The sequence below is a fragment of the Chengkuizengella sp. SCS-71B genome, assembly GCF_040100845.1.
GTDB lineage: Bacteria > Bacillota > Bacilli > Paenibacillales > KCTC-33759 > Chengkuizengella.
Map to the genome: position 1 here is coordinate 980416 of NZ_JAZHSH010000001.1, position 57671 is coordinate 1038086.

Annotated in this window: 65 protein-coding genes and 2 pseudogenes (2 of these 67 only partly in view); 50 read left to right on the top strand and 17 right to left on the bottom strand. The window is 34.5% G+C overall.

Features of this window, described 5'->3' with window-relative positions; genetic code table 11:
- From VQL36_RS04770 to VQL36_RS04885, 24 genes are all read left to right on the top strand, one after another.
- On the top strand, window positions 1–100 hold the 3' end of the coding sequence (locus VQL36_RS04770; protein ID WP_349248217.1) for an HNH endonuclease signature motif containing protein. The gene continues 215 nt to the left of window position 1, outside the view; only the last 100 of its 315 coding nucleotides appear in the window; its start codon lies beyond the left edge, outside the window; it ends in the stop codon at window positions 98–100.
- A gap of 145 nt (window positions 101–245) precedes the next feature.
- Complete coding sequence (locus VQL36_RS04775; protein ID WP_349248218.1) at window positions 246–560, top strand: P27 family phage terminase small subunit; 315 nt, start codon at window positions 246–248, stop codon at window positions 558–560.
- The gene (locus VQL36_RS04780) at window positions 538–2268 is read left to right on the top strand and encodes a terminase large subunit (protein ID WP_349248219.1); all 1731 of its coding nucleotides are present in this window, start codon (window positions 538–540) and stop codon (window positions 2266–2268) included. Before VQL36_RS04775 ends, VQL36_RS04780 begins: the two co-directional genes overlap by 23 nt.
- 16 nt (window positions 2269–2284) lie before the next feature.
- On the top strand, window positions 2285–3508 hold the full coding sequence (locus VQL36_RS04785) for a phage portal protein (RefSeq protein ID WP_349248220.1): 1224 nt from the start codon (window positions 2285–2287) through the stop codon (window positions 3506–3508).
- Window positions 3477–4217, top strand: coding sequence for a head maturation protease, ClpP-related (locus tag VQL36_RS04790; protein ID WP_349248221.1), 741 nt, complete (start codon window positions 3477–3479; stop codon window positions 4215–4217). The genes VQL36_RS04785 and VQL36_RS04790 overlap by 32 nt, the downstream gene beginning before the upstream one ends.
- 2 nt (window positions 4218–4219) lie before the next feature.
- Window positions 4220–5371, top strand: coding sequence for a phage major capsid protein (locus VQL36_RS04795; protein ID WP_349248222.1), 1152 nt, complete (start codon window positions 4220–4222; stop codon window positions 5369–5371).
- A 14-nt stretch (window positions 5372–5385) separates the two neighbouring features.
- Window positions 5386–5646, top strand: coding sequence for a head-tail connector protein (locus tag VQL36_RS04800; protein ID WP_349248223.1), 261 nt, complete (start codon window positions 5386–5388; stop codon window positions 5644–5646).
- Complete coding sequence (locus tag VQL36_RS04805; protein WP_349248224.1) at window positions 5643–5951, top strand: hypothetical protein; 309 nt, start codon at window positions 5643–5645, stop codon at window positions 5949–5951. Before VQL36_RS04800 ends, VQL36_RS04805 begins: the two co-directional genes overlap by 4 nt.
- Window positions 5948–6286, top strand: coding sequence for a phage head closure protein (locus VQL36_RS04810; protein WP_349248225.1), 339 nt, complete (start codon window positions 5948–5950; stop codon window positions 6284–6286). The genes VQL36_RS04805 and VQL36_RS04810 overlap by 4 nt, the downstream gene beginning before the upstream one ends.
- On the top strand, window positions 6286–6651 hold the full coding sequence (locus tag VQL36_RS04815) for an HK97-gp10 family putative phage morphogenesis protein (RefSeq protein WP_349248226.1): 366 nt from the start codon (window positions 6286–6288) through the stop codon (window positions 6649–6651). The genes VQL36_RS04810 and VQL36_RS04815 overlap by 1 nt, the downstream gene beginning before the upstream one ends.
- Window positions 6648–6971 (top strand): hypothetical protein, encoded by a 324-nt coding sequence (locus VQL36_RS04820; protein ID WP_349248227.1) that lies wholly within the window; start codon window positions 6648–6650, stop codon window positions 6969–6971. Before VQL36_RS04815 ends, VQL36_RS04820 begins: the two co-directional genes overlap by 4 nt.
- A complete protein-coding gene (locus tag VQL36_RS04825; protein WP_349248228.1) occupies window positions 6971–7540 on the top strand; it encodes a major tail protein in 570 nt (189 codons plus the stop codon). Before VQL36_RS04820 ends, VQL36_RS04825 begins: the two co-directional genes overlap by 1 nt.
- A 46-nt stretch (window positions 7541–7586) precedes the next feature.
- Window positions 7587–7922, top strand: coding sequence for a hypothetical protein (locus tag VQL36_RS04830; RefSeq protein ID WP_349248229.1), 336 nt, complete (start codon window positions 7587–7589; stop codon window positions 7920–7922).
- Between the two features lie 179 nt (window positions 7923–8101).
- Window positions 8102–11905: a phage tail tape measure protein gene (locus VQL36_RS04835; protein WP_349248230.1), complete on the top strand. Its 3804-nt coding sequence runs from the start codon at window positions 8102–8104 to the stop codon at window positions 11903–11905.
- 6 nt (window positions 11906–11911) lie between these two features.
- The gene (locus VQL36_RS04840; RefSeq protein ID WP_349248231.1) at window positions 11912–12775 is read left to right on the top strand and encodes a phage tail family protein; all 864 of its coding nucleotides are present in this window, start codon (window positions 11912–11914) and stop codon (window positions 12773–12775) included.
- A 12-nt stretch (window positions 12776–12787) separates the two neighbouring features.
- On the top strand, window positions 12788–13420 hold the full coding sequence (locus VQL36_RS04845) for a hypothetical protein (protein ID WP_349248232.1): 633 nt from the start codon (window positions 12788–12790) through the stop codon (window positions 13418–13420).
- 11 nt (window positions 13421–13431) lie between these two features.
- The gene (locus tag VQL36_RS04850) at window positions 13432–14505 is read left to right on the top strand and encodes a siphovirus ReqiPepy6 Gp37-like family protein (protein ID WP_349248233.1); all 1074 of its coding nucleotides are present in this window, start codon (window positions 13432–13434) and stop codon (window positions 14503–14505) included.
- A gap of 18 nt (window positions 14506–14523) precedes the next feature.
- The gene (locus tag VQL36_RS04855) at window positions 14524–16659 is read left to right on the top strand and encodes a hypothetical protein (protein WP_349248234.1); all 2136 of its coding nucleotides are present in this window, start codon (window positions 14524–14526) and stop codon (window positions 16657–16659) included.
- A 16-nt stretch (window positions 16660–16675) separates the two neighbouring features.
- Window positions 16676–16963 carry a hypothetical protein gene (locus VQL36_RS04860; RefSeq protein ID WP_349248235.1) on the top strand — a complete coding sequence of 96 codons (288 nt, stop codon included), beginning with the start codon at window positions 16676–16678 and terminating at the stop codon, window positions 16961–16963.
- Between the two features lie 2 nt (window positions 16964–16965).
- Complete coding sequence (locus tag VQL36_RS04865) at window positions 16966–17082, top strand: XkdX family protein (protein ID WP_349248236.1); 117 nt, start codon at window positions 16966–16968, stop codon at window positions 17080–17082.
- A gap of 288 nt (window positions 17083–17370) precedes the next feature.
- The gene (locus VQL36_RS04870; protein WP_349248237.1) at window positions 17371–17535 is read left to right on the top strand and encodes a hypothetical protein; all 165 of its coding nucleotides are present in this window, start codon (window positions 17371–17373) and stop codon (window positions 17533–17535) included.
- A gap of 54 nt (window positions 17536–17589) precedes the next feature.
- The gene (locus VQL36_RS04875; protein ID WP_349248238.1) at window positions 17590–17823 is read left to right on the top strand and encodes a BhlA/UviB family holin-like peptide; all 234 of its coding nucleotides are present in this window, start codon (window positions 17590–17592) and stop codon (window positions 17821–17823) included.
- Window positions 17824–17827: 4 nt separating this feature from the next.
- A complete protein-coding gene (locus VQL36_RS04880; RefSeq protein WP_349248239.1) occupies window positions 17828–18613 on the top strand; it encodes a peptidoglycan recognition family protein in 786 nt (261 codons plus the stop codon).
- A 3-nt stretch (window positions 18614–18616) separates the two neighbouring features.
- Window positions 18617–18868, top strand: coding sequence for a hypothetical protein (locus tag VQL36_RS04885; RefSeq protein WP_349248240.1), 252 nt, complete (start codon window positions 18617–18619; stop codon window positions 18866–18868).
- Window positions 18869–18997: 129 nt separating this feature from the next.
- Here the strand turns inward: VQL36_RS04885 and VQL36_RS04890 are convergent, their stop codons facing one another.
- Entirely contained in the window at window positions 18998–19264 is a 267-nt protein-coding gene (locus VQL36_RS04890; protein ID WP_349248241.1) for a hypothetical protein, read from the bottom strand.
- A 237-nt stretch (window positions 19265–19501) separates the two neighbouring features.
- On the opposite strand from VQL36_RS04890, the gene VQL36_RS04895 reads away from it, so the two are divergent.
- Together VQL36_RS04895 and VQL36_RS04900 are read left to right on the top strand one after the other, a co-directional pair.
- Entirely contained in the window at window positions 19502–20128 is a 627-nt protein-coding gene (locus tag VQL36_RS04895) for a hypothetical protein (RefSeq protein ID WP_349248242.1), read from the top strand.
- Window positions 20129–20172: 44 nt separating this feature from the next.
- A complete protein-coding gene (locus VQL36_RS04900; protein WP_349248243.1) occupies window positions 20173–20775 on the top strand; it encodes a hypothetical protein in 603 nt (200 codons plus the stop codon).
- Window positions 20776–20818: 43 nt separating this feature from the next.
- Here the strand turns inward: VQL36_RS04900 and VQL36_RS04905 are convergent, their stop codons facing one another.
- Window positions 20819–20920, bottom strand: coding sequence for a toxin-antitoxin system HicB family antitoxin (locus VQL36_RS04905; RefSeq protein ID WP_349248244.1), 102 nt, complete (start codon window positions 20918–20920; stop codon window positions 20819–20821).
- 227 nt (window positions 20921–21147) lie between these two features.
- On the opposite strand from VQL36_RS04905, the gene VQL36_RS04910 reads away from it, so the two are divergent.
- Window positions 21148–21285, top strand: coding sequence for a hypothetical protein (locus tag VQL36_RS04910; RefSeq protein ID WP_413789474.1), 138 nt, complete (start codon window positions 21148–21150; stop codon window positions 21283–21285).
- The gene (locus VQL36_RS04915) at window positions 21285–21512 is read left to right on the top strand and encodes a hypothetical protein (RefSeq protein ID WP_349248245.1); all 228 of its coding nucleotides are present in this window, start codon (window positions 21285–21287) and stop codon (window positions 21510–21512) included. The genes VQL36_RS04910 and VQL36_RS04915 overlap by 1 nt, the downstream gene beginning before the upstream one ends.
- On the opposite strand, the gene VQL36_RS04920 is transcribed toward VQL36_RS04915, so the two are convergent.
- The 3 genes from VQL36_RS04920 to VQL36_RS04930 form a co-directional block, all read right to left on the bottom strand.
- Window positions 21494–21832 (bottom strand): hypothetical protein, encoded by a 339-nt coding sequence (locus tag VQL36_RS04920; RefSeq protein ID WP_349248246.1) that lies wholly within the window; start codon window positions 21830–21832, stop codon window positions 21494–21496. The genes VQL36_RS04915 and VQL36_RS04920 overlap by 19 nt on opposite strands.
- A gap of 61 nt (window positions 21833–21893) precedes the next feature.
- On the bottom strand, window positions 21894–22772 hold the full coding sequence (locus VQL36_RS04925; protein ID WP_349248247.1) for a thermonuclease family protein: 879 nt from the start codon (window positions 22770–22772) through the stop codon (window positions 21894–21896).
- Between the two features lie 180 nt (window positions 22773–22952).
- Entirely contained in the window at window positions 22953–23171 is a 219-nt protein-coding gene (locus tag VQL36_RS04930; protein ID WP_349248248.1) for a transcriptional regulator, read from the bottom strand.
- Between the two features lie 600 nt (window positions 23172–23771).
- On the opposite strand from VQL36_RS04930, the gene VQL36_RS04935 reads away from it, so the two are divergent.
- Entirely contained in the window at window positions 23772–25049 is a 1278-nt protein-coding gene (locus VQL36_RS04935; RefSeq protein WP_349248249.1) for a helix-turn-helix transcriptional regulator, read from the top strand.
- A 578-nt stretch (window positions 25050–25627) separates the two neighbouring features.
- Complete coding sequence (locus VQL36_RS04940) at window positions 25628–25786, top strand: hypothetical protein (protein WP_349248250.1); 159 nt, start codon at window positions 25628–25630, stop codon at window positions 25784–25786.
- A 232-nt stretch (window positions 25787–26018) separates the two neighbouring features.
- Here the strand turns inward: VQL36_RS04940 and VQL36_RS04945 are convergent, their stop codons facing one another.
- Complete coding sequence (locus VQL36_RS04945) at window positions 26019–26207, bottom strand: tyrosine-type recombinase/integrase (protein WP_349251123.1); 189 nt, start codon at window positions 26205–26207, stop codon at window positions 26019–26021.
- A gap of 246 nt (window positions 26208–26453) precedes the next feature.
- Between VQL36_RS04945 and VQL36_RS04950 the strand changes: the two genes are divergently transcribed.
- The 7 genes and pseudogenes from VQL36_RS04950 (at window position 26454) to VQL36_RS04980 (ending at window position 32368) form a co-directional block, all read left to right on the top strand.
- Window positions 26454–26921, top strand: a complete 468-nt coding sequence (locus VQL36_RS04950; RefSeq protein ID WP_349248251.1) for a hypothetical protein — start codon at window positions 26454–26456, stop codon at window positions 26919–26921.
- A 265-nt stretch (window positions 26922–27186) separates the two neighbouring features.
- A complete protein-coding gene (locus VQL36_RS04955; RefSeq protein ID WP_349248252.1) occupies window positions 27187–29856 on the top strand; it encodes a peptidase G2 autoproteolytic cleavage domain-containing protein in 2670 nt (889 codons plus the stop codon).
- 20 nt (window positions 29857–29876) lie between these two features.
- Window positions 29877–30191 carry a hypothetical protein gene (locus VQL36_RS04960; protein ID WP_349248253.1) on the top strand — a complete coding sequence of 105 codons (315 nt, stop codon included), beginning with the start codon at window positions 29877–29879 and terminating at the stop codon, window positions 30189–30191.
- Window positions 30192–30992: 801 nt separating this feature from the next.
- Window positions 30993–31106 (top strand): sporulation protein YjcZ, encoded by a 114-nt coding sequence (locus VQL36_RS04965; RefSeq protein WP_349248254.1) that lies wholly within the window; start codon window positions 30993–30995, stop codon window positions 31104–31106.
- Between the two features lie 200 nt (window positions 31107–31306).
- Entirely contained in the window at window positions 31307–31480 is a 174-nt protein-coding gene (locus VQL36_RS04970; RefSeq protein ID WP_349248255.1) for a sporulation protein YjcZ, read from the top strand.
- Window positions 31481–31541: 61 nt separating this feature from the next.
- Window positions 31542–31643 (top strand): annotated as a pseudogene (locus VQL36_RS04975) (BhlA/UviB family holin-like peptide); the annotation flags it as partial.
- 326 nt (window positions 31644–31969) lie between these two features.
- Window positions 31970–32368, top strand: coding sequence for a hypothetical protein (locus VQL36_RS04980; RefSeq protein ID WP_349248256.1), 399 nt, complete (start codon window positions 31970–31972; stop codon window positions 32366–32368).
- Between the two features lie 293 nt (window positions 32369–32661).
- On the opposite strand, the gene VQL36_RS04985 is transcribed toward VQL36_RS04980, so the two are convergent.
- From VQL36_RS04985 to VQL36_RS05005, 5 genes and pseudogenes are all read right to left on the bottom strand, one after another.
- Window positions 32662–32985, bottom strand: a complete 324-nt coding sequence (locus VQL36_RS04985) for a hypothetical protein (protein ID WP_349248257.1) — start codon at window positions 32983–32985, stop codon at window positions 32662–32664.
- A 221-nt stretch (window positions 32986–33206) separates the two neighbouring features.
- Entirely contained in the window at window positions 33207–35615 is a 2409-nt protein-coding gene (locus VQL36_RS04990; protein ID WP_349248258.1) for a M4 family metallopeptidase, read from the bottom strand.
- 77 nt (window positions 35616–35692) lie between these two features.
- A complete protein-coding gene (locus VQL36_RS04995; protein ID WP_349248259.1) occupies window positions 35693–37486 on the bottom strand; it encodes a Kelch repeat-containing protein in 1794 nt (597 codons plus the stop codon).
- A gap of 324 nt (window positions 37487–37810) precedes the next feature.
- A complete protein-coding gene (locus tag VQL36_RS05000) occupies window positions 37811–39196 on the bottom strand; it encodes a hypothetical protein (RefSeq protein WP_349248260.1) in 1386 nt (461 codons plus the stop codon).
- Window positions 39197–39362: 166 nt separating this feature from the next.
- Window positions 39363–39803, bottom strand: a pseudogene (locus tag VQL36_RS05005) (molybdenum cofactor biosynthesis protein MoaE); the annotation flags it as partial.
- A 285-nt stretch (window positions 39804–40088) separates the two neighbouring features.
- Between VQL36_RS05005 and VQL36_RS05010 the strand changes: the two are divergent.
- From VQL36_RS05010 to VQL36_RS05050, 9 genes are all read left to right on the top strand, one after another.
- Complete coding sequence (locus VQL36_RS05010; protein ID WP_349248261.1) at window positions 40089–40547, top strand: hypothetical protein; 459 nt, start codon at window positions 40089–40091, stop codon at window positions 40545–40547.
- 66 nt (window positions 40548–40613) lie between these two features.
- Window positions 40614–42029 carry a bifunctional UDP-sugar hydrolase/5'-nucleotidase gene (locus VQL36_RS05015; RefSeq protein WP_349248262.1) on the top strand — a complete coding sequence of 472 codons (1416 nt, stop codon included), beginning with the start codon at window positions 40614–40616 and terminating at the stop codon, window positions 42027–42029.
- 236 nt (window positions 42030–42265) lie between these two features.
- Window positions 42266–43084, top strand: a complete 819-nt coding sequence (gene bacA, locus VQL36_RS05020) for an undecaprenyl-diphosphate phosphatase (protein WP_349248263.1) — start codon at window positions 42266–42268, stop codon at window positions 43082–43084.
- Window positions 43085–43175: 91 nt separating this feature from the next.
- Window positions 43176–44312 carry a radical SAM/CxCxxxxC motif protein YfkAB gene (gene yfkAB, locus VQL36_RS05025; RefSeq protein WP_349248264.1) on the top strand — a complete coding sequence of 379 codons (1137 nt, stop codon included), beginning with the start codon at window positions 43176–43178 and terminating at the stop codon, window positions 44310–44312.
- Window positions 44313–44327: 15 nt separating this feature from the next.
- The gene (ytvI, locus tag VQL36_RS05030; protein WP_349248265.1) at window positions 44328–45374 is read left to right on the top strand and encodes a sporulation integral membrane protein YtvI; all 1047 of its coding nucleotides are present in this window, start codon (window positions 44328–44330) and stop codon (window positions 45372–45374) included.
- 186 nt (window positions 45375–45560) lie between these two features.
- Window positions 45561–45821 carry a spore coat associated protein CotJA gene (locus VQL36_RS05035; RefSeq protein ID WP_349248266.1) on the top strand — a complete coding sequence of 87 codons (261 nt, stop codon included), beginning with the start codon at window positions 45561–45563 and terminating at the stop codon, window positions 45819–45821.
- Window positions 45822–45836: 15 nt separating this feature from the next.
- Window positions 45837–46112, top strand: coding sequence for a spore coat protein CotJB (locus tag VQL36_RS05040; RefSeq protein WP_413789475.1), 276 nt, complete (start codon window positions 45837–45839; stop codon window positions 46110–46112).
- 51 nt (window positions 46113–46163) lie between these two features.
- A complete protein-coding gene (locus tag VQL36_RS05045) occupies window positions 46164–46733 on the top strand; it encodes a manganese catalase family protein (protein ID WP_349248267.1) in 570 nt (189 codons plus the stop codon).
- A 160-nt stretch (window positions 46734–46893) separates the two neighbouring features.
- Window positions 46894–47781, top strand: a complete 888-nt coding sequence (locus VQL36_RS05050) for a DUF1028 domain-containing protein (RefSeq protein WP_349251125.1) — start codon at window positions 46894–46896, stop codon at window positions 47779–47781.
- 195 nt (window positions 47782–47976) lie between these two features.
- Here the strand turns inward: VQL36_RS05050 and VQL36_RS05055 are convergent, their stop codons facing one another.
- The 6 genes from VQL36_RS05055 to VQL36_RS05080 all read right to left on the bottom strand — a co-directional run bounded on the left by VQL36_RS05055 (window position 47977) and on the right by VQL36_RS05080 (window position 54548).
- Window positions 47977–48309 carry a metalloregulator ArsR/SmtB family transcription factor gene (locus VQL36_RS05055; RefSeq protein ID WP_349248268.1) on the bottom strand — a complete coding sequence of 111 codons (333 nt, stop codon included), beginning with the start codon at window positions 48307–48309 and terminating at the stop codon, window positions 47977–47979.
- Between the two features lie 84 nt (window positions 48310–48393).
- Window positions 48394–49518, bottom strand: coding sequence for a YheC/YheD family protein (locus VQL36_RS05060; RefSeq protein WP_349248269.1), 1125 nt, complete (start codon window positions 49516–49518; stop codon window positions 48394–48396).
- Window positions 49515–50693, bottom strand: coding sequence for a YheC/YheD family protein (locus tag VQL36_RS05065; protein ID WP_349248270.1), 1179 nt, complete (start codon window positions 50691–50693; stop codon window positions 49515–49517). Before VQL36_RS05065 ends, VQL36_RS05060 begins: the two co-directional genes overlap by 4 nt.
- Before the next feature lie 2 nt (window positions 50694–50695).
- Window positions 50696–52069: a YheC/YheD family protein gene (locus VQL36_RS05070; RefSeq protein ID WP_349248271.1), complete on the bottom strand. Its 1374-nt coding sequence runs from the start codon at window positions 52067–52069 to the stop codon at window positions 50696–50698.
- 4 nt (window positions 52070–52073) lie between these two features.
- Window positions 52074–53171, bottom strand: coding sequence for a YheC/YheD family protein (locus VQL36_RS05075; protein WP_349248272.1), 1098 nt, complete (start codon window positions 53169–53171; stop codon window positions 52074–52076).
- 9 nt (window positions 53172–53180) lie between these two features.
- Window positions 53181–54548, bottom strand: a complete 1368-nt coding sequence (locus VQL36_RS05080; protein ID WP_349248273.1) for a YheC/YheD family protein — start codon at window positions 54546–54548, stop codon at window positions 53181–53183.
- 128 nt (window positions 54549–54676) lie between these two features.
- Here VQL36_RS05080 and VQL36_RS05085 point away from each other — a divergent pair, with 128 nt between their 5' ends.
- The 4 genes from VQL36_RS05085 to VQL36_RS05100 form a co-directional block, all read left to right on the top strand.
- Window positions 54677–55846, top strand: a complete 1170-nt coding sequence (locus VQL36_RS05085; RefSeq protein WP_349248274.1) for a DUF445 domain-containing protein — start codon at window positions 54677–54679, stop codon at window positions 55844–55846.
- 33 nt (window positions 55847–55879) lie between these two features.
- The gene (locus tag VQL36_RS05090) at window positions 55880–56221 is read left to right on the top strand and encodes a YlbF family regulator (protein WP_349248275.1); all 342 of its coding nucleotides are present in this window, start codon (window positions 55880–55882) and stop codon (window positions 56219–56221) included.
- 113 nt (window positions 56222–56334) lie between these two features.
- Window positions 56335–56607: a hypothetical protein gene (locus VQL36_RS05095; RefSeq protein WP_349248276.1), complete on the top strand. Its 273-nt coding sequence runs from the start codon at window positions 56335–56337 to the stop codon at window positions 56605–56607.
- A gap of 159 nt (window positions 56608–56766) precedes the next feature.
- Window positions 56767–57671, top strand: partial view of a DRTGG domain-containing protein gene (locus VQL36_RS05100; RefSeq protein ID WP_349248277.1) — the 5' portion only. 433 nt of this gene lie beyond the right edge of the window; the window shows 905 of its 1338 coding nt (coding positions 1–905); the start codon lies at window positions 56767–56769; its stop codon lies beyond the right edge, outside the window.

A 57671-nucleotide genomic window follows, 5' to 3' on the forward strand; every position in this document is an offset into this window, starting at 1 on the left:
TAATAAAGAACATCCAGAGAAAGGGAAGAAGGAGCAGAGAAAGAAGAGGACAAGGAGAATCAAAGTAATAGAAGTAAAGGCAAATGAAGAAGTGATATAAGGAGGAGATAACATTGAAAATTACGTGTATTTACTGTGCATAGCCCCCCCTACTACTAAACACAAAAAACTAAGAAAGCTAGACCGGGCGGGCAGCTTCGTTTACACCGCAGAAAAAATTTTCATGAAAGGGGGGTAACAAAAAAATGGCTGTACCTACTGCTAAAAAAATACGTGAATATTTAGGTGATTCTTATGAAGAATCTGACGAGGAATTAATTAAGATTTATATTGAAACACACCAATTTTATAGGAGGTTGCAAAAGGAAGTGAAGGACTCTGACTTGATGTATGAACACACGAATAAAGCAGGGGCTACTAACCTTATCAAAAACCCCCTATCCATTGAGCTGACTAAGACGGTGCAAACTTTGAACAACCTTTTAAAGTCGCTTGGATTAACTCCAGCTCAACGTAAGAAAGTGGTGAATGAAGAAGATGACGACTTCGAAGATTTCTAATACAGGGGCTCTCAATGTGCTCATAAAACCTGCTCAATCACTTCTAACTACTTGGTATGCAGAACAAGTTGTTTCTGAAAAAATAGTAGCCTCAAAAGAGGTTATTTTAGCTTGTGAGAGGCATTTAAATGACCTTAAAAGGGCAAAAAATAGCGATTTTCCATACATTTTTATAGAAAAAATAGGACATAGACCCATACGTTTTATTGAAAGTTTCTGCAAACCATCAAAAGGTGATTTTAAACAGTTAATACTTCAGCCTTGGCAACATTTTGTTTTAGGTTCCACGTATGGGTGGATTCACAAAGATACAGGCGTAAGAAGATTTAAAGAATGTATCATTTTTGTGGGCAGGAAAAACGGAAAGACTACTATGATCTCAGGAACCGCAAATTATGGTTGCAGTAAAGATCAAGAGAACGGTGCAGACGTTATTTTATTAGCAAATTCAATGAAACAAGCTAAATTATTGTTTGATGAGTCTAAGAAAATGATTGGATCTTCACCTCAATTAAAGAAAAGGTTTAGGACATTAAGGGATGCTATTCATTATGATAAAACCTTTTCAAAAATAGAACCACAAGCAACGGATAGTGATAAATTGGATGGGTTGAATACTCACCTCGGTATTTTTGATGAAATCCATGAATATAAGGACTACAAATTAATAAATGTCATTAAAAACTCGAGAGGAAGCAGGAAACAACCTTTATTAATTTATATAACTACCGCTGGCTATCAGTTAGATGGACCGTTAGTAGATTATTATGAACAAGGTGTCGATGTATTGAATGGTCTTATAGAAGATGAACGAACCTTTTATTATCTTGCTAGTTTAGATGGTGAAAGGGAGTTTGAAAAGCCTGAAATGTGGATCAAGGCTAATCCTAACCTCGGTATATCCATCCATTTACAAGATATGATCGAGGATTGGGAAAAAGCGAAACGTATCCCTGCAGAAAAGAATGACTTTATAACAAAGCGGTTTAATATATTTGTAAAATCAGATGAACAGTCCTATTTAGATTACCAGGTCATTCAACGAAATCATAAAATCATGGGTATTGAAACTTTAAAAGGAATGTCATGTGTTGGAGGTTTCGACCTTTCAGAATCAGAAGATTTCACAAGTGTCTGTCTCGAATTTCCTCTTGATTCAGGTGAGGTTTTTGTACTATCTCATTCTTGGTTACCTAGAAAAAAAGTATTAGCAAATAATGAGAAAATTGATTATTTAGGGTTATCAGAACAAGGTCTTTTGACCATTGTTGATGAGGAATACATCAAGTTGGAACTTATATATGAATGGTTTGTGAGGCATTCTGAGATCTACTCTATCCAAAAAATAATGTATGATCCGGCCAAAGCCTTTCGAATCATCAAGGACCTTGAGAATTTTGGCTTTAAAACTGAAGTGGTTAGACAAGGAGCTTTGACTTTAACCCCTGTTTTAAGAGATTTAGAAGCTATGTTTATTGATGGAAAAGTAATATTTAATCAAAATAAGCTATTCAGATGGTACATTAATAACGTGCAGTTAAAGAAAAATGATAATGGAAGTTGGTTGCCTAAAAAGCAAGGTCGCTACCGTAAAATTGACGGTTTTGCGGCCTTTTTAAATGCGCATTCAGAAGTGATGAAAATGATGGTTGCACCTAAAGGTGACGGAAAAATAAATGTGGTATCAATGAAGGACCTAATGAATTAAGAAAGGTGGTGATTTTGTGAAATGGGTTAAAAAGATCAAGGGTGCCATTAGTGGAGCGATTGAAGGATGGAAAGGGGAGGGTTTTGATTTTTCAAGTTGGTTTGGACGTACTTTTTGGGGTTCAGATAATTCCCAACTTGCGAATAATGAAACCATTTTTAGTGTTGTATCAAGACTATCAAATAGTATGGCCTCGCTACCCTTAAAGCTACATCAGAGCTATGACACGGTATCTAACTCAGCATCAGATGTATTGATGAACTCACCTAATTCTTATATGAGTTCATTTGAGTTTATACGAAACATGGAAACCATGAGAAATGAAACAGGAAATGCTTATGCAGTGATTGAACGAGATATTCGAGGACAAGTTTCACGCCTCACTCCGTTAATATCAGCATATGTAGAACCTATATTCAATAGGGATAGTAACGAATTGTGGTATAAGGTGATCGGTGATAAAACTTATTACTTTCACAACCTAGATATCTTGCATTTAAAACATATCGTTGGATCTGGAAATCTAAAGGGAATAAATCCCATTAAGGTCCTCGCGAATACCAGTGAATATGACAAAGCAGTTCGTGAGTTTAGTCTAAATGAAATGCAAAGTGCTTCAAACTCTTTCATCTTAAAGTACGATGCAAATGTGGATCATGATAAGCGTCAAAAAGTCATAGAAGATTTTAAACGCTTTTATCAAGACAATGGGGGTATTTTATTTCAAGAACCTGGTGTTGAGATCAATGAGATCCAAAGAAAATACATTCCTGCAGATACATTTACATCTGAAAAGATTACACGTTCACGTGTGGCTAATGTTTTTAATGTACCAGTTACCTTTTTAAATGATACCGAGGGTCAAAGTTATTCGAGTAGTGAGCAGTTAATGCGTGTCTTTGTTCAGCTCACATTAATGCCTATTGTTCGTCAATATGAACAAGAGTTTGATCGTAAATTGCTTAATAAAGATGAAAGAGACAGAGGTTATTACTTTAAGTTTAATGTAGGGGCATTATTAAGGGGAGATACAGCAGCAAGAGCAGCATTATATCATAACGGACTACGTAATGGGTGGCTAAGTAGGGATGAAGTTCGAAGGTGGGAAGACTTACCCCCACGTGGTGGTAAAGCAGATGAATTATGGGTGAGTGGAGATATGTATCCTTTGGAAATGGATCCATCACAACGAAAGGGGGTGAAGGATAATGGAGAAGTTTTGGAAAGTAAAAGCAATTGATCATACTATGGGTGAAATACAGATATACGGTGAGATCACATCGTATAAATGGGATGAATCAGACACGACAGCAAAATGTTTTAAAGAGGATTTAGATCGTTTAGGTGACATAAAGACCTTAAACATTTATATGAATTCTCCTGGTGGATCAGTATATGAAGGGAATGCAATCTATAACATCTTAAAAAGGCATAAAGCAAAAATAAATATTCATATCGATGGAATAGCAGCGAGTATCGCAAGTGTCATCGCAATGGCAGGCGATACTATTTTTATGCCCGAAAACGCGATGATGATGATTCATAATCCTTGGACATTTGCTATGGGAAATGCATCTGATCTAAGAAAAGAAGCTGATGATTTAGATAAAGCTCAAGAGAGTATGGTGATTTCTTATCTTGCAAAAACAGGTGAGAAATTAGACAGAGACAAGTTAATGAGTATGTTGGATGCCGAAACGTGGTTATCTGCTAAAGAGTGTTACGACTATGGGTTATGTGACGTGATAGAAGAAGAAAAGAATATCGCTGCTAGTGTTCATTGTGATTTTTTTGCAAAATACAAAAACACACCTAAAAATCTACTAGAATTAGCAAATAAAACAACTGATTTGGACATTTCAGACGAAGAAAAACAGGTAAGACAACAGTTAAAAGAAGAAGCAGAAGCGAGTATTCAAAAATTAAATTTAATCCTTGGAGGGATATAAACATGACATTATATGAATTGAAAGCAAGTATAGCGACAGTGGGAAGCGAGTTAAAAAAAATAGAGGGGGATATTTCAGCAAAGGCAGCGAATCCAACTGTACCTATTGAGGATATACAGAGTTTAAAAAGCCAAAAAAAGGACTTGAAAGAAAGATTTGATTTGTTACAAGAGCAACATGATGAGTTAGAATTAGAGCAAAAAGCTAATTTACAAGCAAGAATGAAGAATAACTCATCTTTAAATCCAGGTTTAGAAAGTGAAGATCCAAAAGCCAGATTAACAGGTGCAAAAGCTGAATTAATTCGTGCAACTATGCGCAAGCAATCAGTTTCTAAAGATGTTTTTAATGCACTTGGAGATAACGATTCAACAGGTGGAAATAAGTTTTTGCCGAAAACAGTTTCCAGTGAAATTTTAGTCGAACCTTTTGTTAAAAATCAACTTCGTGAATTATCGATGATTACTCAAATTCCAAATTTAGAAATTCCCAAATTAAGCTTTACTTTAGATGATGATGATTTCATTAATGATGAAGAAACAGCAAAAGAGTTAAAAGCCGATGGAGATGTCGTTTCTTTTAATCGTCATAAATTTAAAGTATTGGCTGGGGTCTCTGAAACAGTTCTCAACGGTACGGATACGAATTTAGTATCCAATGTTGAAATGAGTTTACAATCAGGTGTTGCAGCTAAAGAGAAGAAAGTTGCTTTTGCTACAACACCAAAAGCAGGAGAAGAGCATATGTCTTTTTATGGCGTTTCCATTATTGAGAAGGAAGCAGGAAATATGTATGAGGCTATAACAGATGCGATTGCAGACCTTCATGAAGATTATCGAGAAAATGCAACGATTGTTATGCGTTATCAAGATTACAAAAACATTATAAAAGAGCTTGCTAATGGAAGTGCTACTTTATTTGCGGCACAACCTGAACAGGTTCTCGGAAAGCCAGTGGTATTTTGTGACTCCGCCATTCATCCAGTAGTAGGAGATTTTAATTATTCGCATTTCAATTATGATTTAGATGCACTTTATGATAGAGATAAAGATGTAAAAACGGGCATTGAACAATTTGTAGTAACAGCGTGGTTTGATCATCAAATCAAGCTGAAATCAGCATTTCGTATTGCAAAAATTGTTCCTGAAGCTTAATAGGACCCTAAATGATGCTTGAGGAATTAAAAAAATATCTAAGAATCGATGGGAGTGAGGATGACGTAATCCTCACTCTTTTACTTGATGCTGCTGAAGAATATTTAACAAATGCTGGCGTTCCAGAGTCAGAGAGTAAATTATACAAGTTAGCAGTAATGCTATACGTTACACTTCATTATGAAAATCGTGATCCGAGTCAAAAGATGGAAAAACTGAACTTTGCTTTTCAAGGGATACTCTTGCAACTGAAAGAATGGGGTGAAAATGAGTGAAAAATTACGTTGTAATAAGGGGTTTTATTGATAAAATCACTAAAAAACAATATAAAATGGGTGATTTATACGAAGCAAACAAGGAAAGAGCAGCAGAATTAAACAATGGTGGGTTTATAGCAGTAGAGGTCAATGATGATCCAGATCATATTTTAGATAACAATGTCAGTGAGGTATTAGATTCAATTACAGAAGAACTTACAAAAGCAGAATTAAGAGAACTATTTGATACTGAATCATCTGGCAAGAACAGAACGACAGTCTTAAAACATATTGAATCTCTGCTAGGAGAATCTCTGTTATGAACCCAGGACAATTAAATCAAAGGATTACCATTCAAAAATTTGATGAAAATGCAATGAATGATAACGGATTTCCTTTACCTGATGATGATCCTAAGACGTGGACAGATGTTAAAACGGTTTGGGCTATGATTAAAACAATGAAAGGAAAAGAATTTTATCAAGCTGCAAGTGTTCATGCTGAAAATACAGTGAGATTTGTTATTCGTTACACTAGGGATGAAATAAATACAAAAATGAGAGTCAAACTTAAAGAGCACTATTATGACATTGAATCTGTTACAAATGACGACATGAAAAATAAAACTTTGACTATCATTGCAAAGGAAGTGATGTGATGGGATTTGAATTGACAGGAATGAAAGATGTACTAAAAAACTTAGAGAAAATGGGGAATCAAAGTCAAGAGGTTGCAGATGAAGCTTTAAAAGCAGGAGCAGGGGTTCTAAGAGCAAAAATGGAAGAATTAGCACCAAGATCTACTTTAAACAAAGAACATTTAGTAGATCATATCATTATCTCATCAATTAAAGAGGGAAAGTTAGGTGTGGGTCCTAAACAGGACTTTTTTTATGCTCATTTTTTGGAGTTCGGTACATCAAAAATAAGTCCTCAACCTTTTGCTCAACCTGCTTTTGAAGCAAGTAAAAGTCAAATTGAAAGTACAATGTCTGAGGTTATTAAAAGAGGATTAGGGTTATGAGTATTAACTCAATCATCATCAATGCTCTAAAAAACATTGGTTTACCTGTGAACTTTCAAACTTATTTTGGTGATGAAAAAACATACATTACATTTTTTGAATATAACCAAAAATCACGACTCAATGCTGATGATGAAGAACAAAGAACAGCACACTTTATTCAAGTGGATGTATGGAGCAATACAGATTATACAGACATAGTAAGCCAAGTAAAACAGGCTATGAAATCAAATGGATTTACAAGAACAAGCGAAGCAGATTTATATGAAAAAGAAACAGGTATTTTTCACAAAGTAATACGATTTAAGGGGGAAATTTAATGAGTGCAATTATTATTGGTTTAAAAAATATTCATGTTGCTGAAATGTTGACTGACAATGAAACTGAGACAACATATGATACACCAAAGCGACTTGCATTAGCGATTGAAGCGAAAATAAAACCGAATGTGAACACAGCGACTTTATATGCTGATGATGGTCCTGCAGCTACGGATAGTAGTTTAGGAGAAATTGAAGTTGAATTAAATATTGATTCTTTACCGACTGAAATGCAGGAATTTCTATTAGGGCATACAGTGAATGCAGAGGGGGTATTGATTAAAAAGTCTGATGATCAAGCTCCTTATGTTGCTCTGGGATTTAATTCACCTACAAGCGATGGACAAAATCAATATGTGTGGCTGTATAAAGGGAAGTTTGAATTACCAGAGGCGAACTATAAAACAAAAGGGGAATCTATTGAATATCAAACACCCACCATTACAGGTAAGTTCATTAAACGTGAATTTGACAACGCATGGAAAGCAACAGTGATGAGTGGGGATGCAGGTGTTAGTGCAACAGTGATTATGAATTGGTTTACTGGCGTATATAAAGAAACAGCGTAAGAGGCTATGATTTCATAGTCTCTTTTTAATATAAGGAGGGTTAAAAATGGGAAAGAACGTGACTCAAAAAGGGGTAAAAATTGAATTAGGTGGGAAAGAACGAAAATTATTATTTGATTTGAACAGTCTTGTTGAATTGGAAGAACATTATGGTGATATACAAGAAGCATTTAATCAGTTACAGAAAATGAGTTTTAAAGCGACTCGCAAATTACTCCATGCAGCATTAGCACATGAGAATCTAACAGAAACGGAAGTAGGGAGCCTGATTGATATGTCTAACATGTCAACCGTAATGTCAAAAATAACAGAAGCATTTGAAAGTTCATTACCAGAAACGAATGATTCAAAAAACAAGCAAGCCAGTCCCAAAAGCAAATAGATTGGGACTGGCTTTACTATTGTGGAACGGTTCTTTTGAATATGGATGAAAAAACTTTTTGGCACTGTACATTACGCAAGATATACGCACTGATAGAAGTACATATTAATAACCATAACCGAAAGGATCAGCAAGAACAAAAAGGATTTATTGACCAGGTGTTATAAGGAGGTGAATGAATGGAAGAAGTAGGAGCGCTGAAGGTTAATCTTGGATTGGATAGTGCTGAATTTACAAAAAGTATTACAGACATAAATAGAAAATTAAAAGCTGTAGAAAGCGAATTTAAGGTTGCAAGTACGAGTGTAGATGGGTTTGGATCAAGTGTTGATGACTTGAAAGTTATATCGGATAATCTTTCTACCAAACTTCAATTGCAGTCTGAAAAAGTAAGAACTCTTCGTGATAAATACGAAGAAAGCGTAAAGACAAAGGGAAAAGAAGCTAGAGAAACTGAAAATCTTCTAATTCGATATAACAAAACCGTTTCTGCCATGAACAGCACTCGAAAAGAATTAGATAAAGTTAATGCAAAGATCGAAGACCAAACCAACACATGGAAAAAGTTAGAGAAACAAATGGATGAAGTGACGAACTCTCTCAAAAAAACAGGAAGTTCATTAAGTAGTATAGGTAAAGATTTATCCCTAAAATTAACGGCTCCGATTTCAGCGTTGAGTGCTGGGATTATAGCTGTCGGTGTGAATTTCGAAGAATCTATGTCGAAAGTCCAAGCTATCAGTGGGGCAACCGGTGAAGATTTATCTAAACTTGAAGAACAAGCAAAGGAATTGGGGTCAACAACTCAATTTTCAGCTACAGAGGCAGCACAAGGGATGCAATTTCTATCAATGGCCGGATTTGAAACACAGGAGATATTATCATCTATGCCTGGGTTACTCGATCTTGCAGCAGCCGGTGCCTTGGATTTAGGTGTTGCCGCAGATATAACGTCAAATATCATGAGTGCTTTTGCAATAGAAGCATCTCAAACGGGACATGTTTCAGATGTAATCGCAAAAGCAGCATCATCAGCCAATACGAGTGTTGAACAACTAGGTGAAGCCATGGTTTATCTAGCTCCGTCTGCACAATCACTTGGATGGTCGATTGAGGAATCCACAGCCGCAGTCATGTCACTTTCGGATGCAGGGATTCAAGGACAAAAAGCAGGTGCTGCATTTTCAACCAGCTTAACGCGTTTAGCAAAACCAACTGGAAAAATGTCTGGGTTAATGGAAGTATTAAGTTTGAACTTTTTTGATACTGAAGGAAAGATGAAACCACTTCCTGATTTAGTTGGAGATTTGCAGAATGCAACCCATGAAATGAGTGAAGAACAAAAAGCAGCAACACTGGCTACGATTTTTGGTTCAGAAGCATATAAACATTGGGCGGTGTTACTTGAAGCAGGGTCAAATACCCTTGGTAAAAATACACAAATGCTGTTTAACGCAGATGGTGCAGCAAAAAAGATGGCTGATACAATGAATGGTAATACTAAGGGAGCATTCAAGGAATTCCAATCTGCTTTAGAAGGGGTAAGCATTGCTCTTTCAGAACATCTACTGCCTATTATTAACGAGTTTTTAGAGTTTTTCACTGGTCTTGTCCGTAAATTTGGCGAATTGGATTTAGGTTCACAAAAATTGATATTAGTTATAGGCGGTATAGCAGCAGCGATAGGACCACTACTTGTCGTGATAGGTACATTGGTTAGTTCAATTGGTTCTATAATTTCAGTGATAACACCTGTTATTTCGGCTATTGGAGGTGCAGGGGGATTTTCTGCTGTATTAGCAGCTATTACAGGACCTGTAGGAATTGCAGTGGCAGCCATAGCAGGATTAATTACTATATTTGTAACCTTGTATAAAAAGAATGAAACCTTTAGAGATGGTGTAAAAAAAATATGGGATGGAATCAAGAGTGCTTTTAGTACAGCATTAGGATTTATAAGTAATATAGTTCGACAAGTCATGGGTGCGGTAACTGGATTTTTCAACGAACAACTTGAGAAAATAAAAGGCTTTTGGGATGAAAATGGCGAGAGTATTATGGAAATAGTTAATGTTTTCACTACTTATATCTCTGAGGCGATAGAAGTAGCCATGTCATATATCCAAACGATATTTCAAACCGTTTGGCCCATTATTAAAGGTGTTGTTGAAGTTGTTTGGGAGAGCATGAAAGTTACAATCAACAATGTAACAGACATCATTATGGGTATTATCCAAACCTTTATAAAGGTTTTTCAAGGGGATTGGGAAGGTGCTTGGGAAACTGTAAAGGAAACCTTTTGGAACGTATGGGATAACATCAATGAGTATTTTTCAGGGTTAGGTGACACTTTGTTTGAAATGGGGAAAGATGCTATTCAAGGGTTTATTGATGGGATTGGTGGCTTGAAAGATAAGGTGATCGAAAAGACTAAAGAATTAGCTGAAACATTGCCGAATTGGGTTAAAGACCTTCTAGGAATTAACTCACCATCCAGAGTCATGAGAGAATTAGGAGAATGGGCTGGAAAAGGTTTTGTAGATGGCATTGAAGCTACACAAGAGGACATCGAAAAGCAAGCAGAACTACTTTCTAAGTCGATTATTCCAGACATCAATCCAGTAATTAAAATCACTAAGAAAAACTTGCATAAACTAGAATCCATTGTAGGAGATTCAGCAGAAGATAGATACAAAAACATTAAAAAATGGGTAGATCAAGAAGTCAAACTAGAACAGTTAACACTAACGGAAGAAGCTGCCATATGGAGTGAAGCGACAAGGCTTTTTAAAGAGGGTACAGATGAACGAATACTAGCCGAACAAAATGTCTTTGATGTACGTAAAGAAATCTATTCAAAGTTAAATACAGCGAGTGAAGCGTTTTTAAAACAGACTCAAGAAATTAACGCGAACATCGAAGAAGAAGAACAACGCTTAAATGAAGTATATGAAAAAGCAGTTAAAGAAAGATCCAAATCTATTTATGATTTCAAAGGGTTATTTGAAGAAGTAGTGACTACAGCAGATATTACAGGAAAAGAACTGATTAAAAATTTAGAAGGTCAAGTGAACCATTTAGAAACTTGGTCGGATAACATAGGTCAATTAGCCAAACGTGGAATAGATGAAGGACTCCTGGAAGAATTAAGACAAATGGGTCCCAATGCAGCACCAGAAATTGCAGCGTTATTGAATTTAACGGGTGAAGAATTAGTCAAATACGAGGCATTGTGGAAAGAGAAGAGTAGTCTAGCAAGGAAACAAGCACATGTTGAACTGAGCGGTTTACGCTCTGATACAGAGACACAGATACAACAGTTACATTATACATCTTCACAGCAACTTGAAAGTGTGCGGAATGAATTTGCATTAAAGGTCAAAGAAATTCGCGGAGGTACTAACACAACATTTACTGGTTTGCGTGATGATACAGCGTTAAATCTTCAATTATTGAATGAGAAAACCACAGAGCAATTGGTAGAGTTGAAAGGTGAATTTACAACTAAAACACAAGAAATCCGTAATGATGTGAAAACTGAATTTGTAGCTTTAAAAGATCAGTTGCCAAGTGTTGGTGAAGATGCAATGCAGGGTTTAATTGATGGAATGAATGCAATGAAATCCAAAGTCATTAGCAAAGCAAGAGAAATAGCTAACGTAGTCAAGAGGGTGATGGAAGATGCCTTAGATATTCATTCACCATCAAGGGTTATGATGGATGTAGGAAAATGGATTCCAATCGGTTTAGCTGAAGGGATGGAGCGCAATATCAACGCAGTGATTGGAGCCACAAACAACATGGCACAGGCTACCATTCCAAGAGGTCCTAATTTCGGTCAAAGTCAGCAAATATCTAATGCAACAAATAAAAATTTTAGCACGAATGTAACGAATCATTTTCATATGCCTGTAGATTCGCCTGCACAAGTGGCAAGGAAACAACAACAATCACTTAGACAACTCGGGTTAGAATGGGGGTAAACTGCTTTGCAAAAAATCACGTTTACAAATACAAATGGCTTATCTGTGGAGCTTGGAGGAGCTCCTTTTTTGCTGTCTAAAATAGAGGGTTTAGGTGATGTTGAAGCAGATATTCAAACCCAAAAAGCACCTTATCAAGATGGTAGTACACATATTCAGTCCCTACTTACCGAGAGGTTTATCCCTATTGAGGTCACGATTTTGGGGACGAATAGGAATGATATATCAGCAAAACGAGAGTTGTTGTCTAGTGTCTTTAATCCAAAGGTGAAGGGCGTTTTAAAATATGAAAATGATCGGGTTACAAGGTGGATTGATGCGGTTTCTGAACATGTACCTACTTATCCTAGCGGATTAGACAATCGGACAAACCGTTTTCAAAAAGTCATCATTGATCTGATTTGTCCTAGCCCATTTTGGACAACAGAAGAACAAGTAGATCAGCTTGTGATTTGGCAGGGTGGGTTAGAGTTCCCACTTGAGTTACCCACTACCTTTGCAGAACAATCTGAATCAAAGTCAAAAATTTTAATTAATGAAGGACATGTGGAAACACCAATACGAATTGCTTTTGAAGGTCCAGCCACTGCACCCATTCGAGTTGAAAATGTGACCACAGGTGAATTTATGGAAGTGAATCAGGATTTATCTGAGGGTGAGCTTTTGGAAATCAACACAGCTTTTGGACAAAAGAAAGTGGAGAAGGTTTCATCCGTTGGAGTACGTAGCAATGCGTTTCACTTTGTCAGTTTAGACAGTACATTTTTTCAACTAGGAGTAGGTAATAATTTGATTGATTATTCTACAGGGCAGGAATATGAAAGTGCAGGAGTGACCATTGCATGGAGAAACCGATATTTAAGTGTGTAAGGAGGTGTCATGATGGCAGAAAAATCTAGTTTTTTTAATAGTGTGGATGGGGATAGACAGTATGACATGGAAGTTTTTGCAACGTATTTTAAACAGTTTTTAACGAGTGGACTGTACCATCAAAATCATCAACCATCTTTGGGAATCACTCATGTCTCTGGTCTACAAACGAAACTTGAAACAGGTTCAGCCTATCTCGAAGGTTTTATGTATGAAAACACGGAAGAGATGGTATTTATCCATGATGCAGCCGATGCTACAAACCCACGCATTGACCGCATTGTTTTAAAGCTGGATAGAGATATAAATGCAAGGGAAATTAAAGCAGGGATAAAGAAAGGAGTACCTGCAACTACACCTTTACCTCCTATATTACAAAGGGATGACATTGTTTATGAAATGAGTCTAGCACAAATCAAAATCAATGCAGGAGAAACGACCATCCATTCCATCACGGATGAACGTTTTAATGAGGAGGTCTGCGGGTTAGTTTCCTCACTGATTACTGTGCCCACAGATGAATTACAAAGACAGTGGAATGAGTGGTTTAGTGGAGTGCAAAATGAAATAGGGGCAAGGATTTTGATTGGGGATAATGAACCTCAAAATGCGATAACAGGGGATATTTGGATTAAATCAATCTAGGTGGTGATAACGTGCAACCAATCAAAGTCATGACTCCCTCATTTGTATTTTTAGGTGAGATAGACGATTACGAAAGTTTACAATTTACTAGACGTTTTCAACGACCTGGAGAGTTTGAACTTCACATTAATCTAAATAAAAACAACACGGAAACATTACAAGAGGATCACTTCATTGTGTTAAGTACGAATAAAGTGGGTGTGATCAGACATCGGGAAATCAAACAAGAAAACACGGAGCAATTAATGGTGAGAGGATATACTTTACAAGGTATATTGAGTAGACGGATCACCGTCCCACCAGATGGAGAAGCTTACGACAAACTAAATTCGAATGCTGAATCAGTTCTAAAACATTATGTCAGACAAAACGCAGTGGATTCCATTTCAAGCCGAGTGATTCCAAATCTCATCATGGCGGATGATCAAGGGCGGGGACCAGTTGTCGAATGGCAGTCCAGGTATAAAAATCTTGCAGAAGAATTAGAAGCCATTGCTTTTACATCAGGTTTAGGGTGGGATATTGTATTAGATTTCCAGCAACAAACATGGAAGTTTGAAGTGTTTGAACCAACAAATCGAACTGTATCTCAAAACGAGATTCCGCCTGTGATTTTTTCTACCCACTTTGACAACATCAAAAGTCATACGTTTATAGAAAGCAGTATGGGAACCAAAAATACAGCTTTTGTAGGTGGGCAAGGAGAAGGGGCAAACAGAGCGATTGCAGAGGTTGGGGAATCGACAGGGTTTAAGCGAGTAGAAACGTTTATCGATGCCAGAGACCTAGAAGAGGCGGTTAACTTAACGACTCGTGGGAATCAAAAACTGCAAGAATTGCAGAAAGTGTTTAGCTTTGAAGCTGAAATACTCACTCATGGACCATTTGAATATGAAAAGGATTGGGATTTAGGGGATAGGGTAACGATTCAAGATCAAAAGTTAGGTATAACGTTAGATACTCCGATTCCAGAAATCAAAGAAATCTATGAACCGAGTGGCTTTCGATTAGAGGCTACGTTTGGGAAGAGTACACCAACACTGATCGATAAAATCAAAAAATCGATTTCAAATACAATCCTTTAATGAAAAGGAGGTTACATTGTGGCAGATAAAAATATTCAAATGAAACAAAGAAATGCAACCAATACAGATTGGGATGACCTGCATCCTAAAACAAAGGCAGAAAATGTTACATTGCAAAACAGTAACAACTTAGAAGAAGAAATCATTCAGATTAATGAAACTATAGCAAACATTGACCTCAGTGCTGAAAACATACGAACTTCCAATAATTCCAATGTTCAGGAGGAAATTGATGTTTTAAAGTCCTCTTTCGATAATGGTAAACACAAAGTCGCTGCCGCCATTGTCGAAGTGGATTCAAGTAAGGATACTACAGGTAGTGACGAGTTTAGCAAGCTAGCAGAAGATATTCGAGGGATTAAAAAAACAATAACAGGAGCAACTTTTGAGGAATTAATAGGGAAAGAAGCGAGAGACTTTGAAACCGTATATTCCAATAGTTCGGTATACACGGTTTTGATTGATAACGATGACCATGTTTGTTTTGGTGGAGCTGATGATTTCCTCTCCAAGATGGATGCAAACGGAAATATTCTCTGGGAGTCCGCAGTATCTACTAATTCTTATTACGAATTATCTTTTTACCCAAATGGTGACCTATTAGTTGGACTATCCTCCTCCATTGCGAGAGTAAACGGTGTGACAGGAGAGGTAGTATGGACGGAGGGTGCTCCTGGTTCCGTGAGAGGTGCAGGGGTATATCACGCCGATGAAAGTGCGTTTATTCTATCCGATACAAACCCAGAAAAATTCTATAAAGTGGATGCAGCAGGAAATATTGTGTTTGAAAGATCATTAGTTTCAGGCTCACAGAGGGGGCTTGTCGTAGATCAAAGCGGATATGTTTATCATGGCGCTAGAAACATCTTAACAAAGGTTCAAGTAGATGGGGGTATGTTTTGGGAGTATATAGAGAGTGAGAATAGCATTTACGATGTTTCCTTGATTGAAAAGGATATTATTTTCATCCATGGAAATCATGTGGTTAGAGTAGATGCTGACAATCAGCTTGTTTTCGATCAGATTGTGGGTGATACCACTTTAAGAGCAATAGGGGTTGATCGAGAGCATCATATCTATGTTGGAGGCGCAGGAGAGATTCACAAACTAAATTCTGACGGTGTGTATCAAGATTGGACATTTCAAAATTACACTTCCAGTCCTTATAAATTTGTTTTTGATAGTCAGGATAACTTATGGGGAGCGATGGTGGATCTCCTTAAAATTCCAACAAATCCTTTTCCCCTCACCATGATAGAATCGTTTGACGAACATTATAACGTCAGTGCGGGGACAGATGATATTCAAGAGATTGTGACGGATAAACAAGGAAATGCTTATGTGTGTGATCTTACAGGATGGGTAAAAAGTGTTGATGCAAGTGGAAATCCACGTTGGTCCCATCTGTATAGCTCAACCCACGCAGCTCGAACGGTCGCTTTAGATGTAACAGAGCAAGTGTTATATGTGGGTGGGGATAGCAGTACAGAAGTCAAACGGTTAAATGCAGTCGATGGGAGTCTGATTGAATCCCATTCCAGTGTATCTGGTGGCGATGTTCACAGTATCGCTGTAGATAAAAGAGGGAAAGTGTATATCGCTGATTCAGGATCAACGGAAAGAATCATTTTGTATAATCCCGATTTAAGTGTCATCCTTTCCTCAGATTCAACGCATACAGGGATAATTACATCCGTCGCCCCAAGTTCAAGTTCATTTTACAGTGTGGGGGAAGATGGTCTTCTGGTCAAGTATGGGCAGCATGATGGGGATGCTGATTATACTTACAATATAAATACTAAAGAGATGTCCGTTGCAACCAATCCTATGACAGGTAGGGTTCATGCAGGGGGGACCAATAACAAATTATCTACATTTAGTGGATCATCCTCAGCAGTAAAAGAGTGGGAACACCTTTTTGATTCCGATGTGGATGGGATTGAGACCGATCGATATGGGAATGTATTTGCAGTCAGCAACAAGACATTAGCTAAATTTACGAGTGATGGTGCTTTAGTCTGGACGTATACACTCAGTCATACAAGTAGAGATTTAAGTATCGGTAAAAGTGGGGAAGTTTATTGTGCAATGCGTTATTCATCAACAAATGATCGATTAGTTAAAATCGTACAAAGTGTGACCATAACAATATAAAAGGAGAGGTTTTAATATGTTAGTATTCTATGAGAGAGAAACCGCAGAAAGAGGGAAAGTAGGAGTGATTCATCACCAACCTCACTTACTTCCTGCTAGTAAACGAGCAGAAGGGATAGAGGTAGAATCCATTCCCGAACCGATCAAGGAACAGGGGAAAAGAGGGGTATTATATGTAAATCCACTAACTTCTGAATTATGGTATGAATATGTAGATGTTCCATTAACGACTGATGAAGAATTAGAGAATTTAAAAGAAACCGTCGATATGATCCTTTTAGATTCATTAGCAGGAGGTGTTTAAAGATGTTTCAAACACTAAAAAGATTATATGATGCTGGACGATTGAATGAGGCAGGATTACAAAATGCAGTGAATAAAGGCTGGATTACACAAGCTCAGTTTAATTTGATCAAAGGATAATGATAAGGACCAATTCAAAATATTGGTTCTTTTTTAATTATAGTAGACACTGGTATAATAGCACATTTTCAAACAATCAAGTCACTTGTCTATACCAAAATGAAGGGTTTAAACATAGAATATAAGGAAGAACTATTACGCACTCATAGAATCCTTCTACGGAAACCTCACTATTTATATAGTGGGGTTTTAATCTATGAAAAATGTGTACTTACCCTAGGATACACGTCTAATCAAAATAGATTATTTAACATAGTATATATTACATTATAGGAAGGAGTTGTTAATATGAGTGGACACAGTGGTTCTGGAGCTGTTTTAGTTCTAGTACTATTCATTCTTTTAGTTATTATTTTAGTTGCTGCAAGTGGAGGTTCGAGATATGATTCACTTAATCCATTACTATCCCAACGTGAACCAATACTTGATGAACTAGGACCTTCGAGGTTTTAGAGTTGCCGACTTCCCCGTAAATCCATTAAACCTAACATAAGGAGGGTAGATAGATTGGAATTAAATATCATTCAATATTTTTTAACTCAGGGACCCTTTGCGGTCCTTTTTGTTTGGTTGCTTATCTATGTAATGAGAAATAGCAAAGAAAGAGAGGATAAACTAATTGAGTCACATAAGGAAAGGGAAGGTCAGTTGATTAGTACATTAGAAAAGTTTAGTGAAAAGTACGACATGATTATTGATGAACTACGTCAATTGAAAGAGAAAATGTCAGGAAGGAAGTGAAAATATGACCTTCAAAATGAAATATCCCATCAAAAAAAAATACCTCACTAAAGGCACAAAAAGAAGATCAGGAATCAAAATGCCAAAAGTAGGATTTATTGTTGCTCACGACACAGGGAATGATGGTTCCACAGCTTTACAAAATATTAAATACTACGAAAACTCAAACAATGTTATGTCTGCATCTGCTCATATTTTTGTTGATGACATAGGTATTTATGAGTGCATTCCTTTGCTTACAGATACACCAGAAAAGGCATGGCATGTGCTATATCAAAAACCTTTGGATAATCAAATATTTGGTGATGATGCGAATGATATAGCAGCAGGTGTTGAGCTTTGTTTTTCTCATAAGAGAGGCAGTATTAATAATGAAGAAGCTTATAAAAGGTATGTATGGGTAATTGCTTATATCTGTCACAAATTTGGACTAGATCCTGCTAAAGCAATTATTGGACATCATATCCTTGATCCACAGCGTAAAACAGATCCACAAAACGCACTTTCTAAAATGGGTAAATCTTATGACCAGTTATTACAAGATGTAGTCAAAGAATACTATGATTGTTTACCGAGGGAGGAATTGATTTTGAAGCTAAAAAAATGGCAGATAGAAATGGCTCATCAATCTATTGAAAACTTAAATGAGAAAGAATTACTTCATGATGTTGATGAATGGAAAAAGAAAGTAGAGGACAAGCCTGACGAGGTTTTAAAGGACATACCTTGGTTATTCTTTGTCATGTTAGATCGATTAAGTGAAAATAAAAAATTGGAAGGTGGAATATAAAATATGGATTTTCAAGTTTATGATTTTGCAATTGTCCCTGTCATCGTTGCACTAGTTCATCTTGCAAAACAATTAGGATTAGGAGTTAAATTATTACCAGTTTTTTCTCTTGTATTAGGGATAGCAACTGGTATTTTTTATGTGGCTCCTGGTGATCCAAAACAAGCTATTCTAGTAGGCATAGTAATGGGATTGGCTGCTAGTGGATTATGGAGTGGTGCAAAGAACACAGTGCAGATAAAAAAATGGAGATAAAAAACCTCACTATTTGTTAAGTGAGGTTTTTTAAAATTTGGAGTTGAGATTGTATAGTGGGATATGCAATTGGTGAGGAGGTAAGTTTCCCCCACCGATAGTTAAGTTGCTCAGGGAAACTTACTTTCATTAATGTCTTAAATTTCGTACAGCTTTGTATAAAAAACCAAATGAAATAACAATTGTTATTAAACCTGCAACAAAAAATCCATTTGTGTATTTTGGGATATCTGCTGTATGTACAGTATCATTTATCTCAAAAAGTAAAAAAGTAATTCCTATTCCATCTCCATCAACATTATCTCCAAGCGACCATAACTGTGCTCCCTTTAATAACATCATAATTCCAATAGAGAGAATTACGACTGGAAAAATAGAGCGGTAGATTATTCTCATAGGGCAGTTCTCCTTCCAAATCAAAATGAAATCAATATAGATAGAAATTAAATTTTTCTACATATATTTTAGTTTAAGGTTAGTAAGAAGAAGAAGTAAAGAGGTAATAGATGGTTTTGAATAGTGACCCATATATGTAAATATTTTATAATTGACACAAAAATTTATAGGTGATAACTTTGTATGAGTCAATTAGGTGCGCACCTAAAATATTTATTTTAGAGGAGAAACTTTTTAATGAAAAACTTTAGATTTATTTTAATTCTATCATTTACTTTAATTTTGTCCCTTTCAAATATAGTTCCTAAAACTTATGCTGGTACTTGGTCGGATAGTGTATCTTGGTATACTTCTGAAGGTTCTTATTCTCCTAGTTTTGGAAATACGTCTATGTACCAATATGTTGATAGTGATGGATGGTTTAAAGTGTCACCAAAGGTAAGGTTTAACTTTACAAGTTCACAAATGAATGCAGTTCATAATTATTATAATAATAATAGATATTATTATACAATGGATATTACTGCGACACCAAGAGACAACAAATCAGTAGATGCTATTGATTATTATTATACAGACTTACCTGATCCAAAATTTGATATAGATAATGATGGAGTATTTAACAATGGATATGATGAGGAAACAGAAGTTGTATCTACAAGTCCTCTTGAAATGGTTGCCTATCAAGATTATCGATTTGAAGCTTATTTTAAAGTATATGATGTAATTGCTACAGATCCTGTCAAATTTCACTTTACATCTGCAGTAAGTAGTTATAATTGGATTCCTGATAGATTAGTAGGGGAATACAATACAAAGTATTACGACGAACATTTGACGAGGAATTATCCTTTTATTAATTAATGAGAGAATGATTTTAAATTACTAAATTATAAGGGAGAATGAAAATGAAAAAAATAACAATAGTATCTTCTGCTCTTGCTTTAACGATTCTCGTTGGTAGTACCTTCATGCTAGAAAATAATCAAAATGTTGCTGCTAAGCAGGAGAAGCTTAAAATTAATGATGTAAGATCTACAAGTCAAATTAGAGAGTATAAAGAGGAACTATCGAGATCAATTAATACTTTGTCAAAAGAAGTTGATGATCAAGAAAATATTTTAGTAACAGTTACATTTAGAAAACCATTAAATTATAATCAACTTACAAAAATAGTTGAAGATTATAATATAAACGCTATTCAAATTGTTGGAAGAGCAATTCAAGAGGAAAAAACAAGAAGTACTTTTACAGCACGTCCAATAGACGGTCAGCTTTATGATAAGAAAATAATTCAAGAAATGTTAGATCAAAACGATGCAAAATTTAAAGGTTTTATAGAAATAGTCGGAGAAGTTAAAGATGGGGAAATGGTAAACTTGATTTCTGATAATAAAGTTTATTCTTTAGATCCAAGTGCTGATAAACACTATAGCTTAGGGGATACTGATACAAAACCTGTACAAGGATTATATTGGAGATTAGAAAATAATAATATGACTGATGAATAGTAATGAGAAACTTATACTATATTGAGTATATATGAGCCGTTCCTTAATTGGGGCGGCTTAGTTTATGCAGCATATATTGATTGAGCGAGATTTCTTTATGTTCTGCTTGGATGGCTAATTTCTTATGTAACGATTTAGGAGACATTTTACCGCTGTCCTCAGTCAGTTGTATTTACTAAGAATCTTTCTGATTTTTTACTTTTTTTATTAATTGAATATTAGACCTTAAAAATTATGGCACCTTCTTCATAAACTAAAGAATAAAATTAAATTACTTAGGAAACAATATCTCGAAGTAGCTTTAAAAAGCACTTATATACATTTTAAAGAATAAAAAACTCAAAAAATGATAAATCAGAAATCACAATTGAGTTGTTCAGAGCTTTTGGTCAGAATGCGTTTAAAACTGGCACAGTAACCAAATTTGATACCCAATTAAAACAAATTAAACTAGAGTTTGAGAGTGAATATGAGTGGATTAAGTTTGATGATATCGTGGGGGTTTCGTGATGCTTACAGACCTTGAACGAAAGGTATTACGAATCTTGTATAACTTTTCACATTCAAAACGTAGAATGCCAACCATTCCTGAACTAGAAATCAAAACAGGTAAAGATGAGAAAACAGTCCGTTCAGTATTAAACGGACTTGTTAGAGGTGGATATATAGAATGTAAAGATGGTAATACCCAAAACATTAAGATCATATATACTAGGGATTATGATTCGCCTTTTTGACTTCTTTTTCCCGTAATTAAAACAGAAATATATGTAACCCACCAAACTACTAACATTAAGTGACATAAAGCAACGTAAGCAGATGATTTATATCCTTCTTGTAGCTGAATAATTAAAAATTCAAATTCGTTAAGCCCCGGATATCTTCCCATAGCTTCTATAATAAAAGCAGGTGGAAGAGTAATAGTAGTAATTATAGTAATAATTGATAAAATTGTAATTTTTCTTTTTGTAATAGAATGGATTGCCACTGCAATTGTGACTAGTAAAAAAAGATAATACATTAACCAAAACCAAGAAGGAAGAGTTTCCAAATTCACTGTATCAATACCTCCTATATACAAATGTAAAAAAACACATCTGTATATATTTTTAATTTATTTATCCCTCTATATCAACTATGACATTATCTGCATTAATCAATTGAGCTGGATCACCGTTGTTATTCCAAATATTTTGCTCTGTCCAATATAAGTCAATGGACCATACACCTCTGGAAAAATCACCTGACCAAATTGTAATTGCTTCTCCAGCTTTAATGGTATACGAGTCAGGGAAATCAAAACGTTGATCTCCTTCTACACTTAAAACACTCCATCCAGTCATATCCATATCAGTACTATCATTATTCATAATCGTTATGTATTCTTCCTCTAAATTTACTTCTGTTATTTGAACAGGTGAATCCTCTACAATTGCCTCATTTTTCTCTATTTTATTATCTATAAATCCATCATCTTGAACGTAATTTTCAATAGACCATATCCCTATGCTTTCTTGCCTTGCTTTCTCTTGTATCTCCTTAAACTGATCAACGTATTTGACGTTAGGAGGATAAATATAAGCGACTCTAGCAAGTCCTTTTTCTAGCAACATCTCATTAAACATTTTTCCATCTACCCAGAGATATGCTAGTAATCTACCGTATTTATCACGTTCAGATACATCTATTTCAATCTGTACTTCTGATCCAACAGGTAACATATCTTTTGCAAAGTTTGAAGCTTCAGGTCCAAAAGCTTGAACTGCCTTGCTTGGGTGTACTGTTTCGGGAGTATCTACTAATAGCAATCGAATTGTTTCTTTTTTGCCATTTAGATTAACTTTGATTGTATCCCCATCCACTACATCATTAATTGTTGCATTAATTAACTGTTTTTGCTGATCCGTAGTACTTTCTTGCTGCGTAGGTTCAATAGTTATGGTTTTTGAACAACCTACCAAAATTAAAAAAACTAAAAAAATATAAAATATCCTCATATAATTACCATCCCTATAATTTGTAAGTAGGTTTTTATCTTTTCACATTTTATAACTAATGTAAATAGTGTAAAAGTCCAATAAAAAACCACCGACATTAAGTCAGTGGTTAACCCATAAACATACATTAGTTATAATGTAGTTCTACTCGTTTATATCAAGTGTGTAATGTTTTACAACTCACCAAAAATCCGATTCCTCCACTTCCTCTCCTTTTTTTCTCAACCCTGAAACTACCCTGTGTTTTGTGCTTCGATTTGGTTTGTGGTATTCATCAGAACACATTTTGGAAACTGTCTCTTTGTTTAATCCAAAATTTTCACTTACCCATTTTTGAGAAATCTTTTTCTTATCAATGTATTTACCCAACTTTGTTCTTGGCTTCCCTAATCCAAACATGGCTATCATCCTTTCCTTTGATAGTCATGTTGGACAAGTATTATAAAATTTATACGTATTTATATGAATAAAACCGTACTAGTGGACAATCCATGCCACATACACTCTAACAAATACACCAAGGAGGTTTAAAAATGAAAAATGAGCTTATAGTAGAGGTTAATATTAAGTTTTATATCCAGATTATTAATGAGGGCTTGAAGTGGATAAGGAGACTGTTTTCATAGAGTTGGGAAACTTTAAAGAGAATATACTAAATTAAAAGCATTTTTTACAAAATATTTCCCAAAAATTGAACTGGTTTTTTTTGTTATAATAACCCTATCTAATACCATAAAAGGTAAATGATAACCTAAAAATGTAATATTAAAAATTTTCATAAAAAAGTTCAACGGCTGAAATCTGGTGTTACAAGCACTAGATTTACAGCATACCGCCAAAACTTCACCCTGTTTTGGAAGTAATTTATACGTTGAACAGTAATAATGATATAGAAAAATTTGTATTTTTTCAATACATTTCTTGGAAAATTTAGGGTGGGGGAGCGTTTCCTTCAACCTTTTTTTTGTTGAAAAAGATAGAATGAGAGGGGTTTAATCGATGATTGAAACGATTGAAAATCGACTATCTTTGGGGGAACTGATCAAACATTATCGTGAAAAAGCAGATATGACACAAGAGAAATTAGCGGAAAAGGTGAATGTAGATAAAGCAGGTTTATGTAGAGTTGAGACTGGGAAAGTGAAACGACCAGCATGGGAAACTCTCCAGAAAATTATCTCTATATTAAACATCCCAGAAGATGAATTACTAGAGCCATATATAGAAAACGTAGACAATGTTAATATTCTTTTTTCAAAATTGGACGGTTTACTACACAAAAAAGGAGCGAATATCCACTTAATTGAAAAAGTTGCTACCAAGATACTCCAATTACCCACCGATGAAAGCATAGAGGTGGTACAGGAACTTTATAACAAGACAGCAGGTGTAAGTTGTCCTTCTGTTAGATTGACCCTCTATAAGACAATTACGGGCTACTCAAAGTCACATGGAATGATGCCTTATATTGCCAGATGTTTATTAGGGATTTATCTCATTGAACGAGACGATTTTACTAAACTTCGTTCCACGTATGAATCCGGAAAAGCAAATCTATTTTTCAATGATTTTCTTACAAGTGAAGAACGAGGTGAATTCTACTATAAGCTACAGGTTCATGCTTACTACACAAACCAGTTTGAAGAGAGTGTAGAGATGGGTATGAAAGCAATGAATGAAACAATCTCTGATACTAGAACGCTGGCGAACACTATCGGTGTTTTATCTAACGGTTACTATCGTGTAGGTGACTATAAACAATCGAAAGCTTATTTAGATCGATATAAGAAATTCTCATTTCCAGAAGTAAAAGATAACGTAAAGCTAATAGAATCATTGTTACATTCTGCCAATGGGCATTATCAATTAGCTATTTCTATCCTAGAAGATGCCCTGCCAAATTGTGGAGATTTCGCCTTGTTACACGCGGTGAATCAATTAATAGAATTATATTTTAAAACGAATAACCTACCAGCAATTAAAGAACTTCTCAAGTTAGAAGAGAAACTATTATCCATTCCATGTTTTAACCCATTTAAAAAAGCAGAATTAGGTTATTATTTTAAACACAAAGGAAAATATTTTATCTTAACAGATGAAATAGAAAAAGGTATAAATTATTGTTTAGAAGCAGCAAAACGTTACGCTAAGGTTGATCTTGTTGACAAAGAAAAAGATTGTTTATGGATAATTTCTGATATTCATGATACAAATAAAGAAACGAAATCTTTTAAGGCTATGAAAAAATTAAATATCTATTTGGAGAAAGAGGGTTAAAATCATGAAAAAATTATTCAAATCTTTAGCTTTTTTTGCCATTACATTAGCCATATCACCCGAATTCACTAAGGTTGTAACTTTATTAAGTGATATTGACGGCGGTTGGTAGAAAACATCAAAAAACCTTTCCTTATATGGAGAGGTTTTTTTTGTATGTTTTTACAAAAAATTGACCAAAAAATTTAGAAACGCAATTTTTGGTCAATAGGTATTATAATGTTTTTATACTTAAAGAAAAGCCCAATGGTTGTGATATCAAAAGTGAGATTATTTTGAAATTCAGGGGGTGAATAGAAAGGAATATTTAAGTTCATATCTAATTTAAATAGGTTTAGTCTCCTTAAAGGAAGGTGATACATAGGACATCCCTGATAATTGTTGAGAGCAATCACCAGGGACAAATAAAAAAAATTAAAATTTCACATTAATTATAAACGACTTTGTTCGATAAGTCACTTTTAAAAATTTTAGATCAAATTTTACATGAAAATTATTAAAATAAGAACAAATGTTCGTAAAAATACTAAGTTTAATGTATAATGTAATTAACAAAATAATAATGAAAGAGGTACTATATGGATCAGAAATATACAAATGATGAAACTATAAACCAAAGAAAAATGTTATTATTCGTTAATGCAATTTTACAAGTAAAAGATATTTACTATCCTAGTCATGTTTTAGTTGAATTAGATAATAAAACGTACCAATTTTATCTCGGCGACAACTTTTAACATTTAATTATGGACGTTGCCCATAAATTGCCCATGTGATTTCATAAAAATACAGAAAAATTTCGAAAATAGATTCCTATAAAATCCCGCTATTATAGGAATCTTAGTATAGTGTCGTAAGGTTTCGAAAGTGGAAATAATCAAATTCGAAATGGAAGGTAGTATCGGTTAAGCCTTATATATCAAGAGTTTGAAGGTGGAAAAATAAAGGTTGTCCGTTTTTCGTCCGTTTTTAATTTTCAATGTATTGTTCATACAGTGATAAAACATCACCTTCAATTTTTTTGGTAACATGAAAATACGTGTCTGCTGTGACTTTTACACTTGCGTGTCCTAGTCTCTCGGACACGTATTTTATATTTGTTAAAGCTTCTAATAAATGCACAGCATGGGGATGACGTAACGCATGGGAAGAGAGTATAGGAACTTCTGCCTAGTGGACAATCCACTAGGGAGGGAAGCAGATGAAGAAAGTCCTTACTAAGAAATGACCTTAATAAGGACTAGTACAGACAGCTTGCTTTTATATTATTCCAAATATCATTTAAAATATAACAGTTGATTTTTTACATTCCAGCCCATAGATAAGAGTCCAAGCAACTTCATTAGATTGTTCATAAGATAATGTGAAATGTTATTTTAATGTATAAAGTTGGGAGGTAAGTTTATGGGGCTAAAAAAAGGATCTTTTGTTGTTGCTGATACCGTTTCGGTAGATGATCCATATGATGAAGATAGTCCAGGTGTTATTCGTCTTATTCAATCTGTTCCTACTGTTGTAGCTACTGTTGATGTATGTGTTAAAGAACCACAGAAAACACAGGTATCACTGGACTCAATGACTCAAATTGCTGTATTTAATCCATCTGGTGCTATTACCAGTGTAACATTTGAAGTGAAATATGAGGTTATGCGCAATGGTATGACTCTTGCAACAATCAATGATGAAATGGATTATATTCCTACTGGACCAGCCCCTGATGGTAGACATACAAATTTTCCGAACTTCCCAATACTAGATAATAATCCAAGCATTGGAATCAATACGTATGATCTTGTATGTACAAATGTAATAGGTCCAACTCCTGTGTTTGTGGGCTCCAGAAGCCTAAAAGCTACAGTATTTGAATGTTAGATACCAGTTTGAAAATAAAATTTTATTGTTAAACGGTTAACAGAAAGGGCGTAGAAATACGTTCTTTTTTTGTTGGGAAAATATCATCCATTGTGCTAGGGGAGGGAAACTACTTCATATTTTCTAATAAAAATCAATTTTCATAGGCAGAAGCCTTTTTACATAGAGTGTAGGTCATCATCCACTCGTTTAAGCTAGTGAGTTCATATTTTGTAATAGAGTCATTTAACATGACTTCTTTACAAAATATAAGGAAGTGAAATATATGGATAATAGAAAATGTAACCGTGAAGCAACGGGAGATTGCGCCACAGCGTTAGGTAGAAATACCGTAGCTAGTGGAGACAATTCTCTTGCTGAAGGTAGAAGTACGAGATCAAGCGGAGAGAATTCTCATTCTGAGGGAAGAGATACAATGTCAAGCGGAGATGCTTCACACTCTGAGGGCAGAAGCACAATGGCGAGTGGTGATGCTTCCCACACAGAAGGAAGAAATACCACAGCTAGTGGAGATTCTTCTCATTCGGAAGGAAACGACACCGTAGCACAAGGTGATAATGCCCATGCGGAAGGAGAAGGTACGCAAGCGATTGGAACAGCTTCCCATGCGGAGGGAGCAAGCTCAAAAGCGAAGGGGATTCAATCCCATGCCGAAGGAGATTGTACAACGGCATCTGGAAGCTACTCACACTCACAGGGAACTAAAACGAAGGCAGAAGGGGAAGCTTCCCACTCGGAAGGACGAAATACTACATCCAGTGGAGATTATGCGCATGCTCAAAACAGAGATACCGTAGCGCAAGGGGATAATTCTACCGCGGAGGGATTAGGTTCTCTTGCCAGAGGGTTAAACAGTCATGCAGAAGGATATATTACACAGGCTGATGGAGAAAATGCGCATTCAGAGGGTAGAAACTCAAAAGCAACTGGAGACAATACTCATGCTGAAGGTAGAGATACCGTAGCCCAAGGAGATAATTCTCATGCTGAAGGAGAGGGAACGTCAGCAACAGGTATCGGTGCTCATGCAGAAGGAACAGATACAGTTGCTTCTGGTGAACAATCTCACGCAGAAGGACTACGTACAATGGCTCTTGGTGACTTTTCTCATGCAGAAGGACAGGGATCGATATCCGAAGGAGTAGCTTCCCATGCGGAAGGAAGTCTTGCTATAGCCCCCGGAAATTTTGCACATGCGGAAGGATTTGTTACTTTAGCGACCGGAGAAAATTCCCATGCCGAAGGTAATGGTGCAAGAGCCCAAGGAATATCGTCCCATGCCGAAGGAGAGGGATCGATAGCCGAAGGAGAAGCTTCCCATGCGGAAGGGTTTATTACTGAAGCCAATGGAGATAATTCCCATGCTGAAGGAGAAGGAACGACAGCGGAAAGAGAAGCTTCCCATGCGGAAGGAAGCAATACAAGAGCAGGGGGCTTTGCTTCTCATGCGGAAGGGTTGGAAACAATAGCTAGTGGAGAAGCTTCCCATAGTGAAGGAATATGCACAAGAGCTACAGACGCATCCTCTCATGCGGAAGGGGAGGATTCTTTAGCCGCTGGTCCGAGTTCTCACGCCGAAGGAGAACTTACAACTTCTTTAGGAGTGGCATCCCATGCCGAAGGAAGACTTAGCTTTTCGTTTTCTGATTTTTCCCATGCGGAAGGAAATAATACAGAAGCATCGGGAGAAGCTTCTCATGCAGAAGGAAATAATACAGAAGCATCGGGAGAAAATTCACACTCTGAGGGAAGAGGAGCAGAAGCATCGGGGGATTTCTCTCATGCTGAAGGATTTTTCACAGAATCAATTGAAAGATCCTCTCATGCTGAAGGAGAACAAACAACATCCGGTGGAATAGCGTCCCATGCAGAAGGAAATCGTACGACAGCCCTAGGATCCGCCTCTCATGCTGAAGGATTCCTTACTGAAGCCAACGGAGAAAATTCTCATGCAGAAGGAGATGGAACGACATCTGAAGGAGATGCATCTCATGCCGAAGGATTAGACACTGAAGCGATTGGTGAAGCTTCCCATGCAGAAGGGTGTAATACGGTAGCCTTAGAAGATTGTTCTCACGCTGAAGGAAGCAATACAAGAGCGGAAGGTTTTGCCTCTCATTCGGAGGGTTGTGATACGGTAGCCTTAGAAGATTGTTCTCACGCTGAAGGGGACAATACAAGAGCGGAAGGTTTCGCCTCTCATTCCGAGGGTTGTAATACGATTGCATCAGGTGAATGCTCTCATGCAGAAGGAAACGGTACAGATACAAATAATAGAGTGAATGCACATATTATGGGCCGATCAGGTCAAGCGGTTGAAGATAACTCGTGGCATTTAGTGAATGAAACCTTAATGGCTTTGATTAATGGAAATACGGGAGATGCTTGTTTTGCAGGTAAAATTACTTCTGGTAGAGGATGTGATTTTGCTGAGTTGTTTGAAACGTTGGATGGCAAACCTATCGATGTCGGATACTTTGTCACAACAAAAGGCGATAAAATAAGGAAGGCGACAGATCAAGATAACTATATCTTAGGTGTAACAAGTGCTGTCCCTGGATTCTTAGCAGGTAGTTCCGGTTATGAATGGAATAAGAGATATATGGTGGATGAGTGGGGGCGTGTATTATATGAAGAAGTTACCGTTCCAGAGGAAAAAGATGAGAATGGTAACATTATTTCACATGAGCGAATTGAAAAAAGACAAAAGCTGAATCCAGAATATGATCCTGATAAGCAGTATGTTCCAAGAGCAGAAAGACCAGAGTGGGAGGCTGTTGGATTAACTGGCCAATTATTGGTAAGGGACGATGGGACATGTGAAGTAGATGGATATTGCAAACCTAACGCTGAAGGTATTGCATCAAGAGCAGGTAGAGGTTATAGAGTGTTAAAACGAACAGGTGAAAACCAAATTTTAATTATTGTAAAGTAACATCAAAGGAGAGGTGTATAATGGAAAGCAGAGAAAAATTAAGGGAAGAGTTGTTAGAAAAGGCTAGGGATAAAACCAGTGATCATAAAACAAGGGAAGATAGAAGAGAATGGTTAAGAAAAGAGTTATCAGAAGCCATGGCCAGGGAAAAAGACAGAAAGAATGAAATCCTTGAAGAATTAAAAAGTTCTATGGATAAATATGAAGAAAGAATGAAAGATTCAAAAGTGAGTAAAGAACGTATAGAAAAGAGACGTAAGCGAATAGATGAGCTCATTCAAAGGGTTGAAGAGCGAAGTGAACAATCATTAAAAAGATTACAAGATAGGATTTAGAAGTAGTCTAGTTTGAAAGATTAAACGGTTAACAGAAAGGGCGTAGAAATACGTTCTTTTTTTATTGGATTAACAATGCTTATTTATTTCAAATATCCGTATTCACACAATCATAAGGAGATTAAATAGCGTAATATATACTGTAAATACTGTTGCTTTGAGACTTTGGGATGCAGCAAACACCCATTAAATTATCTCTGACCAAGGAGCTATTGCTGCATTTGATGGTAAAATATCTGCTCCCGGAATTTTGATGAGTCCGGAATCTTTTGAAGTGACCTATGAGCTTCTACGAAATGGGAATGTTATTGCTACGATCATTTCCCTATAGTAGATAATATTCCAAGCGCTGGAGTCAATAAGTATGAACTTAGAATTACAAGGGTTTTTGCAACAATTGTTATCTTTGTTGGCTCTAGAAGCTTAAAAGCCACAGTATTTGAATGCTAGATACAACCAGCCGAATGTTGGAGCAAGTCCAGAATCCACGACAACAAATAATGTTGTCAATGATTATTGAGTAGAACCTATACATTTGAAATGGTATTATAGCACATTTTCAAACAATCAAGTCACTTGTCTATACCAAATGAATTGTATGAACATAGAATATATTGGTTACCTACTATTATGTGCTCATTAGAATCTCTCTACGGAAAACCTCACTATTCAATGTAGTGAGGTTTTACTAAGTTTCATTCAAAATATTAAAAATGTGCGCTTGTATCAGAATACCAGTCCAAACAAAATATTTTTCTGAACATAGAATATATTATTCCAAGTGTAAAGGAGGGGATTTTCATGGGTTACTACGGTGGTTATGGTTGCCACGGTGGCGGCGGTTCTGGAGCAGTAATTGTTTTAGTTCTATTTATACTCTTAGTTATTATTTTAGCAGCTGCCATCTTTGTTTAAATAAATAAACAATTTCAACAAAAATTGAAACATAATATCTATAAGATTAGCTCATATATATATATCTACGAAACCTCACTATTTATATTGTGGGGTTTTAATCTATGAAAAATATGTACTTGCCCTAGGACACCCATCCAATCAAGTAGAATTTCCTAACATAGTATATAGTACATCATATATAGAAAGGAGGGATTAACATGAGCGGACACGGTGGTTCTGGAGCTGCTATAGTTCTAGTCCTTTTTATTCTTTTAGTTATCATTTTAGTTGCTGCAAGTGGAGGTTCGAGATATGGTTCATGTTGTGGAGATTCGAGAAGTGGTTTAGGTGCAGCATATCTTGATGAAAGGTTTCCATTCCCTGTTCTGTAAAAAGTATAGATAAAGTTATTCGGTGATAACCCTGCCAATTCAGAGCAGGGTTCTTTAATGTCAATATTTTTTAACTCAGGGACCCTTTGCCGTCCTTTTTGTATGGTTACTTATCTACGTGACGAAGAACAACCGAGAAAATAGACTCTATAATACTCTAGATGAATTAATAGATTAAAACCCCACTACATAAATAGTGAGGTTTACATCATATTGATTTTTGAAATTGTTCTAGTGTTATTTATACTCTTAATCCATCATATGCCTTTATTAGTGTTTTGATTGGGCGCTTGTTTTGGAAATATTAAATTGTATTCTTGTCAGGGGTAAAGATTATACTACAGAAATAAGGAAAACCTCACTGTTAGTTCTTTTTGGTAGATTCAAATGAAGAACCTTTTGTGCGAATGTTAAGGGGTATTCGTCCAAGCAAAGGTATCAGGTGATGCATACAATATAATTGAAGGATAAATATAAGGAGTTGTTTAAATGAATCATTTAAAAAAATCAAAAAAATCAAAAAAATCAAAGATTATCAAGACCTCTTGCGCAGTATCTACATTTGATAAATACGACATTATTCACATTTCAGTACTAAACCCAACCAATAAATGTTGTAGAGGTACCGTGAAAGTAATAGATTGGACAGATGCGAATAATGGAGTCGTGGTAAGTGATGAACCCTTCCAACTATCTTGTGCGCGTAAGGATTATAACGTTACGGCTATTGGAGAACACTATGAAGTGATGTATTGCACAAATGATCCCAATTGTTGTGTAAGTTTTTATGCACTTACGTCTGAGGGGCCTAATGAACCTTTCGGAGAGGAAACGTTTGGTTTTACCCCAAATCAATTTGTAAAGATATCGTCACACTGCCTGTGTTAACGTCATAAATAAGAAAGAAGCCATTGAAGGTTCCCACTACAAAAACCCAGTGACTTCTTTCAACAGAGCTTAATCATAATAAAGGAATAGATAAATTAATAAGAAGTCCATCCCCCTCAACCTGACCAAAGGTTCAATGGATGGACCTCAACAAAGTAATTCGCCATGTATAATTATAACTAATTTATATTAAATTTACAATTATATGTTAATAAGTTATAATAGATATGAACAACTACATTTCCATGACTTTTTAAGTTGAAAACCACCTCGAAGGGTGGTTTTTCAATTTTCTAACGAGTCTTTATCGTAATACTAGTAATACTCTCATTGTTCGTTTTTGTAATTATTAACAAATAACTATTTTCCTCTTTCGATATAAAATATGTTTTACCAAAATTAACAGCAGTCATTGTCCAACCATCTTTTAACAATTGTCTGATATAGGTATTATTAATAATCTCATGATCTTTTTTAATTTCAAAGCTCACATGTGTTGATGTTGATTCAACCTCATCTACATTCTTTGGTATTGGAAAATTATTAAATACATTTATATGTGTAAATTCAACATATGACTCACTTTTACTATTATTTTGGCACCCAACCACAGACAATAAAAACAATATACTAATGAAAATTTTTAAATTTTTCATTTATTTAATATACCTTAAAAACAATCAAATTTGAAATGGAAGGGAGTATCGGTTATCCTAAATGTAACTAAAGAGAGGTTACAACCTTCAATTTATTTGTTGGTTGTGACCTCTAGTATATTTGTTATGGCAATTATTTGGAAGCACCTTTTCGACTCCTAAGAACTAGAGATTACATGTTATTATTCAAACCTAGCTGTAAAGTGGTGTGATCCTCCAATTAAATAAAATGTTTCATCAATTTCTGCTAAACCAAATTTTTTCATAGAGATAGGCATATTATATTCTGAATTCATACTGACTAATTTATATTCTTCTGCGGTGGCAATGTCGCCCTCATCGTTTACACCACCAAACGAATATAATTTATTATCTAATGATATAGCGCTATGATGATACTTAGGTATAAAATTGGGGTTGAAAATTTGCCATGTATCTGTCTGTGGATTGTATTCATTATAAATATAATTAAATGAGTTAGTAAACGGTACGCCTCCAATGATATAAATTTTCCCGTTCATTTCAACTGCTTGAAGGTGCTTTTTACCTGCAGGCATGTTGGCTTTTGTAGTCCATGTATCCGTCTTTGGATCATATTCTTCAACTATGCATGAAGGATCTCCATTTGTTCCTCCAATTACATAAATTTTTTCATTCACAACTGCAATTCCAAACCCACTTCTAGCCGTTGGCATGTTCGTTTTAGAACTCCAAGTATTGTTCCTAGGGTCATATTCTTCAACTGTATTTAAAAATAAATTGCCTTTTTTACCTCCGATAGCATAAATTTTTCCGTCGACTGCTGCTACACCAAGATCGCTTCTAGCTGTAGGCATACTTGCTTTGGATACCCAAGTATTGGTTTCAGGATGATACATTTCATGTGCATTAAGGTCTTCCTTATTGTGGTATCCACCCACTGCATAGATTTTTCCCTCCAATGCGGTAACACCTAATTGATTTCTTTCTGTAGGCATCGGTGTCTTAGATATCCAAGTAAACGAAGGAATACCTACAGCATCAAAGGCTGCTGTCACAGTAGACACTTCTTCACTATTCTCACCATATAAATCCCTTGCTGATTGAATCACTGAGGTTCGTAAATGTTGGAACGTAGATCCCATACTTAAATATTGAGTTAACGTTCTGTAGAAAATATCACCTAATTTTTCTTTCCCAATGCCGTCAATATTAATGTCAGAATAATAACCGCCTTCACTAATCAAATAAGCTGCCTTATTACTAATCCCAGCATTGTAATGTACTCCTGTATCTTCATTATATTTGGAATAATGATCTATAATTGGATCTCTCATATTTCGTATACCATAAGGGGGAAAAACGTCTTCACCGATAAACCAATCTGGATTTTGGTTTTCATGAAACTCAATTAATGTTGCAAATATGTCTGATATAGACTCATTGATAGCACCTGAGTGATTAGTAGGAAATAAACCAGCTGTCATTCCTATTACGCCATGAGTATATTCATGAGCAACGATATCTAATCCAGAAGACAAGGGTGTACCATTTTCGCTATAATCACCAAAGAAAACTGCATTCCCTCCAGTTGACCGAGCCCCATTATATCCATCATGAACAATGACCCTCATGATAGCACCTTTGTTATCTACACTGTCACGAGCGAAAACTTGTTTATAGTAGTCGTATACTATTCCTGTAAAAAAATGCGCATCCACTGCTGCAGCATCATATTTAGAATCATATATATTATCATGATCTTGCCATAGAACAAAGAATGGATCTCTAGTCGTTAATCCATCGTAAGTGATAATCCCATTTCCTCTTGAGTTATCTTGTAAATAGTATTTGGAGTCTGAGGATAGCACCGTATTTAATGTTCTTGTATGTCCAAGTCCTCCTATACCTATCCCTACGGTGTTTTCCCCTTTAACGGAATGGATTTGATTAAATTGCGAAAGAATATCCCCAGTGAGAGTGTCAACAAAATAAATCCAATTACCTAGCTCAGGATAATAAAAGTTGAAATGAACCATATATACATAATTAGATTTATTTTCCTTAGAATAAATGACCAATTCTGCTTTAGGTTCTTTTTCATATATGGGTTTATTATTTAAACTATCCCACAAATGATTCTCTGCAATGATCTTAGCTTCTTGCTGCTTTTTTATATTTTCTTGTTTTAATTTTAATTTTTTTTCTAAATCTGGGATTATTGTTCCTGAAATATTATTTAATACTCCGTTTTTATCGACATGTGCAGTAATTTTTGCACCATAAACAGGGATATTGTTATACACTTGCTGTAAACGGAAGAATGAATAACCTAATGAATCTACGAATTGTTCAACTATGATAAATGATTCTTTGGATGAATCTTTAAATTTGAGTAGGTCTTTTTTTGAATCTAAATATTGGAATAGAACGTCTTCATGATTTTTTGATGATGGGAGTGTTAATTGACCAGAAATAAATAAAGGCTCTTCTGCTTTCTCACTTATGAAAATCGTTTCTGAAACAGTAGGTTCTAAATTTGGAAGTTGAAATGGTTGATGAATGACGAACAATAGAAAAAAACATAAAAAAAACAGCGATAATCCTTTCATAGATGATTTCTCCTCTCAATTTTGTTGTCCGATGATTATTCGCTTTTCTTCTTCGAAAGTATTGGTGCTTTTCCACTTCATTTTGGATGATAAGTAAGATGGATTGACCCTCTACTCATATGGATGGTTCCATTTAATACAGTAGAATCAAATTGGATGATATTTATAGGAATACTCGTTTTCAATAACCACGTGTTGGTAATTGGATCATATTCTTCTATGATTTTTGAGATGTTGCCCTTATTGTCGAATCCTCCAATGGCAAGTATTTTTCCATTTAATGATTCAGCCCTAAGATGATGTCTCTCTGTAGACATATTGGCTTTCATAATCCAAGAATTAGTGAGTGGATCGTATTCCTCAACTGTATTCAAAACATTCCCATTATATCCACCCATTGCAACTATTTTTCCATCTACTACAGCGGACCCCAAAAGAGTTCTTTCCGTATGCATATTAGCCTTTATAGTCCAAATATTTGTGAGCGGATCATATTCTTCAACCTGATTTGAATAGCCTTCTTTGATAGTTCCTCCGATTGCATAAATTTTTCCATTTACAACAGATATACTTAACCCATTTCTAGCCGTAGGCATATTGGCTTTTGCAGTCCAAGTATCGGTAATTGGATCATATTCTTCAACCGTATTTAAGAAGCTTTCATTATATCCCCCAATCACATAAATTTTTTTATCCACTACAGCAACTCCATGGCCTCTTCTAGCGGTAGGCATACTTGCTTTTGTAGTCCATGAATTGGTGAGAGGGTCATATGCTTCCACTGAATTTAAAGAGCTTCCGTTATATCCCCCGATCGCATAGATTTTCTCACTCACTGCAATAACAGCTGGATAGATCCTTTTTGTAGGCATGGGTTTTTTTGCCTCCCAGGTAAATTGAGTTTTAGAATTTGGATGATAAGCAAGGTGGGTTGAACCTTTAATCATATAAATGATATTATTTAATTCAACAGTATTGAATTCTGATACATTTATAGGAGATTCACTGGATATGCTCCAAGAATCAGTGAGAGGGTTATATCTTTCTTGAGTATTTTCTAATCCACATTTATTACCAATGACATAGATATTTCCATCTAAGGTTGAAGCACTTAGAGAATGCTTTGCATTATACATACTGGCTTTAGTATTCCATTTATTGGTAATAGGATCATATACTTCTACTATTTTTGATGAAGGTGAAGTGTTTGTAGCTCCTCCAAAAGTATAAATTTTTCCCTCAAATGCAGCAATTCCAAGGGTTCTTTTGGCTATAGGCATATAGCTTTTTATCTCCCAAGAATCAGTAATAGGGTCATATTCTTCAACATGATTTAAAGTGGATCCATTATATCCTCCAATGGCATATATCTTTCCATTTACTGCAACCACTCCTAGACTATCCCTAGATGTTGGCATACTGGTTTTAGTACTCCAAGAATCAGTAACTGGGTCATATACTTCAACTGTATTTAAGAATGTTCCATTCTTTCCTCCAATGGCATAAATTTTCCCATCGATTACAGCAACTCCAAAATTCCCTCTAGCGGTAGGCATACTAGCTTTTTTACTCCATGTATTCGTTTCTGGATTATATTCTTCTACTTCGGATGTGCTTTGATATCTATCACTTGTAAATCCTCCTATTACATAAGTTTTTCCATTTACTGAGGCAAATCCAACTTGATCCCTTGGCGTTAACATAGGTGTTTTTAATTCCCAATGATCTTTATGGTTCATTTCTTCTTTCATACCTGCGGATTTAATTGACGAATCACTGTTACATGGTGGTGTGATTAATTTTTCTGGAATTGATAGAGGGTTGTTATCAATTGTTGAATTACTCAATAACAATAAAAATGAACAAAACAAAATTGAGACTCCCCGGATATATCGTGCCACGAATCATCTTCCTCTCATTAATTTGATGATTAGATCATTCAAACCATAAATACTGGATTGTTATTTTCAAGTTATAAAATAACATAAATTATTAAATTTGGTTTTGTTTTACATTATGGTAATGGGACTAGAAAAGTCCGCCCACTTTTACATTTGAGAGAAAATTAGTTCAAATTACGGGGGAAGAATATCATGCTATTTATTTAAATCTGTAATATTAAATTCATTAAGAAAAAGGATATTCAGAGTAGAATATCCTTTTTCCGTAATTCTATATGTCATATGTCAAATTAACTATCTTGTCTCAATCGTAACATCTAAATATGCACCGCCGTTACTTGTTTTAACATTTTTTAATTCAACGGTTTCACCTGGTTGTGGCGAGATTTGAATTTCACCTAGGCTATCATCTGTACTGGTTCCGTCCGAGTCAGCAACCTTTATTCTGATAACTGAACCAGGCTCTCTAGCGATATATATTGTATTGGATTCACTGCTAAAATCAATGGAACTTATCGAATTATCATCAGTACCCCAAACAGGATAATATTTTGTTCCGTTAGACTTGGCATTGTTTTTCTTCCATACTCTTTCGCCGATATATTTTTTGCCATCTACCCACATATCAATGTATAAATCATTTTCATTGTTATAATCTTCTGCTTTGATTGGTTGAACCCAATTAATGGTGATTTTATGTGTCCAATATGAATTGTTAATATACTCGTGTGAGAAATTCCCTAATTGATTAAAATGAGCATCAAACAAGTAGGCAGGATCACTTACAAAAACACCTAAACCAACTGAACCATTATCTTTATGATCTGTGTCAGCCCAGTTCCAAGGAGCATTTGCGCCTCCATCTCCTACACTAGAGCCAAAACTACCGAAAGATCGAAATGGAGTATTATTATAACTTGTTTTTAGCTCCCATATTTCGTCAAGAGATAACATATCATATCCATATACATGTTCGTATTTAGGGGCAACTAAGGATGGTATTTCCGCTTGTCCAGTATATTCATAAATGATAGCATCATTACCTACTCCTACTTCACCTGTATAAGCTTGAATATCATGGCCATGAGGAGTTGTATTTAAAACATATTGACCATTTGAAGAGATGAAAATTTCTGGATGGCTACCGTTATATAGAGAGACTGGACCATCTATCGTTTCATAACCTTCACTTAACGAGCCATTAGCATATTGATAAAAATCACTATGTCTGACTGTGTTCATAGCTACAAATTCACCAGTTCCACCGTTCTTCTTAATACCTAACATGATTCCTTCTAAATCATTTTCGTGGGCTTCATCTCCAAAAACACCCCAATCTGGACCATCATCTCGTGGATGATAAAAATAATACCCTAGAAAATAATGTGTTTGTGTTTCAGAAACAGAGGTATATACGTAAGCTTCAAGTGCTTCATTATCTACCGTTTCCCATTGATTGGTGGAAATCCAATCTCCGTCTAAGTCAAATCTAGTAATAAAATCTGCCCTTACATCATAATCGGGATTAACATCATGATATACTCTTGGTGACCAATGTTCTAATAGCTGTTGATATGATATTCCTTCTGCACTGATAGTATCATCGGGGAAAGCGCTTACTTTTTGAGGGATAAAAAGTAAACAAACAAGCATTAAACATAAAACCATTTTCTTATTCAATTGTCATCTCACCTTTCTGATTAAGTTTTATCACATTCACAGTATATCATTATTTTGAAACTAAATGGTACTCTTTATTTATTATTAAATAAATTAATAAACAAAATAGACGTGATTTTTAAAATAAAACACGTCTTGAATCATCACTTTGGGTAATTGATAATATTTAGGATTCTAGCGGTTTTGTAGGGTTCCAAGGACCTAATTGATGCCCTTTCCACTCTGAACCATCCTCCCAAATTTCTTTTTTCCAGATTGGAACAATTTGCTTTAACCGTTCTATGGCGTAACGACTTGCTTCATAGCAGTCATCTCTATGGGGAGAGGATACAGCAATCACTACACTAATTTCACCTACTTCTACTTGGCCTAAGCGATGGGTAATGGCAATTAGAACACCATTCCATTTTTCATTAATTTCTTTGCCTATTTGTTCAAGCGTTTTAAGTGCCATCGGTATATATGCCTCATACTCCAAAAGTACTGTTTTTTGCCCATGTGTGAATTCTCTTGTCGTTCCAATAAATGAAATGGAAGCTCCATGGTTTGGGTGAATGACTTTATTTGTAACCTCTTCTACACTAATTTTATCGTATGTAATATGATAATGATTCATGAAAAATCTCCTTTATGATAGACCTAATAATATACAGCTTTCTATTTTATATTGAATTGGGATATCAACTTTTTATATATAGTTTAATACTATTTACAATATTATCATTTTATTTTAAATGTAAAGAAAAATCCATTCACATTTTAAAAATCACATTTTAAGTAATTTTTAAAAGAAATTTACAGTTTGAATATGGAAATATCCATTAGATGGCAGTAAGACTGTGGTATAATAATTCAATAAAGTATGATTTTATTTTGATAGGAGTTTTAATAAATGAACATACATATTTATGAAGATAAAACAGAAGTGCTTACCCTATCTGTTGAACAAATGAAAAAAATGGCATCAAAACATTTTCCAATAAATGAAAGAGTACCAGGCATAGATGGAAAAGCATTTGAATTAGTAAGTTGGTATGAATCATGGACGAAAGAAGCGACAAAACCAACTCATTTAAAAGTTGAAGCTGCAGATGAATTTCAAGCCATTATTCCATGGATTGAACTCGATTCAGCAGCTATATTATATGAGCAAAATGAACAACCGTTAAAAAAAGGAAAACCTATACGATTATATGTGCCTAACGGTACTAGTGATTGCCTTAATGTGAAAAGTATAGTGAACATGTTTTTTATAAGAAACAAACAGTTAGGGGATGAATCATCATTTGGTTTTAAAAATAAACTAGATGTAAATGATCTGAAAAATCAATATATGAAAAACAAATCCTAATTATGATTGTGGTATAGCATTAATATATGTTGATGAACAAGAAATTATTGGTTTAAGGGGGATCATATGGATACTCAGAAATTAACTATTTTACACACCAATGATATTCATAGTTTTTTTGAAAACATGCCCAAAATTGCAACAGTGTTTCGTGAATTTGAAAATAAACTCCCTAAAGAACAATTATTAAAGATAGACTGTGGAGATCACATGGATCGTATGCGCATCGAAACAGAAGGAAGTTATGGTTTAGCCAATATAGAAGTTTTAAATCATACAGGGTATGAAATTGTCACATTAGGTAATAATGAGGGTTTAACATTTGAACCAAATCTTTTGTCTGAGTTGTATGAAAGACATGCAGATTTTCAAGTGTTAGGCAGTAACATTTACGATATAAAGTCTGGAAAAATTCCAACCTGGTTAAAACCATATTCAATACTAACTAAAGGGAAATTAAAAGTGGGGCTTATTGGTGTTACGATTGATTTCTCTCTTTTTTATGAGTTGTTAGGATTAGATGTAAGAGAGCCTCTAACAGTGATTCAAACTTTAGTAGAAAAACTTCGATCGCAAGTAGATATTATCGTTGTCGTATCACATCTAGGTTTGCCCACAGACGAAAAAATGGCACATGAGATTCAAGGAATTGATTGTGTGCTTGGAGCACATACACATCACTTGCTTAAAGAACCAATTTATATAGGTAATACTATGATTTGTGCCGCTGGTAAATTAGGTCAATATGTTGGAATGATAGAGATAGAGTATGATTTTGGACTTGGTCATATAAAGAAAAGAACTGCAAGAGTAATTAGTGTTTCTAATTATTTAAATGATAAAAAAATTCAAGAAATGATTGAAAAATATAAAAAGATCGGAATAAAAAAATTAAGTGAACCAATCTCTGAAATTGAAAGAGAGTTAGAGATTAAGTGGGATAGAGAATCCTCGTTAGGAAACTTATTAGCTCAAGGTCTAAGATCATGGACAGATGCTCAAATTGGGATTGTAAATTCCGGTCAAATATTGAAGGGTTTAACAAATGGAAAAATTACCCGGGAAATATTACTCGAAATTTGTCCATCTCCAATTAACCCTTGTCGAATGTGGTTAAAAGGGAAGCAAATTAGAGAAGCGTGTGAACAAGCTCTTTTACTTGAGTTTCAACAAAAACCGATTCGTGGTTTTGGTTTTAGAGGAGAAGTGTTAGGTATCTTAAGCTTTGATGGGCTGAAGGTAAAATATGTTGATCAAAGAGTGGTCAATATATGGGTAGGAGAAAACAGATTAGAAGATGAAGAAGAATATTTAGTAGGAACGATAGATATGTTTACATTCGGTATCGGATATCATTCTTTAAAAAGCGGAAAGGACATAGAGTTTTATTTACCGGAATTTTTAAGAGATATCTTGTTGCAACAAATTCAAAATCCCGAAGAGATTACAAGAAGTAGAGATCTGAGATGGATTGAGGATTAAACAAGGAAATAATATAAATTAACTTCACTGAATGATAAAAACCACTTTTTGATCAATATTTTATTTCAAAAAGTGGTTTTTTGTGCAACAAATGCAACACACTATACTCCCAAAAAAAAGTGAATGACGAGCTCAGGAGTTAATCGCATAACGCTGCTTTTTTTAGAATACATTAGTGGTACAAGGATTCACAAAATTTTGCTTGATATTTACCGCATTAAATGGAGGAGTATAATATGACAGATATTTGGATTGCAGTTATACAAGGAATCGTAGAGGGTTTAACAGAGTTTTTACCGGTTTCATCTACAGGGCATCTTATTTTATCAGGTCATTTACTTGGATTTGTAGGGGATAAAGCAGAAACATTTGAAATTGTAATTCAATTAGGAGCTATATTAGCAGTAGCACTTCTTTATTGGAGACGTTTACTTCGTTTAGTTGGATGGGAAGACCCAAATCATCAAAAACAATCGCAGAAAACTTTAACATTGGTTCATATTTTTTTAGCAATTATACCTGCTATGTTATTAGGTTTTTTATTACATGGATTTATTAAAGATTATCTTTTTACACCTAGAACGGTATTGGTAGGATTAGTTGTCGGTGGTTTGTTCATGATATTTTCAGAACGAAAATATACTATGGTGAAAGCAAGAACGATGGATGATTTAACCTATCGGCAAGCTTTTCAAATTGGAATAGCACAATGTTTAGCATTATGGCCTGGGTTTTCTAGATCAGGTGCAACAATAGCAGGCGGTTTATTATCAGGAGCTAATCTAAGAACATCCGCTGATTTCTCTTTTTTAATTGCCGTGCCTATGATGGTTGCCGCTAGTACATATGATTTAATTAAAAATTTTGATCAGTTCAGTTCAGAGGATGTTACATTTTTTGTAGTTGGATTTTTTGTCTCTTTTATTGTTGCGTTGTTAGCCGTTGTTTCTTTTTTGAAATTGTTAGAGAAAGTAAAACTATCTTCCTTTGCCTATTATAGATTTATTTTAGCAGGTGTTTTCTGGTTATATATGGTGGGAGTAGGATTAGATTGATATGTGGTATATCACAGTTATGTGATATAATGAGATTTAGTTTCATATTAAACAGTATGAATAAATTTTTTGTAAATTAGGTGCTCATACAATGATAATTACATCAAAAATAGACCAAAATGAAAATAGATTGAACATAAAGGAAGATCCTTGGGATCCAATTCATTCATTAAAAAAACATGGGAAACATGTTCTTACGAGTATAGAATTAACCATCTCCAACCTATGTAATATGCGTTGTGAGCATTGTGCAGTAGGAAATTCACTAGCATTTACGGAAGAGAAGAAAATACCATTAAGTTTGATTTTGGAAAAATTAGATGAAGTAGAACATCTAAAGACAATTAGTATTACGGGGGGAGAGCCCTTTTATCAGTTTCAAACTGTAAAAGAATATATTTTACCTATACTAAAATATGCAAGAGAAAGAGGGGTTAAAACTCAAATTAATTCTAACCTCACACTAGATTTTGCACGATATGAGTTGATCGCTCCTTACTTAGATGTAATGCACATTTCCTTTAACTATGAAAACGTAGAAGATTTTTATCAAATTGGATTTGCTCGAGCTAATCGTCCCACTAGCATATTTGCAGCCGAAAAGTTGTATAAGCAAATGATCTATAACTCAATCGAGTTAAGTAAAGGTGGGTTATTTATCTCAGCAGAATCGATGCTTAATGCTCGAACACATGAAAAAATAGTGACTATACATAAGCTTATAGATGAAATGGGTTGTGAGCGTCATGAGGTTCATCCAATGTATCCAAGTTCTTTTGCACAAAATTTACCTTTGTTATCCGTAAGTCAAATCAGAGAGGTGATACAAAGGTTACTTGAAGGCAGAAATAAAAATATCTGGATGTTGTTTGGAACTTTACCTTTTTATTTTTGCAGTGATGATATCCATGATCATAAACTTTTAACAAGGTTACAAAATGAACAAAATGTTACTGTACGCAATGATCCTGATGGACGCAACCGTTTAAACATAGACTTATTTAATGGTAATATACACGTTACAGATTTTTCTGATTTATCAGCAGTTGGAAATATAAAGGATCAAAAACTAGAGGAAGTATTTGAAAAATGGATGGAGCATCCCATCAATCAAACTGTAAATTGTTTTTGCTCAGAAGTGAACTGTTGTGGTCCAAATTTATTAATTAAAGATGCTTATTACAAAAATATTGATTTCAAAAATAGAAAAGCAATTTTAAACGTATAAAAAGAAGGTGCAGTTATGTCATTAAGAACAATACTAGTCATACTAATAGGTCTTGCATTTTTATATGCACTTTTTACAGTTGGCTTCCCGTTTTTATTAGCATTCTTGATTGCGATTTTCCTTGAACCATTGAATCAACTGCTAATGAAATATGCTCGATTTAATCGTTTAACATCGGCGATTACTACATCCACCTTATTTACATTATCATTATTAGGTGGAACCTATTTACTTGGGCAGAAAGTATATATCGAATTTATGCATTTTATCAATAAAGTTTCTAATTTTATTACAGATGAAAAGTTTTATGATAATCTCAGAAATTATTTTGAAATGGAGATTATAACATTAATCCCTCCGGGTTTTGAAGATCAATATACAACATGGATTAATAAAAGCATTGATGTTTTGACGACCACATTACCAAAACTCATTACACAAATATCAACTATCGCTAGTAAATTTCCAAATTTATTTTTTGACTTATTTATCGATTACATCGTGTTTTCAGTAGCAGTATATTTATTTAGTTTTAGTTTACCTATGATGAAAACTTCTTTTTTATCCATTTTTGATGAAAAGTGGAGAGGAAATGTAGATAATGTATTAATGAATTTACGAAGCTCGATCTTTGGGTTTATTCGAGCACAGGTTATTTTAAGTAGTTTAACTTACATCGTTGCTCTAACTGGTTTATTAATTTTAGGTGTGGACTATGCATTAGTGATTGCGTTATTAATTATTATTGTTGATCTATTACCGATCTTAGGTACAGGCTCATTTATTATGCCATGGGCAATTTATAATTTTATCATTGGCAATATTTTTGTTGGGGTAGGATTAGTTGTTTTATTCCTAGCAATAACAGTATTCAGACGTATTGTAGAGCCTAAAATTTTAGGTAAGTCTATCGGTATAGGTGCTTTATCTGCTTTAATCAGTTTATATATTGGTTTTCAATTGATGGGGCTTGTAGGTTTGTTCCTCGGTCCATTGGTTGTCATTTTATATCAAGCGATGCGTGATGAGGGATTAATAAAAATTAATATTAAGTTTGATTAAAAATAATAAATCCATAATTACAAAAATAGTTAAAGTTCAATTCAAACGTCTCTGATGAAAATCAGGGGCGTTTTTTCCTATCTGCGAGTTTTCTTATTTTTTGTATATTTTCTGGGGGAATGCCCATACCTTTTATAGGCGAATATCATATGATGTATGGTAAATAAATGTGAAGGAGGAGTAAAGTTGTATACACAAACAAAAAGGTATTACCCATATATTAGTCCATTTGATCCATGTCCACCTATCAGAGTAAAAACTTATTCAACCCCCCCTGAATTATATGTAGGATTCCAGGGGATGAATCTGCCACAATACAATCCTTCTGAGGCTTTAAACCGTGGTACTTTGTGGCCTGTTTTTTATAGTCCATATCCAGATATAATAAGTGGTAATATAAATAAGTTTGGAGAGAATCAGAAGATAAATAATCAATCTGTTGAATGAAAGGAGAGAGAGTAGTTGAAAGAAAATGAAAATTTAAAAATGGATGATCAATATTATAAATGCTTGAGGCGTTTACAAGAGATTGATTTTGTACTATTGGATCTCTCAATTTATTTAGATACACATCCATTTGATCAACAGGCTGTTGCACAGCTAAATCAATATTCTCAAGAAAGACAAATACTTTATAAAGAATACGAAAAATGCTATGGTCCACTATATGAATTTGGACGTAGTTTTTCAAAATATCCTTGGGAATGGCCAAAAACTCCTTGGCCTTGGCAAGTTTAGAGAAATGTTTATTTTAGTTTTGAATTATAGGTAGATTTAGGAGGATATATTATGTGGGTTTATGAAAAAAAATTGCAGTATCCTGTACGTGTAAGTAAGTGTGATCCAAGAATGGCAAAATACTTATACGAGGCTTATGGCGGTGCTGATGGGGAATTGGCAGCAGCTTTACGTTATTTGAACCAGAGATACTCCATTCCTGATAAAGTGATTGGTTTATTAACAGATATTGGAACTGAAGAGTTTGCACACCTAGAGATGATTGCAACCATGATTTATAAGTTGACAAAAGATTGCACGCCACAGCAGTTAGAGGCTGCGGGATTAGGTTCTCATTATGTAGCACATGATAATGCACTATTTTATAAAGATGCTTCAGGTAATTCTTTTACAGCATCATACATTCAAGCGAAAGGAGATCCCATTGCAGATTTATATGAAGATATAGCTGCTGAAGAAAAAGCAAGAGCGACTTATCAATGGTTAATAGATTTAACAGATGATGTAGATTTACAAGACAGTTTAAAATTTTTAAGAGAAAGAGAAGTTATTCATTCCCAGCGTTTTCGTGAAGCTGTAGATATTTTAAAATTTGAAAGTGATAGGAAGCAAATATTTTGAACACGTATAATAATTCCCACTGGCATTAATAAGCTGGCTGGGAGTTTTTTTTATCAATTTTTCACATTTTTTATAGAATAATCGTTATGATATAAGTATAAAAATCATCAAGTTCAATACACAATTTACCGTAGTGTTATATTCTAGCAAGAAAGGGGTAATCAAATTGATAAACAAAGATCAGATCGTAGCAACTTTTTCAATAGTTGGTTTTGATCCAAAAACAAAGGAACTTGGCATTGCTGTTCAATCAAAGTTTCTGGGTGTGGGAGCGGTGGTACCATGGGCTAAAGCAGGTGTGGGGGCAGTAGCAACACAGTCCTTTGCAAATACATCTTATGGACCTAATGGTTTGGAGCTGATGGCTAATGGAAAAAGTGCACAAGAAACGATGGATTTATTAGTAGAAAAGGACGATGAGAAACGTTCTAGACAAGCAGGAATTGTTGATGCAAATGGGAATTCAGCTACTTTTACAGGAAGTGATTGTTATAACTGGGCGGGAGGGATCGCTGGTCCAAATTTTGCAGCACAAGGAAATATCCTTGTTAGTGAAAAAACAGTTGAAATGATGGCGGAAACATTTAACAACAGTGAAGGGGAACTTTCTGTACGACTGTTATCTGCTTTAGATGCAGGACAAAGTGCTGGGGGGGATAGTCGAGGAAAACAGTCGGCTGCATTATTAATTGTGAAGGAACAAGGTGGTTATGGAGGTTTTAATGACAGGTATATTGATTTACGTGTAGATGATCATCCAGAGCCTATAAAAGAATTAATCCGTTTACACAAGTTACAACAACTATATTTCTCAAAAACTAAATCTAATCATATTTTAGGGATAAAAGGAGAGATAAGAGTACAATTAATTTCTATATTATCCCAAATGGGTTATCTATCTACAACAGATGTGAGCGATGAACAGTTAAATCGTGCTTTAAAAACCTTTATACATACTGAAAATTTTGAGGAACGTGACTTAGGTGTTGGAAGAATAGATAAGGAAGTTTTGGAGTTTATGAAAGGAATAGTAAAGAATAGACATTAAATTTGTTAATATAACAATATTTGATGAAAATAGTAGAAACATATGTTTAACCACTTGAATATCTAAAAAACTAAAATGTTACTAAACCTATGATCGCACGTATTCAAACCTTCTCTACCAATTAAATAAGCCAGTAGATCTTCTCGAGGATCTATTGGCTTGTTCAGTATAAAAAATGAACATTTAAATTTAGTATTATTTAGAGTTCTTCTCAGGCTTCAATATACAACATAATTCTTCTGACAAAATGTGATTTACTTCTTTCATGTTGATGTTATAGTAACTCCATGTACCCTTTGTTTCTTTTATAATAATATCAGCATCTAAAAGAATCTTTAAATGATATGATAATTTTGATTGAGGCATCCCAATAATTGGAATCAGATCGCATACACACGTTGAACCTTGTTTCGTAAGAATATTCATGATTTGTAGTCTTTTTTTGTCTGCTAATGCTTTAAATTTTTTCTCATATTTTTCAAAAGACTTATCTAGTTCATTTTCTATTACAGGAATTTCTTTTAACATGTTGATTCACCTCTTAAATCAATTATACTTGATGAATTGGAAAATAGAAAGGGAACATAGTTATGGCTATAAATATTTAAAAAATCATTTTCGTTTTCGAATTGCTCCAATAGGTGAATTTCCATTTTTGTATAACCAAAGAGCGTATTCCAGTGGTCTAACAACAGCTTTAATGTAAGTTTCCTCCTCATCTATTTTTAAAAAAACCTTTCTTGCAGGTTTGGGGTTTACTTCCAAAAGCCATATTTTACCTGAACGATCAACAGCAATATCTAAAGCAAGTTCACATAGTTCATAGTTTTGGGATTCTAACTCTGTTACAACTGCATAACTCAATTGTTCCATATTTTGTTTGATGGATTTGATTTGATGTTCTTTAAACCAAGATTTTAATAAACGGTCAGCAGGAACAGCATAGCCTCCACCATGAAGATTTGAAGTGACACTTCCTTTAGCTCCTATTCTTCCAGCACAACCAGTAACAACCCATTCACCTATGTTGTTTTTTTGAATTAATAACCGATAATCATGTACACTACCACTATCTAATTTGATATCAATACCTTGTTGTGCCATGTATTGTTTTTTTGCATTTAAGTTTTTACATAATCCAAGAAGTTGAGATTTATTTACAAGTTGTTTAGGAATGATTTTACGATTATGTTTTCTTCCTTGAATTAAATATTTTTGGTCTTTTGTTTTTTGTATTTTGAGAATTCCCGCTCCTCCTGTACCATTGATCGGTTTAAAAAAAGTTTCTTTTGAACGATTTGTAAATTGCAATAAATCGTCGAGTTTCGTTATTAATTTACTGTTAGGTAAAAATTCCTTTACGGAATTATTTTCAGATAATTTCTCGTGCACAATCCATTTGTTGGATAATGGGCGATTTAAATATATAATGCGGGGATTTTTTTCTCTAAATCTTTTAAGTTGTTTAAAACGGGATGTGGCTTGATATCTGCATCTATCAAAAATAATATTGGGGAAATCAGTCCACTTTCTAATCCATTTTGATTTTGTTTTATTATAAAAGTAGGCATAAATCCTTTTGTTTTTCTCATCTACATTTTCAGGTGAAAAGAGAAATATTTTCATTCCCATTTTTTCACCTTGTATCATGAGATTTTTTAAATAACTTCTTTCATCAAATTGTTTTTTAGAATTTATATATAAAGCCATAACACCTAGGGCGGGTTTTGTTGTCAATTTTTCTCCCTCCTCTTTAGAATATGTGTTCTTTTTTGAGTGTTCATTAAAAACTGACTGTATTTTATTATATTCGTAAGAGATTGGTTTCGAATATGGGGTTCATCAAACTTCATCGGTCTTGAATTCGCCTCAAAAAACCATATCTTTCCTTTTTCATCTATACCTAAATCCATCGACATCTCACCTAATGGATAAGTGGATTCACGTTCAATTTGATTACAAATTTTAATAGTCACTTTTCTCACATTTTCCAATAATTGATCTGCTTTTTCCTTTCCAAAGTATGAAGTTAACAGTATACTTGGCTCATCAATTTTCCCGCCTCTTGGCACATGTGTTGTGATGCTCTTCGCACCTGCAACTCTGGCGCCAATACCAGTTATATTCCATAATCCACTCCCATCTTTTTGAATAAGTACACGTAAATCAAAAGGGTTATCATAATTTTTTACTAGTTGAATACCTTGCTGAATAATATATTTTCCAGGTCCTGTATTTTTTTTGATCGTTTTATGCAAAGCTTGGATTGTTTTAAATTGATAGGTACCGATTGATTTCTTTCTTTGAATTTTCAATTCATACGGTAGTTCTCCTTCATCTTTCATAGCTCTTACCCTCATAATACCGCTTCCAGCCTTGCCTTTTATAGGTTTAACATATAACGTGTCAAATTGTTTTAACAAAGTATTCGTTTCTTTCCACCCCTTTAGTCTTTGTGTAATAGGAACATAGATTTTTGTTTTATTAGATTTTTTTAACCACTGAAATAAACTCCATTTGTTAAAAAAAAACGGATTAAATAAATGAATATTTTGATTTTTCAAACACTTGAGAATTAAACGTTTTGTTGATGGAAGAGCCTCATACTTGCGATAAGAAATTCGATTATATAAAACTTTAGGTAAAGGGATTTTTATTCTTCTCCATTGGTTATAGGTAGGATCAAAATGATAACCAAATATTTGCTGTTGATTTAACCTTAAATCTTCTGTAGTAACGACATATACATTTTGATTGTTTTGCTGGCCTTTGGTTATGATATCAATAAAATTTTCTTTATTTCCGAGGAAATCATTTTTTTTATTAGCTAAAGTTAAAATACCAATGATAGGTGCTGCTTCTACTACTTTGCTTTTCACTTTTTTGGTTGTTTTTCTTTTTGCTTCTTTCATCTTTATAAATTCCTTCCTGTAGTTCGCTGTTTGCTTAAATAAACACAGTAATCAAAAATATATTTAAGTTGATTTGAACTACGTGCTTTTAATGAAGGGTGTTTAAAAATAGAACGACCAGGGATAGAATTGGCTTCAAACATCCAAACTCTACCATCTTTATCAATTCCAATATCAAATCCAAGCTCACCAACTAAATGTGGATGTTTACGTTCAATCGTGTTTGCTAAACGAGTGGTTACACGTTTTGCCTCTTCGTAAATTTCACTGCTGCGAGAGCCTTTAAATACTTGTTTAAGTGTATCTAATGTTTCCATGACTTGCCCACCTGATTTAACATGAGTCGTCACACTTCCCCGCCCTGCTTTTTTTGCAGCAATTCCAGCAACAGCCCAATCATTATTTCCATCTTTGTTAAGATGAAATCGAAAATCTATGGGGCGATTATCAATTTCAATTAATCGAATCCCTTGTTGCAATATATAATCTTTAAAGCTTTTTCTTTTAAAAAATTTCATTAGACTTGAAAAACTTGAAAATCGTAACAATTGATTTTTTTTGTTTTTTCTAAACCTTACAAAATATCCATTGTTAGGATGGTAAGTGATTCTGAATATACCAATACCCAAACTTCCTTTTGTTGGTTTTAAGTATATAAATCGATGTCTATCCAGCATGTCTTTAATATCTTGAGAAGAAGGGTTGATCGTTGTTTCTGGAACATGCTGCTGACCCTCAACCGTATCTTGTAATAAGTGATATATATCCCATTTATCAAAGAAATCATAGTTGAATATAGGGATATTATGCTGTTTGAAACGATCTCTCAAAGTTTGCATAGATTGTGATTTCTGCACCACTCGACTAGTTAATCGATTATAAACTACATCAGGTAGAGGAACAGTTTTCTTTTTCCATCGATTATTGGAGTCGATAAAAAACGCTGTGACTGTTTCATCCCTCCAATTGACGTCTGCAAGTGTAAATGCAAAATAAAATGCTTGTTTAGACCCTATTTTTAAGTATTTTTTTGCAGCATAGGATCTATCACCAAATGGCATTTGCATTGTGCGGTTAGGAGCATGACATAAAATTCCGATTAATGGTCCAAGTTTAATTTCATCTTGTTTATTTTGGATAATGTAGCTCTGTCCTTTTCTCGGTAATTGAATTGCATTTCGAACGGAGTTAGGAATATATAAATGCTTTCCTCTTCTTTTTATTCTTTTAATATGAATGTTTACTTTTTTTTCACCTAATCTTAATTTTATGGGCCGGTTTCTGTCTAACCTTAAACTATGCATCAAAGCATTAGACACATAAATGGTATTATCTTTTTTATCTGTAAAATGAATCATACTTGTTGTCACACTCATTAAGTTACCCTCCTATATGTCGTTGAAGCAAATAATTAGCATAATATATTGGAAGCTGTATCGATGTATTTTTTAAGTTTTCGTCTTTTAAATGATTAAATATGGATCTGCCAGGTTTTGAATTGGCTTCAAGCAACCAGACTTTTCCTAATGAATCAACACCTAAATCAATCCCAAGTTCACTTAGACGTCCAAAGTGAGTTTCCAGTACGGTTGGCAGTTGTTCTACGATTTCACGGATACTGTTCATGATTTCCAGCGTTTTTGCTTCTCCGTATTCATTGATAAGAAAGGGGCGAACTTCCTTAACCAACCCTCCACCGTGTAGATTGGATGTTAGGCTACCTGGTTGACCACATCTAACTGCCATTCCAGTAAACTGCCAATAACCACTTCCGTTTTTCTGTACTAATGCTCTAATATCAAATGAAGTATTTGATTTCGTTTTTAATTGTAAATATTGTTGAATAACATATTTTCGATTTTGAATAAATTGTTGAATGTTATTTACCAGAGAAGAATATTGTTCGTAAGTAACATCAATTGGAATATTTTTCTTATCACGACCTTGAATGATGTAATGATTATGATCATTTTTTTTAATATGAAGAATTCCTTTTCCATGACTTCCACTGATGGGTTTTAAAATGAGTTCATTTTGATGATTCAACCATAGATTTAGAGTCCCGATGTTATATAATTCTGTTTTTGGTAAAACATTTTTTATAAAGGGATCTAATTTCAGTAGATGATATACACTCCATTTATCCTTTAATCGATTTCCTAATAATTGGACCTCTGTGATATTTTTAAGCATCGATAATTGTTTACGATATAGTAAATATTGCTCTCGACTTTTTATGAAACAGCGGTCATAAATTAGGGCAGGTATTGGGAAAGTTTCTGTTATCCACGTTTTGTTTTTATATATAACTCCTGTCAGTTGATTTTTCTCCCATTGAATTTGATTAAGTGCAAAAATAAAAACTGTCATTTTAAGTTTTAAACCAAATACACATAATCGTTTAAAGAAATTTTGACCATCGATGGAAAGAGCTGTGTTCAAATCACTGACCATGATTCCCAAATTGTTGAACTTCATTTTCTCACCTCATTCAAAAGTTAAATAACGTGCATATTGAATGATTTTTTTTACAGAAGGTCGGATCTTATTTTCATTCAGTGATGTATGATTACTTTTTGAGGGTTTTGAATTAACTTCAATCATCCATACCTTCCCATTTACATCAATGGATAAATCAACACCCAGTTCAGCAAAATGATTTGGAATCTTTTCTTCTAGTCCTTCAACAATTTTTAAAGCAGATTGGTTGAGTCTATGGATCGTGTTTCTCACTTCTTGTTTTGGCAAGTTTGACTTCATTAAAGCTTCTCTAACAGTGCTTAACGTTCCACCTCGTGCTAAGTTAGAGACAAAATGGTTATTGCTGGCGATACGCCCTACGATCGAAGTGATCTCCCATTCACCATATAAATTTTTTTGTACTAATGCACGAAAATCAATGGGGCGATGGTTCACTTTTATTAAAGAAATTCCTTGTTGAATTTGGTATTTCTTTGACTTTAATTTTCCAGAAATTTTTGAATATACTTTTCTCAGACTACTAAACTTCTCAGAATGCGATCCATTAACATTTGCAAAATGGCACAGATAAGCACCATTGGACTGCCTAGTGATTCGTATGATCCCTCTTCCTAAACTACCTTGTGAAGGTTTCAAAAATACTGTACTATACTTGCTGCACATCATTTTCAACATAGTATAGTTTTTTAACAAATAAGACTCTGGTAAATATTTTTGCAGGTTTTTGCTTTTAGATAAAGCGTCATAAACTTCTGTTTTATCTAAAAATTTTTCATTAAATATTTGAGTATGATATTTGGATTTTACTTCTTTCATAAAATGTTGTACGCTTGATTTGTTCTCTTGTCTACGTGTGCTTAAGCGATTATAAATGGTATTTGGAATAGGCAAACTTCTCTTTTTCCAGCCACCGTAATAAGTCCAACCATCAATTTTGTTAGAATCAATGTTAATATCTTTGGGGGTAAAAAAACAAACAAATGCTCCTTGAAGTTTACTAGCATCAGAAAGTTCCTGACAAAAAATTGTATTAGATCCAAAAGGTTTTGAATGCATCTGTTTTGTGCGATGGCTAAGTAAAACACCAATAAAAGGACCTATGGTAAGTGTCGAAGAACTGTACTGGATTCTTAATTTAGATTTATGATATATCCCTAGCTGTTTAGCTAAGTGTTCATTGATAATTAACGCATTGGTTCGTTTTGACGGTAGAACTTTTACATATATATTTTTTGAGCCAAATTTAAGATTAATTGGATGGTTTGTTGGTATCTTTCCTTTTTCCATCAAAGATTCACTAAGCAAAATTAAATATTGGTCATGAAACAATGAAGTTTTGTTTTGTATATAAATTGTGATAATTTTATCAATCATGATCAATCCCCTTCTAAACACTGATGATTCGTTACAGGAATATAAGTTATCATATGAGGACATAAAACCCTTGGTGATTGAATGTAGTTAGGTTTATGCTGAAATGTAGAAAATTGGGGGGAATAACTATGAATACACTAGTGTTGTTATTTGCAAGTATTATTATAGGAGCTTGTATCGGTGGATTAACAAATTACTTAGCGATAAAGATGTTGTTTTATCCACGAAAAGCCATTTATTTGTTTAAGAAAAAGGTTCCCTTCACTCCGGGATTGATCCCTAAACGAAAAGATGAAATAGCCGAATCACTTGGTAGAGTGGTTGGTGATTATCTTGTGACCTCAGAAAGTTTAAGTGATTTGCTAACGAGTCCAGAATTTAAAAGAAAAATAGAAACAAAGTGTAATATATGGTTCCATGATCTGTTGGAACAAGAGGTTGATTTAGAGGATTTAGCAATGCGTTTCTGGACCAAAGAGCAAATTGAAGAATGGAGGGGCAAAAGTACAGAATGGGTAAATTCTATAACGAATAAAGGAATTGAATGGTTATGGGTTGAGAAAAATTTGTCTTCAAAGACATTCGTAGATTTAATTCCAACTTGGAATGACCAGAAAAGGGAGAAATGGGCACAAATTGCTGCAGATTACATTTTGTTGGAAATTGGAAGAGAACTTCAGACAGAGCGTGGAGAAAGGATACTGCAAAATCTAACAGGTCAGTTTATGGAACAAGCAGGTGGACTAATGGGAACTTTGGCGGGTCTGTTTATGGATGGGCAAAAAATAACATCAAAGATAAAAACAGTTGTATTGGAGCAGCTTGATTCACCAACAGTAAACCATACATTATATCAGTTTCTAAATCATAAGATTAGTGACTGGGAGAAAAAAGATTTATCAGAGTGGATGGATCAAATATCAGATCAAGAAGATCATTTAAATTGGTTAAGAGAAAAATCCAGTGAGGTTCTAAAGTGGGAAGAATGGTTGAATACGTTGATGGAAAAACCATTACAACCCATATTACAAAGTAATAAACAATGGATCTTAGATCAAATTCCTGTTGTGTTAACCTTTTTATTGGGTCAGCTTAGTAAGAACGTAGAACAAATTGTTTCAGCAATTGAACTGCCTCAATTAGTGCAGTCAGAGGTTAATAATTTCCCTATAGAACGAGTAGAAGAAATTGTTTTAAGTGTTTCTGGAAAAGAGTTTCGAGCAATTACTTGGTTAGGGGCGTTCTTAGGCGGAATGATTGGATTAGTACAATATGTATTGATCATATCTTATACTTAGAAGAATATTAAAATACAATTAGAGGAGAGATGAATGAAGATGAATATTTATGATAAAGCTCATGAATTAGCAAAAGTGTTAAAAGAAAGTGATGAGGTAAAACAATTAAATGAAGTAAGAGTAGAAATTGAAAAGAACGAGGAAGCAAGTAAAATGCTGCAAGATTTTACAACCGTTCAGAACGAATTACAGCAAAAAATGATGAGTGGTGAACAGCCATCTGAGGAAGAGATGGGAAAAATTCAAAAATTATATGAAGTCTTGCAGCTAAATCCACTTTTGTCTCAATTGTTTCAATCAGAACAGCGTGTAGGTGTGATTCTTCAGGATGTCCATAAGATTATTAATGAACCGCTACAAGGATCAAGTTCATAATTTAGCTATCTCTCGTTTTTACAGAATAATTTAAATTAATATCGGGTCTAATTATCCATTTCCTTCATAAAATTTTATTATAGGGTTGTACGAATTTTAAGGAGCTGGTTGGATTGAAAGGAATCAAACCGATATTTAGTTTGAGTTTAGCGGTAGGATTGTTAATTTTTGCGATTCCTAGGCTAGAGGTAGGTCAAGGTTGGACTTTACCAACGATTTTTGCAGTAGTTTGGATTGGAATGGTATTGCTAATTATAGCTGCACATTTGCATGAAGTATTAGGGGTAGACGAGGAAACAAAAAAAGAGATGAGAAAAGTAAAACAATATCAACGGTGGAAAAGAGAACAGTTAGTTTACGGGAATAAACGAAAAATGATGAGATGACATATAAACAAGTTTTTCTTGAAGCTTGGATGTAAAGCAAATGTGAAGGAAATCTCTTATTCTGTGGTGGAATGAGAGATTTTTATATATACTGTATGTATAGCTTTTTTTTAGTTAAATATATCCTAAAAATGAATTGATTTTGAGGTGTGGCGATTATTGAAAAATGTAGAGAATACAAGTAAAACTAAACATGAACAAATTTTAGAACATATAGAGAGTCTTGATATTGGAGCAAAAATTTCCGTTAGACAAATCGCAAAAAGTCTAGAAGTCAGTGAAGGAACAGCATACCGAGCCATAAAAGATGCTGAAATTCAGGGCTTAGTAAGTACAAAAGAACGAATAGGTACCATAAGAATAGAAAAGAAGAATCGCATGAACATCGATCAGCTTACCTTTGCTGATGTTGTAAGTATTGTTGATGGAAGTGTACTGGGGGGCGCCCAAGGATTAGACAAACCATTGAATAAATTTGTGATTGGTGCCATGAAATTGGAAGCCATGATGAGATATGTTGATCCTGATAGTTTATTAATTGTGGGTAATCGAGATCAAGTACATAAGATTGCATTGGAACACGGTGCTGGAGTGTTAATTACTGGTGGATTTGATGCCAAAAGTGATGTGAAAAAGTTAGCAGATCAAATGGAGCTGCCTTTAATTTCATCTAGTTACGATTCTTTTACAGTAGCTTCAATGATTAATCGGGCTATTTACGATCGATTAATTAAAAAGAAAATCATGTTAGTTGAAGATATGATTTATGTAAAAAAATCGGATGTATTTGTTTTGAAAAGCAATCATACGGTGAAGGATATGCAAGAACTTGCTGAAAAATCTGGACATAGCAGATTCCCAATTGTAGATGAGTGGAATCGCGTAACAGGCATGATTACTTCTAAAGATATGATTGGTGCTCAAAAAAATCAAACCTTAGACAAATATATGACTAGGAATCCAATTACCGTAAATCTTCAAACCTCTATCACTTCTGCTGCTCATATGATGGTTTGGGAAGGAATAGAACTACTACCAGTTGTAGATCACCATCGAAAATTACT

Coding starts and splice junctions, on each gene's coding strand:
- VQL36_RS04970 (WP_349248255.1), top strand. CDS start 31,307: ATGAGCGGACACGGTGGTTCTGGAGCTGCTATAGTTCTAGTCCTTTTT.
- VQL36_RS04935 (WP_349248249.1), top strand. CDS start 23,772: ATGATTGAAACGATTGAAAATCGACTATCTTTGGGGGAACTGATCAAA.
- VQL36_RS05055 (WP_349248268.1), bottom strand. CDS start 48,309: ATGTTAAAAGAAATTCCTGTAATAGAAAATGAACTAGATAAGTCTTTT.
- VQL36_RS04890 (WP_349248241.1), bottom strand. CDS start 19,264: ATGAGAATAATCTACCGCTCTATTTTTCCAGTCGTAATTCTCTCTATT.
- VQL36_RS04915 (WP_349248245.1), top strand. CDS start 21,285: ATGCTTACAGACCTTGAACGAAAGGTATTACGAATCTTGTATAACTTT.
- VQL36_RS04865 (WP_349248236.1), top strand. CDS start 16,966: ATGTTTCAAACACTAAAAAGATTATATGATGCTGGACGATTGAATGAG.
- VQL36_RS04820 (WP_349248227.1), top strand. CDS start 6,648: ATGAGTATTAACTCAATCATCATCAATGCTCTAAAAAACATTGGTTTA.
- VQL36_RS05075 (WP_349248272.1), bottom strand. CDS start 53,171: ATGAAGTTCAACAATTTGGGAATCATGGTCAGTGATTTGAACACAGCT.
- VQL36_RS04810 (WP_349248225.1), top strand. CDS start 5,948: ATGAACCCAGGACAATTAAATCAAAGGATTACCATTCAAAAATTTGAT.
- VQL36_RS04775 (WP_349248218.1), top strand. CDS start 246: ATGGCTGTACCTACTGCTAAAAAAATACGTGAATATTTAGGTGATTCT.
- VQL36_RS05010 (WP_349248261.1), top strand. CDS start 40,089: ATGAACATACATATTTATGAAGATAAAACAGAAGTGCTTACCCTATCT.
- VQL36_RS04980 (WP_349248256.1), top strand. CDS start 31,970: ATGAATCATTTAAAAAAATCAAAAAAATCAAAAAAATCAAAGATTATC.
- VQL36_RS04965 (WP_349248254.1), top strand. CDS start 30,993: ATGGGTTACTACGGTGGTTATGGTTGCCACGGTGGCGGCGGTTCTGGA.
- VQL36_RS04830 (WP_349248229.1), top strand. CDS start 7,587: ATGGGAAAGAACGTGACTCAAAAAGGGGTAAAAATTGAATTAGGTGGG.
- VQL36_RS04900 (WP_349248243.1), top strand. CDS start 20,173: ATGAAAAAAATAACAATAGTATCTTCTGCTCTTGCTTTAACGATTCTC.
- VQL36_RS04955 (WP_349248252.1), top strand. CDS start 27,187: ATGGATAATAGAAAATGTAACCGTGAAGCAACGGGAGATTGCGCCACA.
- VQL36_RS04815 (WP_349248226.1), top strand. CDS start 6,286: ATGGGATTTGAATTGACAGGAATGAAAGATGTACTAAAAAACTTAGAG.
- VQL36_RS05070 (WP_349248271.1), bottom strand. CDS start 52,069: ATGAGTGTGACAACAAGTATGATTCATTTTACAGATAAAAAAGATAAT.
- VQL36_RS04990 (WP_349248258.1), bottom strand. CDS start 35,615: ATGAAAGGATTATCGCTGTTTTTTTTATGTTTTTTTCTATTGTTCGTC.
- VQL36_RS04940 (WP_349248250.1), top strand. CDS start 25,628: ATGGATCAGAAATATACAAATGATGAAACTATAAACCAAAGAAAAATG.
- VQL36_RS05045 (WP_349248267.1), top strand. CDS start 46,164: ATGTGGGTTTATGAAAAAAAATTGCAGTATCCTGTACGTGTAAGTAAG.
- VQL36_RS05080 (WP_349248273.1), bottom strand. CDS start 54,548: ATGATTGATAAAATTATCACAATTTATATACAAAACAAAACTTCATTG.
- VQL36_RS04895 (WP_349248242.1), top strand. CDS start 19,502: ATGAAAAACTTTAGATTTATTTTAATTCTATCATTTACTTTAATTTTG.
- VQL36_RS04835 (WP_349248230.1), top strand. CDS start 8,102: ATGGAAGAAGTAGGAGCGCTGAAGGTTAATCTTGGATTGGATAGTGCT.
- VQL36_RS04860 (WP_349248235.1), top strand. CDS start 16,676: ATGTTAGTATTCTATGAGAGAGAAACCGCAGAAAGAGGGAAAGTAGGA.
- VQL36_RS04885 (WP_349248240.1), top strand. CDS start 18,617: ATGGATTTTCAAGTTTATGATTTTGCAATTGTCCCTGTCATCGTTGCA.
- VQL36_RS04870 (WP_349248237.1), top strand. CDS start 17,371: ATGAGTGGACACAGTGGTTCTGGAGCTGTTTTAGTTCTAGTACTATTC.
- VQL36_RS05015 (WP_349248262.1), top strand. CDS start 40,614: ATGGATACTCAGAAATTAACTATTTTACACACCAATGATATTCATAGT.
- VQL36_RS04950 (WP_349248251.1), top strand. CDS start 26,454: ATGGGGCTAAAAAAAGGATCTTTTGTTGTTGCTGATACCGTTTCGGTA.
- VQL36_RS04800 (WP_349248223.1), top strand. CDS start 5,386: ATGCTTGAGGAATTAAAAAAATATCTAAGAATCGATGGGAGTGAGGAT.
- yfkAB (WP_349248264.1), top strand. CDS start 43,176: ATGATAATTACATCAAAAATAGACCAAAATGAAAATAGATTGAACATA.
- VQL36_RS04905 (WP_349248244.1), bottom strand. CDS start 20,920: ATGTCTCCTAAATCGTTACATAAGAAATTAGCCATCCAAGCAGAACAT.
- VQL36_RS05065 (WP_349248270.1), bottom strand. CDS start 50,693: ATGAAAGAAGCAAAAAGAAAAACAACCAAAAAAGTGAAAAGCAAAGTA.
- VQL36_RS04845 (WP_349248232.1), top strand. CDS start 12,788: ATGGCAGAAAAATCTAGTTTTTTTAATAGTGTGGATGGGGATAGACAG.
- VQL36_RS04925 (WP_349248247.1), bottom strand. CDS start 22,772: ATGAGGATATTTTATATTTTTTTAGTTTTTTTAATTTTGGTAGGTTGT.
- VQL36_RS04880 (WP_349248239.1), top strand. CDS start 17,828: ATGACCTTCAAAATGAAATATCCCATCAAAAAAAAATACCTCACTAAA.
- VQL36_RS05085 (WP_349248274.1), top strand. CDS start 54,677: ATGAATACACTAGTGTTGTTATTTGCAAGTATTATTATAGGAGCTTGT.
- VQL36_RS04930 (WP_349248248.1), bottom strand. CDS start 23,171: ATGTTTGGATTAGGGAAGCCAAGAACAAAGTTGGGTAAATACATTGAT.
- bacA (WP_349248263.1), top strand. CDS start 42,266: ATGACAGATATTTGGATTGCAGTTATACAAGGAATCGTAGAGGGTTTA.
- VQL36_RS04825 (WP_349248228.1), top strand. CDS start 6,971: ATGAGTGCAATTATTATTGGTTTAAAAAATATTCATGTTGCTGAAATG.
- VQL36_RS04960 (WP_349248253.1), top strand. CDS start 29,877: ATGGAAAGCAGAGAAAAATTAAGGGAAGAGTTGTTAGAAAAGGCTAGG.
- VQL36_RS05090 (WP_349248275.1), top strand. CDS start 55,880: ATGAAGATGAATATTTATGATAAAGCTCATGAATTAGCAAAAGTGTTA.
- ytvI (WP_349248265.1), top strand. CDS start 44,328: ATGTCATTAAGAACAATACTAGTCATACTAATAGGTCTTGCATTTTTA.
- VQL36_RS04780 (WP_349248219.1), top strand. CDS start 538: ATGACGACTTCGAAGATTTCTAATACAGGGGCTCTCAATGTGCTCATA.
- VQL36_RS04790 (WP_349248221.1), top strand. CDS start 3,477: ATGGAGAAGTTTTGGAAAGTAAAAGCAATTGATCATACTATGGGTGAA.
- VQL36_RS04795 (WP_349248222.1), top strand. CDS start 4,220: ATGACATTATATGAATTGAAAGCAAGTATAGCGACAGTGGGAAGCGAG.